The sequence below is a fragment of the Methylocystis sp. H4A genome, assembly GCF_015709545.1.
GTDB lineage: Bacteria > Pseudomonadota > Alphaproteobacteria > Rhizobiales > Beijerinckiaceae > Methylocystis > Methylocystis silviterrae.
This window is the reverse complement of record NZ_JADNQY010000028.1, coordinates 947578-988601: the sequence shown is the minus strand read 5'-3', so window position 1 is coordinate 988601 and position 41024 is coordinate 947578. Positions and strand designations below refer to the sequence as shown.

The 41024-nt window shown below is 63.1% G+C and carries 52 protein-coding genes (1 of these 52 running past the window's edge); 31 read left to right on the top strand and 21 right to left on the bottom strand.

From position 1 onward, the window contains the following. Nucleotides 1–210: hypothetical protein (locus IYW40_RS21440; RefSeq protein WP_210327394.1), on the top strand; the 210-nt coding region annotated here is incomplete at its 5' end. A 3-nt stretch (nt 211–213) separates the two neighbouring features. Here IYW40_RS21440 and IYW40_RS21370 read toward each other — a convergent pair. After that, on the bottom strand, nt 214–639 hold the full coding sequence (locus tag IYW40_RS21370; RefSeq protein ID WP_196400561.1) for a universal stress protein: 426 nt from the start codon (nt 637–639) through the stop codon (nt 214–216). A 265-nt stretch (nt 640–904) separates the two neighbouring features. On the opposite strand from IYW40_RS21370, the gene IYW40_RS21365 reads away from it, so the two are divergent. Together IYW40_RS21365 and IYW40_RS21360 are read left to right on the top strand one after the other, a co-directional pair. After that, entirely contained in the window at nt 905–1285 is a 381-nt protein-coding gene (locus IYW40_RS21365; RefSeq protein WP_196400560.1) for a PRC-barrel domain-containing protein, read from the top strand. Between the two features lie 54 nt (nt 1286–1339). Then, nucleotides 1340–1510, top strand: coding sequence for a hypothetical protein (locus IYW40_RS21360; protein WP_196400559.1), 171 nt, complete (start codon nt 1340–1342; stop codon nt 1508–1510). A gap of 35 nt (nt 1511–1545) precedes the next feature. Here the strand turns inward: IYW40_RS21360 and IYW40_RS21355 are convergent, their stop codons facing one another. Next, on the bottom strand, nt 1546–1959 hold the full coding sequence (locus tag IYW40_RS21355) for a helix-hairpin-helix domain-containing protein (protein WP_196400558.1): 414 nt from the start codon (nt 1957–1959) through the stop codon (nt 1546–1548). A 276-nt stretch (nt 1960–2235) separates the two neighbouring features. On the opposite strand from IYW40_RS21355, the gene IYW40_RS21350 reads away from it, so the two are divergent. From IYW40_RS21350 to IYW40_RS21345, 3 genes are all read left to right on the top strand, one after another. Continuing rightward, nucleotides 2236–2724 carry an invasion associated locus B family protein gene (locus IYW40_RS21350; RefSeq protein WP_196400557.1) on the top strand — a complete coding sequence of 163 codons (489 nt, stop codon included), beginning with the start codon at nt 2236–2238 and terminating at the stop codon, nt 2722–2724. Nucleotides 2725–3265: 541 nt separating this feature from the next. Further along, nucleotides 3266–3400 carry a hypothetical protein gene (locus tag IYW40_RS22160; RefSeq protein ID WP_281432877.1) on the top strand — a complete coding sequence of 45 codons (135 nt, stop codon included), beginning with the start codon at nt 3266–3268 and terminating at the stop codon, nt 3398–3400. Between the two features lie 20 nt (nt 3401–3420). After that, a complete protein-coding gene (locus IYW40_RS21345) occupies nt 3421–3696 on the top strand; it encodes a hypothetical protein (RefSeq protein ID WP_196400556.1) in 276 nt (91 codons plus the stop codon). Between the two features lie 10 nt (nt 3697–3706). Here IYW40_RS21345 and IYW40_RS21340 read toward each other — a convergent pair whose 3' ends face one another. Continuing rightward, on the bottom strand, nt 3707–4063 hold the full coding sequence (locus IYW40_RS21340; RefSeq protein ID WP_196400555.1) for a hypothetical protein: 357 nt from the start codon (nt 4061–4063) through the stop codon (nt 3707–3709). 152 nt (nt 4064–4215) lie between these two features. On the opposite strand from IYW40_RS21340, the gene IYW40_RS21335 reads away from it, so the two are divergent. Beyond that, a complete protein-coding gene (locus IYW40_RS21335) occupies nt 4216–4410 on the top strand; it encodes a hypothetical protein (protein WP_196400554.1) in 195 nt (64 codons plus the stop codon). Between the two features lie 278 nt (nt 4411–4688). Next, a complete protein-coding gene (locus tag IYW40_RS21330) occupies nt 4689–5258 on the top strand; it encodes a hypothetical protein (RefSeq protein WP_196400553.1) in 570 nt (189 codons plus the stop codon). 95 nt (nt 5259–5353) lie between these two features. On the opposite strand, the gene IYW40_RS21325 is transcribed toward IYW40_RS21330, so the two are convergent. The 8 genes from IYW40_RS21325 to IYW40_RS21290 all read right to left on the bottom strand — a co-directional run bounded on the left by IYW40_RS21325 (nt 5354) and on the right by IYW40_RS21290 (nt 13828). After that, entirely contained in the window at nt 5354–5518 is a 165-nt protein-coding gene (locus tag IYW40_RS21325; protein WP_196392331.1) for a hypothetical protein, read from the bottom strand. Between the two features lie 406 nt (nt 5519–5924). Beyond that, nucleotides 5925–6146: a hypothetical protein gene (locus tag IYW40_RS21320; protein ID WP_196400552.1), complete on the bottom strand. Its 222-nt coding sequence runs from the start codon at nt 6144–6146 to the stop codon at nt 5925–5927. After that, complete coding sequence (locus IYW40_RS21315) at nt 6143–6508, bottom strand: hypothetical protein (protein WP_196400551.1); 366 nt, start codon at nt 6506–6508, stop codon at nt 6143–6145. Before IYW40_RS21315 ends, IYW40_RS21320 begins: the two co-directional genes overlap by 4 nt. Further along, entirely contained in the window at nt 6505–7059 is a 555-nt protein-coding gene (locus tag IYW40_RS21310; RefSeq protein WP_196400550.1) for a hypothetical protein, read from the bottom strand. Before IYW40_RS21310 ends, IYW40_RS21315 begins: the two co-directional genes overlap by 4 nt. Nucleotides 7060–7152: 93 nt before the next feature. Then, nucleotides 7153–8436 carry a site-specific integrase gene (locus IYW40_RS21305; protein ID WP_196402190.1) on the bottom strand — a complete coding sequence of 428 codons (1284 nt, stop codon included), beginning with the start codon at nt 8434–8436 and terminating at the stop codon, nt 7153–7155. Nucleotides 8437–8741: 305 nt separating this feature from the next. Continuing rightward, nucleotides 8742–12401 (bottom strand): HAD-IC family P-type ATPase, encoded by a 3660-nt coding sequence (locus tag IYW40_RS21300; protein WP_196402189.1) that lies wholly within the window; start codon nt 12399–12401, stop codon nt 8742–8744. A 158-nt stretch (nt 12402–12559) separates the two neighbouring features. Next, complete coding sequence (locus IYW40_RS21295) at nt 12560–12970, bottom strand: ArsC/Spx/MgsR family protein (RefSeq protein ID WP_196402188.1); 411 nt, start codon at nt 12968–12970, stop codon at nt 12560–12562. Between the two features lie 135 nt (nt 12971–13105). Continuing rightward, complete coding sequence (locus IYW40_RS21290; protein WP_196402187.1) at nt 13106–13828, bottom strand: SIMPL domain-containing protein; 723 nt, start codon at nt 13826–13828, stop codon at nt 13106–13108. Between the two features lie 134 nt (nt 13829–13962). Between IYW40_RS21290 and IYW40_RS21285 the strand changes: the two genes are divergently transcribed. The 7 genes from IYW40_RS21285 to thiD all read left to right on the top strand — a co-directional run bounded on the left by IYW40_RS21285 (nt 13963) and on the right by thiD (nt 20750). After that, nucleotides 13963–14646: a glutathione S-transferase family protein gene (locus tag IYW40_RS21285; protein WP_196402186.1), complete on the top strand. Its 684-nt coding sequence runs from the start codon at nt 13963–13965 to the stop codon at nt 14644–14646. A 126-nt stretch (nt 14647–14772) separates the two neighbouring features. Next, on the top strand, nt 14773–15963 hold the full coding sequence (locus tag IYW40_RS21280) for a histidine kinase dimerization/phosphoacceptor domain -containing protein (RefSeq protein ID WP_196402185.1): 1191 nt from the start codon (nt 14773–14775) through the stop codon (nt 15961–15963). Between the two features lies 1 nt (nt 15964). Beyond that, nucleotides 15965–17152 carry a tRNA epoxyqueuosine(34) reductase QueG gene (gene queG / locus IYW40_RS21275; RefSeq protein WP_246720952.1) on the top strand — a complete coding sequence of 396 codons (1188 nt, stop codon included), beginning with the start codon at nt 15965–15967 and terminating at the stop codon, nt 17150–17152. Between the two features lie 130 nt (nt 17153–17282). Beyond that, nucleotides 17283–18512, top strand: a complete 1230-nt coding sequence (locus tag IYW40_RS21270; protein ID WP_196402184.1) for a hypothetical protein — start codon at nt 17283–17285, stop codon at nt 18510–18512. A 2-nt stretch (nt 18513–18514) separates the two neighbouring features. Continuing rightward, nucleotides 18515–19519: a WD40 repeat domain-containing protein gene (locus tag IYW40_RS21265; RefSeq protein ID WP_196402183.1), complete on the top strand. Its 1005-nt coding sequence runs from the start codon at nt 18515–18517 to the stop codon at nt 19517–19519. A 148-nt stretch (nt 19520–19667) separates the two neighbouring features. Beyond that, nucleotides 19668–19898, top strand: a complete 231-nt coding sequence (locus IYW40_RS21260; protein WP_196402182.1) for a hypothetical protein — start codon at nt 19668–19670, stop codon at nt 19896–19898. A 45-nt stretch (nt 19899–19943) separates the two neighbouring features. Next, nucleotides 19944–20750 carry a bifunctional hydroxymethylpyrimidine kinase/phosphomethylpyrimidine kinase gene (gene thiD, locus IYW40_RS21255; RefSeq protein ID WP_196402181.1) on the top strand — a complete coding sequence of 269 codons (807 nt, stop codon included), beginning with the start codon at nt 19944–19946 and terminating at the stop codon, nt 20748–20750. A gap of 186 nt (nt 20751–20936) precedes the next feature. Here the strand turns inward: thiD and IYW40_RS21250 are convergent, their stop codons facing one another. Further along, nucleotides 20937–21386 (bottom strand): GatB/YqeY domain-containing protein, encoded by a 450-nt coding sequence (locus tag IYW40_RS21250; RefSeq protein WP_196402180.1) that lies wholly within the window; start codon nt 21384–21386, stop codon nt 20937–20939. 183 nt (nt 21387–21569) lie between these two features. Between IYW40_RS21250 and carA the strand changes: the two genes are divergently transcribed. Then, nucleotides 21570–22760, top strand: a complete 1191-nt coding sequence (carA, locus tag IYW40_RS21245; RefSeq protein WP_196402179.1) for a glutamine-hydrolyzing carbamoyl-phosphate synthase small subunit — start codon at nt 21570–21572, stop codon at nt 22758–22760. Here carA and IYW40_RS21240 read toward each other — a convergent pair. After that, on the bottom strand, nt 22757–23398 hold the full coding sequence (locus IYW40_RS21240; protein WP_196402178.1) for a hypothetical protein: 642 nt from the start codon (nt 23396–23398) through the stop codon (nt 22757–22759). The genes carA and IYW40_RS21240 overlap by 4 nt on opposite strands. 85 nt (nt 23399–23483) lie before the next feature. Here IYW40_RS21240 and IYW40_RS21235 point away from each other — a divergent pair, with 85 nt between their 5' ends. The 4 genes from IYW40_RS21235 to IYW40_RS21220 all read left to right on the top strand — a co-directional run bounded on the left by IYW40_RS21235 (nt 23484) and on the right by IYW40_RS21220 (nt 26019). Beyond that, on the top strand, nt 23484–24056 hold the full coding sequence (locus tag IYW40_RS21235) for a DUF2975 domain-containing protein (RefSeq protein ID WP_196402177.1): 573 nt from the start codon (nt 23484–23486) through the stop codon (nt 24054–24056). Beyond that, on the top strand, nt 24056–24274 hold the full coding sequence (locus tag IYW40_RS21230) for a helix-turn-helix transcriptional regulator (RefSeq protein ID WP_196402176.1): 219 nt from the start codon (nt 24056–24058) through the stop codon (nt 24272–24274). The genes IYW40_RS21235 and IYW40_RS21230 overlap by 1 nt, the downstream gene beginning before the upstream one ends. Nucleotides 24275–24290: 16 nt before the next feature. Next, the gene (locus tag IYW40_RS21225; protein ID WP_196402175.1) at nt 24291–25175 is read left to right on the top strand and encodes a hypothetical protein; all 885 of its coding nucleotides are present in this window, start codon (nt 24291–24293) and stop codon (nt 25173–25175) included. 151 nt (nt 25176–25326) lie between these two features. Continuing rightward, nucleotides 25327–26019, top strand: coding sequence for a hypothetical protein (locus tag IYW40_RS21220; RefSeq protein ID WP_196402174.1), 693 nt, complete (start codon nt 25327–25329; stop codon nt 26017–26019). 153 nt (nt 26020–26172) lie between these two features. On the opposite strand, the gene IYW40_RS21215 is transcribed toward IYW40_RS21220, so the two are convergent. The 3 genes from IYW40_RS21215 to IYW40_RS21205 all read right to left on the bottom strand — a co-directional run bounded on the left by IYW40_RS21215 (nt 26173) and on the right by IYW40_RS21205 (nt 27555). Beyond that, a complete protein-coding gene (locus IYW40_RS21215) occupies nt 26173–26493 on the bottom strand; it encodes a type II toxin-antitoxin system PemK/MazF family toxin (protein ID WP_196402173.1) in 321 nt (106 codons plus the stop codon). Then, nucleotides 26487–26720: an AbrB/MazE/SpoVT family DNA-binding domain-containing protein gene (locus IYW40_RS21210; RefSeq protein ID WP_246720951.1), complete on the bottom strand. Its 234-nt coding sequence runs from the start codon at nt 26718–26720 to the stop codon at nt 26487–26489. The genes IYW40_RS21215 and IYW40_RS21210 overlap by 7 nt, the downstream gene beginning before the upstream one ends. Before the next feature lie 79 nt (nt 26721–26799). After that, the gene (locus IYW40_RS21205) at nt 26800–27555 is read right to left on the bottom strand and encodes a GyrI-like domain-containing protein (protein WP_196402171.1); all 756 of its coding nucleotides are present in this window, start codon (nt 27553–27555) and stop codon (nt 26800–26802) included. Nucleotides 27556–27696: 141 nt separating this feature from the next. Between IYW40_RS21205 and dapF the strand changes: the two genes are divergently transcribed. Together dapF and IYW40_RS21195 are read left to right on the top strand one after the other, a co-directional pair. After that, on the top strand, nt 27697–28560 hold the full coding sequence (dapF, locus tag IYW40_RS21200) for a diaminopimelate epimerase (protein WP_196402170.1): 864 nt from the start codon (nt 27697–27699) through the stop codon (nt 28558–28560). Continuing rightward, nucleotides 28557–29735, top strand: a complete 1179-nt coding sequence (locus IYW40_RS21195) for a MiaB/RimO family radical SAM methylthiotransferase (RefSeq protein ID WP_196402169.1) — start codon at nt 28557–28559, stop codon at nt 29733–29735. Before dapF ends, IYW40_RS21195 begins: the two co-directional genes overlap by 4 nt. Here the strand turns inward: IYW40_RS21195 and IYW40_RS21190 are convergent. After that, entirely contained in the window at nt 29716–30900 is a 1185-nt protein-coding gene (locus tag IYW40_RS21190) for a PQQ-dependent sugar dehydrogenase (RefSeq protein ID WP_196402168.1), read from the bottom strand. The genes IYW40_RS21195 and IYW40_RS21190 overlap by 20 nt on opposite strands. Before the next feature lie 113 nt (nt 30901–31013). Continuing rightward, complete coding sequence (locus IYW40_RS21185) at nt 31014–31406, bottom strand: PRC-barrel domain-containing protein (RefSeq protein ID WP_196402167.1); 393 nt, start codon at nt 31404–31406, stop codon at nt 31014–31016. A 330-nt stretch (nt 31407–31736) separates the two neighbouring features. Between IYW40_RS21185 and IYW40_RS21180 the strand changes: the two genes are divergently transcribed. Beyond that, nucleotides 31737–32435: a TerC family protein gene (locus tag IYW40_RS21180; protein WP_109025401.1), complete on the top strand. Its 699-nt coding sequence runs from the start codon at nt 31737–31739 to the stop codon at nt 32433–32435. A gap of 107 nt (nt 32436–32542) precedes the next feature. Here IYW40_RS21180 and IYW40_RS21175 read toward each other — a convergent pair whose 3' ends face one another. Then, complete coding sequence (locus IYW40_RS21175; RefSeq protein ID WP_196402166.1) at nt 32543–33418, bottom strand: tetratricopeptide repeat protein; 876 nt, start codon at nt 33416–33418, stop codon at nt 32543–32545. A 106-nt stretch (nt 33419–33524) separates the two neighbouring features. After that, nucleotides 33525–33761 (bottom strand): 30S ribosomal protein S21, encoded by a 237-nt coding sequence (rpsU, locus tag IYW40_RS21170; protein ID WP_018408012.1) that lies wholly within the window; start codon nt 33759–33761, stop codon nt 33525–33527. A 264-nt stretch (nt 33762–34025) separates the two neighbouring features. Here rpsU and IYW40_RS21165 point away from each other — a divergent pair, with 264 nt between their 5' ends. From IYW40_RS21165 to IYW40_RS21145, 5 genes are all read left to right on the top strand, one after another. Then, a complete protein-coding gene (locus IYW40_RS21165) occupies nt 34026–34193 on the top strand; it encodes a hypothetical protein (RefSeq protein ID WP_196402165.1) in 168 nt (55 codons plus the stop codon). Continuing rightward, complete coding sequence (locus IYW40_RS21160; RefSeq protein ID WP_196402164.1) at nt 34190–34975, top strand: ABC transporter ATP-binding protein; 786 nt, start codon at nt 34190–34192, stop codon at nt 34973–34975. Before IYW40_RS21165 ends, IYW40_RS21160 begins: the two co-directional genes overlap by 4 nt. Then, the gene (locus IYW40_RS21155) at nt 34965–35834 is read left to right on the top strand and encodes a metal ABC transporter permease (protein ID WP_196402254.1); all 870 of its coding nucleotides are present in this window, start codon (nt 34965–34967) and stop codon (nt 35832–35834) included. Before IYW40_RS21160 ends, IYW40_RS21155 begins: the two co-directional genes overlap by 11 nt. A 5-nt stretch (nt 35835–35839) precedes the next feature. Beyond that, a complete protein-coding gene (locus tag IYW40_RS21150) occupies nt 35840–36715 on the top strand; it encodes a metal ABC transporter substrate-binding protein (RefSeq protein WP_196402163.1) in 876 nt (291 codons plus the stop codon). Nucleotides 36716–36862: 147 nt separating this feature from the next. After that, nucleotides 36863–38014, top strand: a complete 1152-nt coding sequence (locus tag IYW40_RS21145; protein ID WP_196402162.1) for a GTP-binding protein — start codon at nt 36863–36865, stop codon at nt 38012–38014. Here IYW40_RS21145 and IYW40_RS21140 read toward each other — a convergent pair. Then, entirely contained in the window at nt 38005–38535 is a 531-nt protein-coding gene (locus tag IYW40_RS21140) for a DUF6101 family protein (protein WP_196402161.1), read from the bottom strand. The genes IYW40_RS21145 and IYW40_RS21140 overlap by 10 nt on opposite strands. Before the next feature lie 219 nt (nt 38536–38754). Between IYW40_RS21140 and IYW40_RS21135 the strand changes: the two genes are divergently transcribed. The 3 genes from IYW40_RS21135 to IYW40_RS21125 all read left to right on the top strand — a co-directional run. Beyond that, nucleotides 38755–39576: a 3'(2'),5'-bisphosphate nucleotidase CysQ gene (locus IYW40_RS21135; protein ID WP_246720950.1), complete on the top strand. Its 822-nt coding sequence runs from the start codon at nt 38755–38757 to the stop codon at nt 39574–39576. Then, entirely contained in the window at nt 39573–39833 is a 261-nt protein-coding gene (locus IYW40_RS21130) for a DUF4170 domain-containing protein (protein ID WP_175094853.1), read from the top strand. Before IYW40_RS21135 ends, IYW40_RS21130 begins: the two co-directional genes overlap by 4 nt. A 119-nt stretch (nt 39834–39952) precedes the next feature. Then, a protein-coding gene (locus IYW40_RS21125; RefSeq protein ID WP_196402160.1) for a 3-deoxy-D-manno-octulosonic acid transferase crosses the window boundary here: on the top strand, nt 39953–41024 show its 5' portion. It continues 206 nt past the right edge of the window; the window shows 1072 of its 1278 coding nt (coding positions 1–1072); its start codon is at nt 39953–39955; the stop codon falls past the right edge of the window.

The following is a 41024-nucleotide window of genomic DNA, read 5'->3' as shown; positions in this document are numbered from 1 at the left end:
CTGACGCCCGTCGTATCCTTCGCGGTCAAGGCGTGCGACGATATCGCCGACCCTTCTGCAATCTCCGGAGCGAGCAAGTTCGAACGCTCGCTCAATTGTTGTCTTGTCGGCATCCATGGCAGTTATGGCTACCTAGCGCCGTTGTATGGGCGTCGATCGGTCATGGCATGCTCGCCCTTTGTTGCGGTTGGGCTATCCTGCACCCCGTAGCTGCTACTGCCGCACGACGAGCACGGAGCACTTTGCGTGGTGTACGATGGCGCCGGCGTTGGAGCCAATGAGAAACCGATCCATTCCTGGCCGGTGGGAGCCTACGACGACGACTTCGGCGCCCCACTCCTCGGCCTCCGCCAGAACCTTTTGATAGACGGGACCGAACAGCACAACGGTCGAGATTCGGCCTGTCGGATGATCGATGCTAGCCGCTAGGGCCGCGATCTCCTTCTCAAGGCCTTGCCGAATATCCTTTTCGAAATTTCCCTTGACGTAGTCGAGGAAGGCGATGGGAATCAGCGTCTGCACATTGACCAGCCTGAGTTCGCTATTGAAAGCCTTGGCGAGCGCCCCAGCCTTGTCGATTGCTTGCATGGTCATCTGAGATTCGGTGAGATCGATCGCAGCAAGAATCTTTTTGAACATCTTCGCCTCCTTGGCTCACCCTTTTAGGAAGTAAGATGCGGAGCTTTAGTGCCGAGGCAACGGTCTCTTACGCACATCTTTGCAAGCATCGTGCTCTCGGCCGTTCGAAGGCGGTCCAGGAACATTGCACAGGGTCATGCGTTTACGGTGTGAATGGCGCCGCTGGCCTTTGCCTTTGATGCGAGGCGTCCGATCCGTCTCAAAGAGCGTGAGAAGGAGCGTTGCTGGAAGGTGGCGGGCGGCGTCCTACGCATAGGAGAGCGCAATGGCGACTGCAGCCTCAAATCCGAAAATCAACCTGATATCGAGCCAGCACATCGATGGCGCGGCCGTTTACGATAAGAGTGGCAAGGAAATCGGCAAGATCGACCATTTCATGATTGATATGGAATCGGGCCGCGTTCTTTACGCGGTCGTCGAATTTTGCGGCTACATGTGCCTGCATCCCGGCCATCATCCATTGCCTTGGACATCGCTGAAATACGACAGAGACTGTCGTGGATACTTCGCGGATGTCACCCAGGACTTGGTCGAGCGCGCGCCGGACTACACGGACGAAAGCTGGATGGATCGTGAGTGGGAGACGCGCGTGCATCAGCATTATAGCGCTCGGCCTTATTGGCAAGAAATCGGCGGGCAGCAATAATTGGCGGGACGGCGCCTCTCACAGAGACCATCGTTAGCCACCTTGCGCACGGCCGTGAGAGCCGCGGGCTTTTTTCAGCCTCACGCCAGGCGCATCGCCATTCGTGAATTTGACGCCGGCGGCCTCAAGCGCGGCGCGGATGGCGGCCAGCTCCGGTGCGAGGACCGCTCGGCGATTTGTGCTGAAGACATCGACCATCTCACGAAAAAGCCCGGCCATCGCTGACCGGGCTCGGAGGCGTCTTATGCTGCGCAATTTGATCAGCGAACGATAAAATGGTCCTTGACCTCACTGAAGACATCCACGGAAAGAATCTTCTTCGTTGCGAGGTCGTCCACGCTCTTGAAGGGACGCCCCTTCACGATCGCCTCGGCGAGGTGCTTGTTGAGACCGTTAACCATCGTAAGCTGGTCGAGAGTGGCGGAATTGAGGTCGAGCCGCTGCGACTCGGTTGCCGTTTTCGCGATAGGCGCCTGGGCAACGCTCGGCGCGACAGGCTTCATTGCGGACGTCGTCTCGGCCAGAGCGGCCGCGGAAACGATCAAAGCAGCGGCAAGAAGAGCAATGCGGGTCATGGATGAACTCCTGGGCTTGGCCCGTGTCGAGACCTCGTCTCGATCCACGCCCGCAATGTCACCCAGAGCGGCTGAACCGTTGCTGAGGGCGCCGTTCATTGCTCATTTAACGAAAGTAGAATTTGGGAAGCGCCCAGCAAAAGTTGCGAAGCCCGTGAATTTGACCGCACGGTCCACAGGGGAGCGCCCGCGGGCTTCGTCTTTATCGACCTGCCGAAGACCCGGCGTTTCGTTTGCCGGAATGCGGCGCTAGGGAGGTTCAGGTCCTGCCGGATTGACCGTAGTATCGGACAAGCGATTGTTAGCGCGACGCTTGGGTGCGCAGGCTGCGCATGTGAATAACAAGGCTCTCCAATGCAATGCAGTAGACGGTCATTGTTTAGTGTTCTCGCCTGTCTGCTGTTCGCTGATTTTTTAGCGGGCGCCGCGCTAGCGCAGCAGCTCGAAACATCAAAAATCGGCGCTTGGGAAACGCAGTGCTCACCGTCGACGAATAACGTCAAGGTATGCGCGTTGGTCCAAAAAGCGGTGTCCGAGGAACAGCCGAATGTCGGATTGATGGTTGCTGTCCGAAAAGCGGCTGGCATGCCCAATGGAGTGATTCAAGTTTTCGCGCCGCTGGGAACTTTCTTGTTGGAAGGCGTGGGAATCAAAGTCGACGAGACTGAATTCCCGAAGCTACCATTCTTCAGATGCACTCAGATTACCTGTGCTACTGAAGGCGCTATCGGCAACGACCTGATGAGCAAGATGCTCAGCGGCAAAAACTTGCTAATAACGATCTACTTTAACCCCGGTGAGGGGCTTCGCCACATATTCGCTCTTGATGGCTTCAAAGACGGCTACAATGCGCTGCGAGAGTGAAAGTCGAAGGCATGTGCGGTCGCTTCACTCAGCATCTGTGCCGCCGTATCGGGCGCACCGCAAGCGTCAACCCGACGTCGACCGGACGCCCCGCATTCGGTCCGGGGGCAGTAGACGCAGCACCGCGGCGATCTACCTTTTCAGCGTAGACTTGAAATTACGGGAGGAAAAAATGAGCAGGAGTTTGAAGACCGCTTTGTTCGTGGCTCTTTGCGGAGCGTTTTTCGTTGCAGCGACTACGTCAGTTTCGGCGGGACCAATGCGTCCCTCGCTCCCGCCGGAAGATTTTGGGTCGACGTCTTTCGTCCAGAAGGCCGGCAGAATTAGGCCAGGCGCAGCAGTCCACCCACCTGAGGGCAAGCGGTGCATAAAATGGACTCGGCGTTTTAGCTCGACCCACGGCTTGGGCCAGCGCCGCTGCGTGCACTGGAAATAGCGATAGTCGACTCGGGGACGACCATCGCCGGTCGCGCCAGCGATTGGATGCCGCGCTTTCGCTCGAATGCCGGTGATCCTAGATTGGCGCGACGCTGGCGCTTGGATGGCGGGCAACAATCCGCATTTTTCATTGCTGCGCGCGCCGCCCGAGGACGCCTTGCAGGAATGGATTGTCTCGCCGCAGGTAAACCGCTCTGGCGTCTGCGACGCCGATCCGGCGTTGGTTGCGCCGGGGTAAAGCGCGAGACCGATTTTTCAATGAAATTGTGGAACGAAACCGCCGCGCATCGGTTAGCGCTTTTGGCGGGCTGCGAAAAACACGAGGGGCGGGACGTGATGAAAGAACTACGGCCAGATGAATGGCGAGGCGTGCTTGCGCGTGAGTTTCAGGAGCAATCCGCTAACGCCACGCTCCAGATCGGCAAGCAGCTTCAATTTAAGCTCGCCAAGATTACGGTCGAGCCGTTGCCCGGTGAGCTTCAGCTGTTGTTGGGCGAATTAGAAGCTAAGACTTCACGCAGTCAGCTAGACTGAGGCCTGATCGTCAATGGTCGCGTCGAACGTAGCCGACATAAAAGCAGCTCGTCATAATGGCGTAGATTGCTTCGTCCGTATCTACCTGATCGGACATGATCGAAGCCGACCCATCCTCGCAACCGCTGCAGTCAAAAATCAGATAGCCGTCTGAGTCTCGATCTGCGGCGAATGGCGTGAAGATGTAGTCGCGAGCCGTCTTGCCCAAGCTCTGGTCCAGAAAGCGCGCCGCGCAGGCGGCCAGGCCCGCGGTATCATCGTCAAACTGGTCGACGATCGCGGCCCAATTTCGCGCATGCGGCCCGAGAGCCGACGTGTCGCCGGAAACTCGATTGCTCGTTCGGTCGACGAGAACAAGGCGCTTCATCGCGCGCGTCTCCAGAAATCCCCGCCGGCAGAAAGTTAGCCTTTAGGGCGGCCGGGCGCCAGCTCAAATTATCGCGGGCTCAGTGGCTACGCTTGTGTCATAATCGTCGCCGCCCGATACGTTACGATTAGCAGGATAATCAGGCGGACGACATGGCGAAAAAGCACCTAGCCGACTACATGCAAGAACAACTTGCAGGCGCTCGCCGGAATCTGGCGTTGTCCGCAATCGACTTCTCGATCCCCGACGAAAAAATCCTCGAACTCCGAGAGTCGGTTCGCCGTGAAGCCGCAGACGTTCAACGCCTCAAAAAGAAAAAGGGCTTTCTGGGGTTCTTGGGGCTCTGATAGTAGCAGCGACGAGCGCCGCGGGCCGCCGCTATCTTCCCCGGATGCAGGCAACCCGCCCCTCTAACGATCGCCGATCTTCGCGCTGAGCACGTCGCTGGGGCTTGGAGTTTCCAATACGCCACGGCTCCGTTACGGCTTGGCCTTGTCGAAAGCTTCAAGCGGGGGCATGCTGATATTTGATACAACGGCCACACGGCGAATGCCCGCTTAGATGGGGCAAGGGCGCACACAGAGGCCGGCTTCGATTCAAGAGTACGAGCTTCGGGAGGAACTCCATGGAATCGAATGAAACGGCTGCGCTCGAACAGCACCGCGAATTTACCGAAGTCGTAGGCCTGTTCGATTCGCTTGATAAGCTGCAGTCCGCCATTGACTATTTGATGATTCACGGGTTCGACAGATCCGAAATCAGCCTGCTCACCGAAGACGCGAGGACGCGCGAAAAGATTGGATCGAAACGCTCGGTCGAAATCGAGGACAGCGATGAAGCTCCTCGCATCTCCTACATCGAAGCCGAGTCGCTTAATGAAGGCAAAGCTGCGCTCATCGGCCTGCTCTTCTATGTCGGCGCCACTGCTGGCGCGATCGCCGTTTGGACCATCTACGGCAGTTTCGCCGAGGCGATCTTTGCGGGCATTGGCGCTGGCATGGCCGCCAGCGTGATTGGCCTGGGCGTCGGCGCATTCATTCGACGTCGTCAGCGCAATTGGGTGCAGGCGCAATTAGCGCGCGGCGGTCTGTTGCTGTGGGCGCGAACCCGGACCGAAGAACACGAACGCGCCGCCATGTCTGCCATGCAGAACAATGGAGGCCACGACGTGCATGTTCATAGGCTGGCGGCATAGGCCTGACGATCCAGACTGAACGCTGTCAGATAATGTTCTGAGCAAAGATCGGCCGGCGCAGAGCCAAACCTACCCTGCGTCGACCTAATTGCTGATTAGAAGAAAAGCCCTAGGCAACCGCCCGCCAAACCGCCCACCACCGCAGCAGCGATTGTGTTCGAAAGACCGCCGAGAGCTGCATAGGCCAGACCGCCGATGATTACGGCGCCGATTCCAGCGAATAAATACGTGCTAGAGGTGACTTCGAGTTCTCTTGCCATGGGCGTTCCTCCTGCTCCGTCCCAGGAGCCGCACTTTGTTTCTATGCGCTTTTGCGGGACGTGCGTCATTTAGACGCAGTCGGATGCTAGCATTGCCACTCGCAGGAGTCCAACGTAACCGAGAGCGACCTGCTTGCTACGGCGACGAAACAAAAAAACGCCCCGCCGTTACATCCACGGTCGGGGCGTCCTGGCGCCGGCAAAGAGGAGATCAAAACCGGCGAAGTGTAGAAAGCTTAATCCGTCACACCTTACGCCGCAAATCCTCGAGCATGATCCTTGCGCCGATCCTTCGCCGCAGCCCAGCCCGTTTTCAGGCATTGCCCGAATGTCCAGCCGAGCCCGAGGCGCTTGCCGTCTCGGGCTCGCTTGTGAGCGTCCCTCAGGATCGCGGCGCGGTCAAAGGTCACGGTTTCAGCCTTCGCCGCAGATAGTCCGACTTGCAGGCGCAACGCTCGGCGCTCTCGACGATGCGGCGAGACATTCGCGTCGCCACGCCCTCGTATGTGTCCGTGACGCGCGCGAGCCTAAGGAAGAGCCGGGCGAGCTTGATCCGCCACGTTATCGCAATGATGGTGCGAAGCGGCAGACGGTGAAGCCGCGCCTTGACGTTGCTGAGGTCAGTCATCGACGCGCATCCAGACAGGCCAGCGTCGTCGCCGCGACCATCGCATGCTCGTTAACGCAACGGAGGAAGCCAATTTCCAGCCCGCCAATTTGGCGTCGCCCCGCCATGTCGCGCACGATGCTATTTAGGAGAGTGGCGTTGCCGTTCGTGGGATATCGACCGATGAAGGATAGATACTCGCCCGCGAGCGCGCGGCCGGTTTCGCAGTCTCGAGAGTAGCTCCCCGAGGGCTTCACGGCCCAATAGTTTATGCCTGTTCCCCTTGGTTTCCGCCGCTTCATAAAGGACAGCACGTCAGCATGGCGGGGGACCTTGCCGCGCCGACGATCGCGCGCGTCCGAAAACTTGATTATGTTGCTCATGACCGCGCCTCCTGGTCCAGCACCGCGATTGCATTGCGGATGGCGTCGCCCACTACGTCACCGAGGTAAAGGTCATTGACCACGTCATCTTCGTCGAGAAAGTCAGCGAGGTGACGGAGCAGCCGCAAGGCGCCCGCGTGCGTCGTCGGGGCTGTCTCGTAGAATGCGCGCTCAGTTGCGCCGGCTACTTGGCTCGCTTCCATGTCTGCGTCTTCCGCCTCTTCGAGGCGCATCCACATTTTTTGATATTCGCTTGGTGGGCCTTCGAGCTCGGCCAGACCCGCCTCATAGTCCTCATCGGAGCAAAGCCCCATCTCACGCCAAGTTTCCAATCGTCGAGCGGTGAGAATTTCCCTCGGGTCTAGGCCGGCCGCTTTAATCGCTGCCGCGGTATCGCCCCGCAAATCATCAGCAGCTTCCATGATCAAGTCTTTGGCCACCTTCGCGCGTTCGTATTCGGTGAAGGCCGCAAAGATCGGGTCGGCTTCCGCGACGACGCCAGCAATGGCAGGAAGCCCGGCGACGGGCGCAGCGGCAAGGCCGGCGAGCATGGCCCGCCGCGATGGTATAAGAGATTGTTTAGCCATGATGCGAAACCTCTATCCTTCGCGTTGTGGTAGGCCGGGGGAGGCGAGATCAGCACCTCACCCGGCCGCTTTATCAGGCGGGGGACCGCCCGATTTCTGAAACTTGAGAACATTGTCGGCGGAGCGTGGCTCGCAATGCGCAGCCCATTGCTCCATTAATAGGCGCCGTTGCTCCAGAACGTCCGTCCGGCGATAGGCGCGCTCGACGCTTGTGCCGACGACATGGCCCATCGCCTCTTCAACGACGGCGTGAGGAAAGCGCGCAACCTCTTCGCACCACGTCCGAAAGGCTGCCCGGAAACCGTGCGGAACGATCGCCTTGCCGTCGCTCGCGGGATCAATCCATTTTGTCTCGCCGCTATTCATCCGCTTGAGCAGGACCAGCATCGCCATATTGCTCAACGGCTTGCCGGTCGCGCTCGGGAACACGAAGCGCGACACCCGAACGGCCTCAAGGTCCTTCAGTATCTCGACTGCGCGAGGCGCAAGCGGAATGCGGAACGGCTCTTTGCGGTGTTTCTTGTCCTTCAGCTTCGAGGGCGGAATCGTCCAGACGCGCGCGTCCAAATCGAACTCGCGCCATTCGGCACTGAGCGCCGTCCCTGTCCGCACATTCGTCAGGATCAGAAATTCGAGCAGCCGAGAGGCGATGGCGTCTCGTTGACGAAGCGCCGCGGTGAAGGCCGCCATTTGCTCATAAGGCAAGGACGGATGACGGCCGCGCGATAACTGCGTCGGAGCGCTGAACCCGAGCGCTTTAAGATCGTCCCACCGGGCCGGATTGTCGATCGAAAGGCCGTGCTGGTCACGAAGCACGATGCGGGCGCTTTCGAAAACGCGCCGGATGGCGGGATAGAGCTTGCGGGCGACCTCCGGCTTGTTGCGCCAGACCGGCTTGAGGACCGCCGCCACGTCACTCGTCGTAATCTCATTGACCGGCCTTGCCAGCAGCGGCCCGCAATAGGCCGGCCCGAGGTGGCGTTCCCACTGATAGGCGACCTTGGCGTTGCTCGTCCTGGCCTGTGCCTCTGCGATCACATCTTTAGCAATATCGGCAAAGGTAGGGATCGGCCGCGACGCCTTCCGGGCTTCTTCCCGCGCCATCAGAGGGTCAACGCCCTGCGCGATTTTGGTCCGGGCGGAGAGCGCCGCCATCCGCGCCGCGGCAAGCGATGTTTCGGGATAGGGACCGAGGCCCATATCCCGACGCCTTCCGTCCATCTGATAGCGCAGAACCCATTTCCGGCCGCCGGCAGGCGAGACGACGAGATAGAGGCCGTCGCCGTCGGCATGCTTGCCCGGCCCTACGCTCCGCGCCGTCCTGTCCGAGAGATTTCCCACCTTGCCGGTCCCACGTTTGGTCCCACAAATCGACGTGGATTGTGACATACAGTGACGGACAAGGGAAGACGCTATGTGTTCAGAAGCCGCAGATTTATTGGGTTTCGGCAAACAGCCTGAAACAGCCTCGGACAGTAGTTAGGTGCCGGCCAGGGGCACCAAGGATTCATCGAACGGGGGGATGGGACGTCCGTGGCGGCGGCTTGCGCCATGGCAGCGGTTGGGACCGGCGGTCGCCACTGGGGCGGCGGCTGGCCCCGCACCGGCGGCGACGCTCCCAGCGTCAACCGGCCCGGCGCCGCGGCTCAAATTTCTTCTTCGCCTAACGTCGCGGCGCGCTCGTCGAGGTCGATCCGCGCCGAAGCCGCCGTTCCCGGTCGAAGTGCGAGGTCGGAATTCTCGAACTCAACCACCACGTCGACCCTCGCGCCCGCTTGCGGCTCCGCGGGGCGGCGCACCTCGGTCACCTTTCCTGAAAATGTCCGGCCAGGGACGGACTCGCTCGTCAGCAGCGCCTTGGCGCCCGGCCCGATCGTCAGGGCGCCCTCCCCCTCCACCCTCGCATGAAGGCGAACGGTCTTGGCGTCGCCGATCATGAACAGCGGCGCGCCCGTTTCAACGCGCGCGCCGACAGCAGCCGCTCGCTCTATGACGAAACCTGCGACCGGCGCGACAATCGCGGCGCCGGCGCGACCTGCCTCCGCCTTCGTCACCGCCGCCCGGCGCAGAGCGACTTCCGCTTCGGCGCGTTCGATTTGCGCCTGCGCCCGCGCCAGGGCGCCTCGGGCCGCGGCAAGCGCCTTGCGGCTGGCGGACCGACGCGCTGAACGCGCCTCCCGTCTGTCGAGATTCGCCTGCGCCCTCGCCTGCGCGCGCTCGCGCTGCGCCAATTGCGACTCCGCCGCCGCCAGAGCGCTTTTCTCGCGCGCCAGAGCCTCGTCGGAGGAAGACGGCGCGAGCGCCGCGCAGGCTTCGCCCTTCTCCACTTGCGCGCCGACGTCACAAGAGAGCGTCACGACGACGCCCGCCGCAGGCGCATTGATCGGCGTCTGCGTGACCGGGGCGATCACGCCGCTGACGATGACCGTTCGACCAGCAGACGCTTCTTCGCGCGTGAGACTGACCCGCGTGTGAAGATAGAACGCGCCGCTCGCGACAATGATGAGCAGCCCCAATAGACCGGCGACGACAGGTCGGACCCAATCGCCAGGCGCGACGACAGCGGCCGCGCCAGCCGCCGGCGCCGCAGGAACGCCACGAAGCGCAGGAGCCGCCGCGGGCGAACGGAAAATGGCCTTCTCGACCTCGACGAGGAGGAACAGCACGACGCTCGCGCCCGCGATATGCCACCATATCTCCGGGTCGAGCGGCGTGGTGTTGAACAGCGCCTGCATAAAGGGCGCGTAAGTGAACAGCGCCTGCAGCACCACGACGATGGCGACGGAAATCAGCACCGCGCGGCTGCCGAACAGGCTCTTCAACGAGAGCGACGACTCGGAAAGGAAACGCGCGTTGAAGAGATAAGCGACTTCGCAGGCGACGAGCGTGTTGACCGCGACCGTTCGCGCGCTGTCGAGCCCCATGCCCCGCGCCTTCTCCAATTCATAGAGACCGAAGGTCGCGATCAGCATCAGCAAAGAAACGAAGACGATACGCCAGACGAAATAGCGGGAGAGGATCGGTTCGCCCGACGGGCGCGGCGGACGCAGCATGACGCCCTTGGTCGGCGGCTCAAACGCGAGCGCGAGGCCGAGCGTGACGGCGGTGATCAAATTGATCCACAGGATCTGCACCGGCGTCACCGGCAGGGTCTCGCCCATGGCGATCGCCGCGATCACCGTGAGGCCCTCGCCGCCATTGGTCGGCAAGATATAGAGGATCGTCTTCTTCAAATTTTCGTAGACGACGCGGCCTTCATGCACCGCATGTACGATCGATGCGAAATTGTCGTCGGCAAGCACCATCTCCGCGGCCTCTTTTGCCGCCTCGGTGCCTTTGACGCCCATCGCGATGCCGATGTCGGCGCGCTTTAAGGCAGGCGCGTCATTGACGCCGTCGCCGGTCATCGCGACGACTTCGCCGCGCTTCTGCAACGCCTGAACGAGTCGCAGCTTATGTTCGGGACTGGTGCGCGCGAACACCGTCGTGGCGCTTGCCGCCTCGCCGAGCGCCTCGTCGCCTATCGCATCGAGATCGCGCCCGGTGAGCACCGAATCCGGACGGTTGAGTCCGAGTTCGCGGGCGATGGCGATCGCCGTCGCAGCGTGGTCGCCGGTGATCATTTTGACGGACATGCCGGCGGTCGCGCATGCGCGGATCGCCTCGACGGCCTCGGGGCGCGGCGGATCAATCAGGCCGATGAGACCGACAAAGACGAGCCCGCTTTCAACGTCGCCGAATGCGAGTTGCTGCTGACCCTCTTCGGCTTTCTTGGAGGCGACCGCCAAAACCCGCTGCCCGCGCGTGGCCAACTCAATGATGCGGTCGAGCCAGCAGGCGCAGTCGAGCGGACGCTGCTCTCCTCGCACGCCCTGCTCCCAGAAGCACATTTCGAGCAACCGCTCAGGCGCGCCCTTGACGAAAATGTAGCCAACGCCGTCATGGTCGTGATGCAGCGTCGCCATGAAACGGTGCTGCGACTCGAAGGGGATCTCGTCCGTGCGCGGCAACTCCAGCGCCAGTTCTTGCAGATTGACGCCGCCTTTGACGGCGGCGGCGAGCAAGGCGCCTTCGGTCGGATCGCCCTCGACGCTCCAGGCCCCGTCCGTCTCGCGCAGCACGGCGTCGTTGCAGAGCGCAAGAGGGCGCAAAGCCGCGGTCAGGTGAATGTCCTCGCGCACCACCACGTCTTTGCCATTGCGCAGGAAGCCGCCATGCGGATCGTATCCCGATCCGGTCGTGTCGTAGGTCCCGCCGGAGATGACGATCGAGCGCACGATCAACTCGTTGAGCGTCAGCGTGCCGGTCTTGTCCGAGCAGATCGTGCTCACGGCGCCGAGCGTCTCGACCGCCGGCAGTTGGCGGATGATCGCCTTGCGCCGCGCCATACGCTCCACGCCGATCGCCAGCGTAATGGTGATGATCGCCGGCAATCCTTCCGGGATCGCCGAAACCGCGAGCCCGACCGCCGCCATGAACATCTCGCCGACGTCGAATCCCCAGACCAGCGCGCCAAAAGCGAAAACGGCGGCGCACACGACCAGAATGACGACGGTGAGCCAGCGCGCGAATTCGTCCATGCGCTGCAACAAGGGCGTGGTGAGCGTCTCCACCTCGGACAGCATGGCGTTGATGCGCCCGATCTCGGTCGCGGCCCCCGTGGCGACAACGACGCCCGTCGCCTGACCATAGGTCACGACGGTCCCCGAATAGGCCATCGGCGCCCGATCTCCGAGCGGCACATCCGCCATGACCGGCGCCGGGTCCTTGTCGACCGGCAGCGACTCGCCGGTGAGCGCCGACTCCTGCACTTTCAGAGATTTGACCCGGATGAGACGGATGTCCGCCGGAATCTTGTCGCCTGATTGGACATAGACGATGTCGCCAGGCGCGACGTCGGTCGCGTCGACGACGACGCGCTGCCCGTCGCGAATGACCGTCGCATGCAGCGACAGCATGTTGCGGACGGCCTCCATGGCCTCTTCGGCCTTGCCCTCCTGAATGAACCCGATGATGGCGTTGATGACGACGACCGCGACGATGACCGCGGTGTCGATCCAGTGTTGCATGAGCGCCGTGACGAAGGCGGCGGCGAGCAGCACGTAAATCAATACGTTGTGGAACTGCAGCGCGAAGCGCATGAGCGCGCTGCGCCGCCGGCCGGCCGGAAGGCGATTGAGGCCATGGACGGCGAGTCGCCTTTCGGCTTCAGCCTCGCTCAAGCCCAAACGCGTCGCGCCCAGGCGCTCAAGCGCCGCATCGGCTGCGATCGCCCAATATTCCTTTCCTTCCGCCGAAGGCTGCATGCTTAGGGCTCCTCCTCCGCAGCTTCCTCCACACTCACCGCCGGCCACGCCGATTAGATGGCTGCCGAACGGCCGAACCGGCGTCCTTTTTACATTATGGCTTATCTGGAGAGGTTTAGCAGCGCCGCGCGCGCGGCGGCGAGTCGCCTTTGAGCCGGCTAGAAGGAATCGTTGGCGATGGAGCGCACGCACACGTCGCTGACCGTTTCATCGGTCCGCTTCAACCCGATCCACGCGTCGACCGCTGCCGAGTCGAAACCCGCCTCGCAATGATCGCCGATGCGCATCAGCGGGCGACGGATGAGCACCGGATCGAGCATCATCATCACCAATGCTTCCTGCGGCGTGACTTTCTCTATGTCGATTTCGCCGGATTTGACGCGCGGCGAGGCGGCGTTAAACCATTCCGGCAACGGCTTGGAGCCGAAATAGGGACGCAGGCTCGACGGGCTCCAGGATTCGGTCAGAAGGTCCCGAACCTCGACCTCATGTCCAGAGGCGACGAGCAGCGCCTTCTGCCGCGCATTGCCGGCGCAGCCCGGCTTTTCGTAAAAGATGACATGCGCCATCCGCGACCCCTCACATTGCGGCCCACCAGTCGCTGACCAGAGCTTAGCGTGAAATTGTGCAGCGCGATACGGCTTCAAGCGAACAAATTGCGAGCAGCGGCGCGGGCTTTCGCCGCTTCGACGGGCAGACGCAAACTAGCGCGAGAGTCCCCAGACCATGTTCACGCGCGCCGAGAGACGCTGCAGCCCGGGACGCAAGGGAATCTCGGCGGCTCCGGGAGCCCCGGCGGCCTTCGCCGCATAGGCGCGCGGGCGCGCGTCGATCTCCTCGAGCGGACGAATTTCAATCACGCGAGACAGCCGAAGGCCGGCTGCCTCCGCATAGATCTTCGCCTGCCGCTCGGCATCCTTGACCGCTTCGCGCCGCAATGCGTCAAGCCGCTGCTTCGGATGCGCGATTTCGAAATCAATGCCTTCGAAGCTGTTAACGCCCTTGTCGATCAGACCGCCGGCGATCTCGCCGGCCTTTTCCATCGGCGTCACCCGCACGCTCAGATCGTTTCGTGCGCGAAAAAACTTTTGTGATGTCTTGGGTTTGCCCGCCTTGGGGTCTCGCTCTTCGACGGTGACGGGCGCGAGCGTTACGCCTTGCGTCTGCACTTCAGCGTCGGGAACGCCTAATTTTTTGAGCTCGGTGAGAATAGCTTCGACCGCGCGCGCATTTTCCGCCGCGGCGTCGGCGGCCAGCGGCCGCTCGGTGACGACGCCGAACCGCATCACCGCCACGTCGGGCGCAACATCCTCGTAAGCCTCGCCAATGACGGAGAGATTTGGAACGCCGTCCTTCAGCGTATCGGCATTCCCCGCAGCGGCGAACAGCGTCAGGCCGAGCGAAAGTGCGAAGAGTAAACGAATCATGGCATATCCTAGCAAAAGCTGCGCGCTAAAAAGCTCATCAAAGCCGTAAAACCGCCGGCTAGCGGCGCTAACCCAAACCAGCATACAGAAGGCGGCGCCCCGATCGTCGCTTCGCGTCCGCTCGAAAAGGCCTCATGCCCACGCTTTATCATCACCCGCTCTGCCCCCATTCGCGATTTGTCCGGCTCGTCCTCTCCGAATATGGAATAGACGCAACGCTCATCGAGGAGCGCGTGAGCGACCGCCGCCCTGAATTCCTCGCGCTTGATCCCGCCGGCCGCACGCCGGTCTTCGTTGACGATAACGGCCTTGTCGCGCCCGGCGCCAATCTCATCGCCGAATATATCGACGAGACCTATGGCGCCGAACGCGGCACGCAACGGCTCCTGCCGCAGGAAATGGCGGCGCGCATTGAAACGCGTCGACTGGTCGACTGGTTCAACGTCAAGTTTTTCGACGAGGTCACCAACTGGCTGATCACGGAGAAGGTTTACAAGCGCTTTGCGCCTCCGGGCGGCGCGCCCGATATGGACGTGGTGCGTGTGGCGCGCGCCAACATCCGGCACCATATGCGCTACATTGGCTATCTCACCAATGCGCGCAACTGGCTCGCGGGCGATCGTTTGACGTATGCCGACTTCGCAGCGGCCGCGCATATCTCCTGCGCCGATTATCTTGGCGATGCGCCGTGGGACGAGGATGAGGCGGCGAAGCATTGGTATCAACGCATCAAGTCCCGCCCCGCGTTTCGTCCGCTGCTGTCGTATCGGGCCCCAGGACTTACGCCGGGCCGATACTATGCGGAACTGGATTTCTAACGTCGCTGAGCGGTCGGCGGCGCCAGATCCGAAGGCTCAGGCGCCGCTGGCGCAAGGTCGCACTGCTGCCGCGCTTGACAGCTATCGGGTGGAGTGAGGCAAGTAGCCGCAATCCGGGGCCATCATATGAGCGCACCCAACGAGCGCGAGAGTGAAAAAGTTGAGGCCGGCGATGCGTCGCGCGGACTGCGGCAGCGCATTCGGCAGCAGGAGATATTGGCGGAGCTCGGCGTTTCCGCCCTCCAAGGCGCTTCGCTCGATCAGCTGCTGACGGACACCGTGCGACTGACGGCGCAAGGACTGGACGCGGACTTCTGCAAGGTGCTGGAGCTGCTTCCGTCCGAGAACCAGTTTCTGGTGCGCGCCGGCGTCGGCTGGAGTCGCGGCGTGGTGGGCGTCGCGAAAGTCGGCGCGGATCTCGACTCGCCTGCTGGATATGCGTTACGCAGCGGGCAACCGGTCATCTCCAATCACCTCGAAAAGGAGACGCGGTTCAGGACTCCCGAATTGCTGCGTCAGCACGGCGTTCGCCGGGCAATGAACGTGATCCTGCAGGGTGACGGAAAGCCCTATGGCGTCCTCGAAGTCGACAGCCGCTCGCCGGCCGAGTTCGTTGAGCAGGACATCGCTTTTCTACAGGGCGCCGCGAATCTTCTTGGCATGGCGATCGAACGCGAGCGGGAAGAGCGCAAGCTAAGAGCGGCGCTCGCGCGCAACGAAGCGCTGCTCAAAGAAATGAATCATCGCGTGAAGAACAGCCTTTCCATCGTCGGCAGCATGCTCCGCCTGCAAGCCAACGACGCCGGCGACGAACAGGTGTCCGAACTTCTCAACGAAGCCTCTCACCGCGTCGAAGCGATCGCAAAGGCGCATGACCAGCTGTCTCGTGGCTCGGACATCGAGTGCATGGACGTTGGCCAATACATCGAAGGGCTGTGTCACGATTTGGATGAAAGCGTCGCGCAGTGCGACGTGCGCACCGAAGTCGAAGAAGGCATCGTCATCGCAACCGACCGGGCGGTTTCGACCGCGCTGATCGTCAACGAGTTTATCGCCAATGCGGCGAAATACGCTTACGAAAGCCAGTCGGGAATCATTTCGGTGAAGGTCGCGCGCCAGGGCAGCGAGAATTTCATCGTTTCCGTGCGCGACGAAGGCGCGGGAATGCCCGATGACGTCGACCCTCGCAATCGAAAAGGGCTCGGCATGCGGATCATTGCGTCATTTACGCGCCAACTCAGTGCGACGATCGAAATGAAAAAGCACGATCCAGGGACCGAGTTCATCGTCTCGATCCCTCTACGAGCGCCCTGCTGACATGCAGGCGCTTGTCCCGAATGCATCGATGGCTTCGCCGGCAGGTTATGATGTTCGACGGTCTGCGGCTCCGGCGCTGGAGGAGGACATTCGCGCCCGTGCGTTCGAGCTTGGCTTTGACGTCTGCCGCTTCGCGCGCGCGGATGTTGCGCCGGAGCAGGGCGATCGGCTGCGCGAATGGCTGCGGGACGGCGCGCATGGCGACATGGCCTGGATGCGCGAGACGGCGGAGCGGCGAGCCGCGCCGCGCGCGCTCTGGCCCGAGGCGGCAAGTCTCGTCATGCTCGGCCTGAACTATGGGCCGGACGGAGATCCGCTCGCGTCGCTGACGAAACCGGACTGCGCGACGATCTCCGTCTATGCGCGCAACCGCGACTATCACGACGTCATCAAGGGCCGGCTGAAACAGCTCGCCGGATTCATCCTCGGCCGCACTGGCGCCGGCGCCGGCGACGCCAAGGTCTTCGTCGACACCGCGCCGGTCATGGAAAAGCCGCTCGCGCAGATGGCCGGCGTCGGCTGGCAGGGCAAACACACGAATCTCGTGTCACGCGAATTCGGATCGTGGCTCTTTCTGGGCGCAATCTTTACGACTCTCCGCCTTGATCCCGACGCGCCCGAGCGCGATCATTGCGGCTCGTGCAGCAAATGTCTTGACGTTTGTCCCACGGCGGCCTTCCCAGCTCCTTACCGACTCGATGCGCGGCGCTGCATTTCCTATCTGACGATCGAGCACAAGGGCCCTATACCCCTCGAATTTCGCGCCAAGATCGGCAATCGCGTCTATGGCTGTGACGACTGTCTGGCGGTCTGCCCCTGGAACAAATACGCGAGCGCCGGGCGCGAGGCGAAGCTCGCCGCGCGCCCCGAATTCGGCTCCCCGCCGCTGGCGGAATTGGCGCGCCTCGACGACGCGGCGTTCCGAGCGCTTTTTTCGGGTTCCCCAATCAAACGCGTCGGACGGGACCGCTTCTTGCGCAATGTTCTGATCGCCATCGGCAATTCGGCCCGGCCCGAGCTTGCCGCCGAGGCCGAGCGGCTGATCGAAGACGCCGCCGCCATTGTTCGCGGCGCCGCCGTCTGGGCGCTCGGCAGACTGGCGCCGACGCGAGCGGCGGAGCTGCGCCCCCATCAATTGGCGGTCGACCCCGACGCGGCGGTCCGCCAAGAATGGCGCCAAACGGCCTGAAACAGGCAAAAGCGCCACAGTCGCCCAAAAATCGGGGGCTTTCCCAGATTTACTGCATTGCGGCAGGCTACTCGCCGGCGATTTCGTTCTAATCTCTATCAAAGATCCCCTACTCAAGCGCACCTTCGCCATGTCTGTCCTTTCGCGCCGCAACGCCGACGAACCCGCAGAGGAGGCTTCTCGCCTTCTGCTGCGGATTGGCGTGTTTTTGCTGTTCGTGATCTCGCTCATCGCGCCAATTCTGGCGCGGCAGACGGTTTATGTGCTGCTGCCGATCGGGGCGGCGCTGCTGCTCGCCGCCGCGACACTGACGCCGGCGGAAGGGTCGGGGCGCTCCCTGCGCGCGATCCTGCGCTCGCCGCCGTTTCTCGCCGCGCTGTTGCTCGCCGCCTGGACGGCGCTTTCGCTGCTCTGGACGCCGTTCGAGGGACCGGCGGAACGCTTCGCCAAAATTACGGCGACGCTCGCCCTGGTTGCGCTCGCCACCGGATTTCTGCCGCTGCGCACCAAAACCTCGAATCTCAACCTGCTGCCGATCGGCGTCGCCGCGGCGACGCTCGCGCTCGCCGCCGTCACTTTGCTGCTGAAGCCGCAATATACGCTCGACGACATTCTCGATGTCGGACCGCTTGGCCGCGCCGGACTCGGACTGGCCCTGCTCGTCTGGCCGGCCATGGGCGCCCTCGCCGTCCGCGGCCGCTGGTATTCGGCGGCCGCCCTCGCGGTGGCGACGGTGATCGCCTGCTATCTTTCCGGCGCCCCGAACGGCGTCCCGGCGCTGGCCGTCGGAGCGGCTGTTTTCGCCGCCGCCTTCGGCCGCGCTCGAATGATGTCCATGATCCTTGCAGCGCTCATGACGGCGATCGTGCTGCTCGCGCCGCTGACCGCCTATGCGGCGCATCTGATCTGGCCCGAACATCCGCCCGGCTTCTTCAGACATCTCGCCTTTTGGGGTCAGATGATCGAGGCGGATGGCTGGCGCACCTTGATCGGACACGGATTTGGCGCGGCCACCTGGGGCGTGCTCGGCGGCTATCTGACGCCGGCGACGCCGCGCAGTCTGATCTTCAAGATCTGGTTCGATCTCGGCGTGCTCGGCGCGGCCGCGGCGGCGCTCGTCGCCGCCCGCACCAGCCTGTTCGTCGGCCAATCGCGTCCAGCGCTCGCGCCCTTCCTGCTGGGGGGCCTCGGCGCGGGATTCGCCATTTGCCTGTTCGGTCCCGCGGCCGAGCAGCTGTGGTGGCTGACCCTCGCGGGGCTCGACGCCATCGCCTTTGCGCTCGTGATGCGCGGGCAATTCCGGAAACGTCGCCCGCGCCTGCCGATCGGCTGGAGCGCGCCTGCCGAGGACCAAGCCTAGCCGTGACGCTGTCTCCCACGCTCGTCGACAAAGTCGAATCCCTCGGGCTTCGTGAGCCTGTCGCAGCCGCGGCGTTCCTCGGCGGCGCGCCGGTTTTCGCGCTCGCCGACGGGACGCTGCATTTCGGCGACGGCGCCGAGGGACGCCGCATTCCGGCCCATCAAGACGCGGCCATCCTCGTCGTCGCTCATGACCGCGACCGGCTTATCACCGGCGGAGACGACGGGCGCGTCGTGGCGACCGACGCGAAGGGCGGCGTCGAAGTCATCGGCGACGAAAAGGGCAAATGGATCGACGCCGTCGCCGCGCGAGGCGGCGCGGTGGCGTGGACAGCAGGAAAGGTGGCGCGAGCACGCTCGGCCAAGGGCGACGCGAAGTCGTTGGATCTGCCGTCGACCTCGCGCGGCCTCGCCTTCTTCCCCAAAGGCTATCGGCTGGCGATCGCCCATTACGGCGGCGCGACGCTGTGGTTTCCGAACGCCGGCAAGCCGGAAGCGCTCGACTGGGCCGGCTCGCACCTTGACGCGACGATCTCTCCCGACGGGCGCTTTCTCGTTACCTCGATGCAGGAGAATATGCTGCACGGCTGGCGCCTCGCCGACGGCAAGCACATGCGGATGGCCGGATATCCCGGAAAGACTCGCAGCTTCTCCTGGTCGCATGACGGGAAATGGCTGGCCACCTCAGGCGCCGACGCCTGCATCGTCTGGCCCTTTTCGGGCAAGGACGGTCCGATGGGCCAGGCGCCGCGCGAATGCGGCGTGCGTTCGGCGATCGTGACGCGCGTCGCCTTCCATCCCGCCGCTTTGGTCTTGGCGATCGGCTACGACGACGGCCTGATCATGCTGGCGCGGCTTTCGGACGGATCAGAGATTCTGGTTCGCCGTCCGGCGCAGGATGATGACCGCGCGCGGATCAGCGCGCTGGCCTGGGACGAGAAGGGCGCGCGTCTCGCCTTCGGCGCGGAGAACGGCGACGCCGGCGTGCTGAGCCTGCCGAAACCCTGAGTCTGCTGGAGGCGCAGCCCACGGAAAAGCTTGCGCGCGGTCTAAACCCAGGCCGAACGAAACTGGCAAAACGCCGGAACTCCAGTCCGCATAGCAGGTTGAAGCCCTGACTCCCCTTTGGAACGAGACGCATGGCCAGGAGACGGCGATGACCCTGCATAGCGACAGCGATCCGCACCAGCACGTTCAGAGAATTCAAAATCGCCTCCAGGAGACGATCAACCATTTGCGCGAGGATATCGAGAAGGTCGAGGAGCCGCAGCTCAAGGCCATGTTCGAGACCTCCGCCGAGGTTCTGACAGGATTGAAAAAGGCCTACAGCGACTACGAAGAAAAGAAGGAGCCGGCTTGGCCCGGCGGACGCGAATTGCACAGCTAATCAGCGCCATTTGCGTTGGGGGCGCGAAGCGCGGACATTCCTGTCATGACCGCGCCCGTTCCTAAGCTTCTCTCCATCGCCGGCTCCGACCCGTCGGGCGGCGCGGGCGTGCAGGCTGATCTCAAAACCTTTTCCGCCTTCGGCTGTTACGGCATGGCGGCGATTACGGCGCTCACCGCGCAGAACACGCAGGGCGTGACCGCTTCCTATCCTGTCGCGCCGGAGATCGTCGCCGCGCAGATCGAGGCGGTGCTGTCCGACATTTCTCCCGACGCGATCAAGATCGGCATGCTGGCGACGCCGGAGATCGCGCACGCGGTCGCCAAGACGCTGGCGCGCTACGGCGCGCGCAACGTCGTGCTCGACCCAGTCTTGGTTCCGACGCAGGGCGTCAGCCTCGCCTCGGCCGGGCTGGAGGCTGCGCTGGTCTCGAGCCTCCCGCCCTTGGCGCGACTCGTGACGCCCAACCTCCATGAGGCGAGCGCGCTGACGCAAACGCCCCTCGCCACCAGCGCCGAGGAGATGGCGGCGCAGGGGCGGCTCCTCTGCGCAGCCGGCGCCCACGCGGTGCTGGTCAAGGGCGGCGATCTCGAGGGCGAACCTGTCGACGTTCTTTTCGAAAGGGGAGAGAGGCGCATCTTCCGTGGAAGACGCGTCCCGACGCGCAACACGCATGGAACCGGCTGCGCGCTTTCCTCGGCCATCGCTTGCGAACTCGCCAAGGGCGCGTCGCTGATCGACGCCATCGCCGCAGCAAAGGTCTGGCTGGAGGGCGCGCTGGAAGCGGCGGACCAGCTGCGATTGAGCGAGGGACGCGGCCCGCCGCACCATTTCTATGCGCTCTGGCGCTGAGCGCCCCCTCCCCAGCCCTCCCCCGCTTCGCGGGAGAGGGGGCAGATTGCGCCGTCATTAACGCTGGAGAATTCTTGCAGCCTCGCGAATTCTTGTTGCAAGGCATGAATCGCGCCGTTCTCCCTTCTCCCACGTTAGCGGGGGAAGGCGACGCGAAGCGCCGGAAGGGGGGCCCGCCGGTGGCCTCTAGCCCGACAGCGCCGCCTTCACCGCAGCGCTGGCTTTGCCGAAATCCATGCGGCCCGTATATTTCGCCTTGAGCGCGGCGACGACCTTGCCCATGTCCTTGATCGAGGCCGCGCCGGTCTCGGCGATCGCCGCCTTCACGGCCTCGGCCGCTTCCGCCTCCGAGAGCTGCTGCGGCAGATAAGCGGAAATCACCGCGATTTCGCCGCGCTCCTTCCCCGCGAGGTCTTCGCGCCCGGCTTTTTCATAGATTTCCAGCGACTCCTGCCGGCTTTTGATCATTTTCTGGAGCAGCGCGAGCTCGTCGTCGCCGCTGAGCGTCTTGCCTGCCCCGCGCGCCTCGATGTCCTTGTCCTTCAGCGCCGCGTTGATGAGCCGCAGCGCGTCGACCTTGGCGCGCTCGCCCGCCTTCATCGCCGTCTTGAGGTCCGCCGCTATCTTCTCGCGCATGTTATGTCCTTGGGGTTTCCAATTCCGGGGCGGATGCATTACATCACAGCCAATCGCGTCATGTCCGCGCTTGTCGCGGGCGTCCAGTTGGCGCCGCAGCCGTGGATGGTCGGATCAAGTCCGGCCATGACGCGCGGCGAGAGCGCTGTCAAGCCAGCGACGCGCCGGAGAGCTGAGACCTATATGACCCTCGATCAAAATAACGGCTGGAAGAAACCCCTCCACACCGGCGTTCTGGTTCTCGCCAGCGGAGAAGTGATCGAAGGATATGGGCTCGGTGCCGTTGGCGAAGCGGTGGGCGAAGTCTGCTTCAACACCGCCATGACCGGCTATCAGGAAATCCTCACGGACCCGTCCTACGCCGCGCAGATCGTCACCTTCACCTTCCCCCACATCGGCAATGTCGGGACCAACGATGAAGACGTCGAAACCGTCGATCTCGACAAGAGCGCCGGCGCGGTCGGCGCCATATTCGGCGCGCCCTGCACCGACCCCTCGAATTTCCGCGCCCAGAAGCCGCTCGCCGACTGGCTCGCCTCGCGCGGCGTTGTCGGCATGTGCGGCATCGATACGCGCGCGCTGACGACGCTCATTCGCGAACGCGGCATGCAGAACGCCGTCATCGCCCATGCGCCGGACGGCCGCTTCGATATTGCGGCGATGAAAGCCAGGGCCGCCGCATGGCCGGGGATCGACGGCATGGACCTGGTGCCGAGCGTCGGTTCAAAGGAGCGCTACGACTGGCGCGAGACGACATGGCGACTCGGCGGCGGCTATGGCGCGCGCAACGGCGCGCCGAGGTATCGCGTGGTCGCGATCGACTATGGCGTGAAGCGCAACATCCTGCGGCTTCTCGCCGAACAGGAATGCGAAGTGGTGGTCGCGCCGGCTACCGCGACGAGCGGCGAAATTCTGGCGCTCAAACCCGACGGCGTCTTTCTCTCGAACGGTCCCGGCGATCCGGCCGAAACCGGCAAATACGCCGCGCCGGTGATCCGCGACCTGCTCGCGGCGAAGGTGCCGACCTTCGGGATTTGTCTCGGCCATCAGATGATGGCGCTCGCCGTCGGGGCCAAGACGAAGAAAATGCCGCAAGGGCATCACGGCGCCAATCATCCGGTCAAGGACTTCACCACCGGCAAGGTCGAGATCGTCTCGATGAATCACGGCTTCGCGGTCGATCGCGACAGCCTGCCGGCAAACGCCGTCGAGACGCATCGTTCGCTCTTCGACGGCTCGAACTGCGGCATTGCGCTCACCGACCGCCCGGCCTTCTCGGTGCAGCATCATCCCGAAGCCTCGCCCGGCCCGCAGGACAGCCATTATCTTTTCCGCCGCTTCGTCGAGATGATGGAGAAGGCGCGGGCGGCCTAACGGTTTACGACCATCAGCGTCTCGGCGCGGTTAGCGAATTTCTCGCAAGGCGGCACGAGCTGATCGAGCGGCTTTTCCTTCGTCGCCGCTTCGCGCATGTCGAGATTCTTGAGCACCGTGAGATAGGGGCCCGAAGGCTGCGTGCGCAAATAAGTCGTCGTCAGCAGCGGACCTTCCGGGAAGTCGCCGCGCCGGCAGGCGTCGGCGCCAACGCCGAAGGAACCATGCGTCTTGCCGGGATCGCGCGCCTTCTCTTCCAGAAATTCCTTCTGCCGGGCGCGGATCGCCGCATAATCGGCCGGGTCGACGCGATAGGCATAGAGGCGCGTTCCGGCCTTCCGCTCGCCGGAAAGCGGCGCGACGTCTTCCGGCGCGGTCGTTTCCCTAAGCGCGAAAATCATCTCATGCTTCGCGTTTTCTTCGCCGTCGCGCCACCAGCCGATTTTCAGAGTCACGCCGCCCTTCTGCGGCTCGAAACTTTCAGGCAGTCGCACCGCCGCGCGCAGCACGGCCGGATCGACGGAAGCGGCGTCGAAATTGCGCAGCGCCCACATGGTTGAGACCGGCACATGGCTGCAGGCGGCAAGCAAGGCGGCGGCGAGCGCCAGGCCAGACAGGCGACGAACAATGCACGACATAGAATGCCTCATGTTTTTCGATTAGTTTTTAATGTTTGACATTAAAATTTTCTTGTGTCAACGTAAGCGACATAAGGAGACCGCTATGACCGACTTCCCTGCCCTTTCTTCCTTTGATGACCGTCGCCTCGACTCGCTGCGCCGCCGCATCGGCTGGCTCTGCCAAACGCTGCGCGTTGCGCTCGTCGCCTATTGCCTCTGGATTCTCTTCACGATCGCGACGTTCTGGAGCGACGAGTCGCTGGTCGTTTCGCGATTTGCGTCGCTGAAGGTTGATGTCGAAGGCCTGTCCGCCGATCAGCGGCTTGCGGCCTTCGGCGTCAGCTTCGTGATCTGGACGCTGCTCGTTGTCGCTTGCTACGCCGGCTGGAGACTGTTCTCGGGCTATCTCGAAGGGCGCATCTTCACGCCCGATGCCGCCGGATGGCTGCGCTGCCTTGCGCTGGCAGGCCTCATCGCGGCGCTCGTCGATATCGCCGCGCGACCGCTAACATCGCTCATCCTCACGGCGCATAAGGCGGCGGGCGCGCATATGGTGTCGGTCTATCTGCGACCTGAGGATCTTTCGACCGTCATGCTGCTCGCGACGCTCCTCGCGCTCGCCCATATCCAGAAGACAGCGGCCGACATCGCCGATGAAAACGCGCAGATCGTCTGATGCCGATCATCGTCAATCTCGACGTGATGCTGGCGAAGCGCAAAATGCGCTCGCGCGATCTCGCGCAGCACATCGGCATCGCCGAACAGAATGTGAGCCTGCTGAAGTCGGGCAAGGTGAAGGGCGTGCGCTTCGACACGCTCGAAAAAATCTGCGAAATTCTGCAATGTCAACCGGGCGACATTCTCGAATATCGGCCGGACGACAAACCCGCCTAACAGTCGCGAGACAGGCATGCCGCGTATCATGGCGAAGGCTTGGGGGTTCGGATTGGCGTTCATCGCAGCGGCCATGCTGGCGCTGGCGCTGCGACCGGACCTTCGCCTCGCCGCGCGCGTCGCCTGGAACGATCCTCGCCTACTGCCCGCTTTCGCGGACGATGCGCGCGTTCACTATGAGCCTGAGGCGCGAGCCTGCGCCGAAGTCGTGGCGGAAATCGCCCCGCGCGCCATCGCGCAAATCGAGTCCGCGCACGGACGCCCCTTTGCACAGCCGCCGATCGTCGGCGTTTACGCATCTTTTGAGAATTACGCGAGCGCCAACGCCATGGATGATCCAGGCATCGCCGCCGTGACGCGGGCCGGCGTGGCGCTTCTGTCGCCGACGCTCTGCGGCGCCGAGCGCGGTCGACTGGAAGGCGTTCTCACGCATGAGCTGTCGCATGTGCATCTTTCGGGCTGGCGGCCGCTTGGCGCGCCGCGTCCGCCGCAATGGTTCACGGAAGGACTCGCGGTGATGGCGTCGCATGGCGGCGGCGCCGAGGGGGTAAGCGAAGCCGAAGCCGCGCAGGCGATCCGCGACGGCTATCGCGTCGTGCTCGACGAGCGTCGATGGATCGACTTCGCCGGGCTCGCCTTTGAGCGCGAACCGCCGCGCGATCCGAAGCTCGATGCGCTCACCCAGCGCCAGCGGCTCGCCTATCGGCAGGCGGGCATGTTCGTCGGCTGGCTGCGCATGCGCGACGAGACGGCGTTCCTGCAGCTCCTTCGCGCGCTCGAAGCGGGCGAAGCGTTCGAACCGTCATTCGAGATCGCTTTCAGCGAAAATCCTTCGGAACTCTGGCGCCGTTTAATTTCCGACCTTTCGGACCGCTCCGGCGTAAAGGAGCAAAGTCCATGATTGGCTCGCCGCGCTTTCCGCCGTCGCGATTCTGGCACCACGGTGACCGCGGAACTCTCAGCTGTCCTTGACCTCGGCATCTAAATGCTGAGTATCTTCGAAGCGGCGAGTGGTCGCGTCGGCTTGAGCAAATACATCTCGACAGGAAAAAATGGCGCAGAACCAGCGGATCCAGCAAGCACTCGAAGCGATCAGGACATTCCCTGACAAACACCCTTCGCTAATGAAATCTCATCACTTCCTATTTGATCTTCCGATCGACAACAATGTCACAGGTTGCGAATACATATTGATGGGAATCAATCCCGGCGAGACAGATGCGGACTGGACGCGCGCACCCCGGGGCGCGGGAGAAATTTACCCGACGGAGGCGAGCTCCTCATACGATTTCCGGGTTGCCAGGAAAATTGAGAAGAACAGGAGCGCGAAAAATTGGGACACGCGCTCAAGGAAAGTCCTTGGAACATCCGATATTTTCTACACGGAATTATTTTTCTGGAGTTCGCCGAACAGAGGCAAGCTGGAAGCACAGTTCGGCAGGCTGAAGGACCTCAAAAAGAATGTGCTCTTGTTTTGCAAAGAGCAAAACGAAGTGATGTTCAAAGAGCGACACCCGAAGGCCATTGTCGTCTCGGGATTAAGAGATTTGGGTCTTGTCTCTGATCTATACGGTTTGTCTCCTCTGGACGACGGCAGGTTAGACCTTAATAGCGGCGACGCACGACTGTTGATCGCCAAGACCGATGGAACGCGTCCCTGGTTTTTTCTGCCTCACCTTAGTGGATCATTCGGCTTTAGTGGAGAACGAATGAGTATGATCCGAGAGCATATGCAAGGCATCTAAACGTAACTCTTCGCAATGGACGGTGCAGTCGCTGGAATGCCGACCGTGGATGTAACGGCGCGGGTTTCTAGAGCTACGAAGCGTTCATGGTCGCACGCTTCGTCGCTCTTGGTGTTAACTTGCTTAAATATTGAAATTCTTTGAAGCTAACGGCTAATCTTCAAAGACCTCTCGAAGGCCAACGAGAACCGCCGCGAGCGTAGATTCGGACGCTTTGCCCAGGCGCTTCACGAGCCGCTGCTTGTCGATTGCGCGAATTTGATCAAGCAGCACGAGCCCGCGCTTGCCCTTGAACGTCAGCGCGACGCGAAAGCCGGCGGGGCGGCTTCCCGTTGTCAGCGGCGCGACGATCGCGGTGCGCAAATGGTCATGCATTTCCGGCGGCGAAACAATTAAGCATGGCCGCGTCTTCTGAATCTCGCTCCCGACCGTCGGATCGAGCGCAGCGAGCCAGATTTCGCCGCGCTTCACCACGTCAGTTTTTCGTCGCCTTCATTGCCAAACTCCGGCCATAGAAGCGCGTCGTCGCCATGCTCTGCGATACGGCGGGCGTCATCGCTCCAACCCTCGCGAACGCGCGTCTTGAGCGGCGTGACGACAAGACGGCCTTTCTCGACAGTCAATTCGACGTCGTCACCGACATCCGCCCCAATTTCGGCAAGGAACGGCTTGGGGATGATCAAACCGGTAGAGTTTCCCATTTTTCGAAACGCGCTACGCATGGCACATCCATCGATGTTATAATTTAGTTATAACATCGATGGATGGATTCGCAACCGCTCACTTCAAAAACACATAAATATCGACGTCGACATTCGCGTCGTCGCCCTTAAAGTCGGTGAGATATTCCTCGAGAATGAGATCCTTCGTATCGAGCCCCTTCTCATCGAGATAGGCGGCGATCGCCTCATAGGTGGCTTCGATCTCGTCATAGGCGCCGCGATGCTGGAATTTGAGCGCCTTTCCGGCTGGCGAAGCGCCGATGCCGACGCCCTCGGGCAGCTTGGGCTTGCCTTCCGGCGCCGCCGCAAGCGGAACCATCGCCTCGAAGGCGAAGCCCGTGTCGTCGGTTTTGGTGAAAACGGCGAACGGCCGGCCGTTGACCGCAAGGCCCGCCGTTCCGACGGCGTCGTTGAGCTTGCCGAGCGCCTCGCTGATCGTCTTCGCCGCGTCCTCCCACTTGCCCTGTCCTTTGATGACGGCGGCGGGGCGGGCGTCGACCGTCACGGTCTGGCTCATCATGGCCTGCGCCGCTTCGTCGTGGGCAGTGGGCGGCGCCGCGTCGCCTGGCTTTGCCTCTTCCGGTTTCACATCGCCAGGCTTGGCGTCGCTCGTTTCGCCGGGTTTCGTGTCTGGCGCCGCATTTGGCGGGGCAGGCTTTTGCGGCGTGGCGGATGTGTCCGCGTCCTCAACGCCGGCGACCGGAACCAGCGCGCGTTCGGAGTAGATCGCGGCGCCCGCGACCAGAATGATGAAGACCGCCAGCGCGCGCCAATGGCGTCGCAGGCTATCCAGCAAGCCCGGTTCTTCTTCCATCGTCGAGCTTTCCTAAACGGCCAGCATGGCCTTTTCGCGCGCACATGTGACGCGCGTGCGGCGGGAGCCCGCAGTGGCGCTTTGGCGCAGCCTTCTCTATATACGAGCGCGTCTTCCGGAGAATAGGCGAAAAGCTGCCCCATGGCGCATCCGCTCGACCATCTTCCGATTCTGCGCATGAATGGCGCCGGAAACGAAATTCTCGTTCTCGATTTGCGCGGGAGCGACCACGAGCTTGCGCCGCAGGAAGCGCGCGCCATCGCCAACGCGCCGGGCCTGCGCTTCGATCAGCTGATGGCGCTCCATACGCCGCGCCGGCTGGGCGACGACGCGTATATGCGCATCTACAATATCGACGGCTCTCTCTCCGCCGCCTGCGGCAATGGCACGCGCTGCGTCGCCTATGCGCTGGCGCGCGAAGGCAAGGACACGCTGCGTCTGGAGACGGACGCCGGCCTCATCGAAACGCGCCGTCAAGCCGATACGGTTTTCACTGTCGACATGGGTCGTCCGCGGTTGGGCTGGCGCGAGATTCCGCTCGCCCGCGCCGTGGAGGATACGCGCGAGGTCGCGCTCGATCCGCCCATCGCCGGCGCGCCGGCGCGCTTCTCCGCGGTGAGCATGGGCAATCCTCATGCCGTGTTCTTTGTCGACGACGCGACGCAGCTTGATCTCGAGACGCTTGGCCCGCGCATCGAACGCCATCCGCTCTTTCCCGAACGCGTCAATGTCTCCTTCGCGCAGATGCTTTCGCGCGACGATATTTTGCTGCGCGTCTGGGAGCGCGGAACCGGCGCGACCAAGGCCTGCGGCTCGGCCGCCTGCGCGACGCTCGTCGCCGCCGCGCGCGCAGGGCTCGGCGAGCGCACGGCGCGTCTGCGCCTGCCGGGCGGCGATCTCACGATCGAATGGCGGACGGACGATCATGTGCTGATGACGGGGCCGGTCGAATTCGAATTTGAAACCAGGCTCGATCCCCAGATCTTTCAGGGCGCCCTAGCGTGAACGCGCCGCTTCGCAACGCCGAGGTGGTCACCTTCGGGTGCCGGCTTAACGCCGTCGAGTCGCAGGAGCTCGCCAAAGCGCACGCCAGTGCGCGCGAGACGGTGATCGTCAACACCTGTGCCGTCACTGGCGAGGCCACGCGGCAAGCGCGTCAGGCGATCCGCCGCTTGCATCGTGAGCGGCCAGAGGCCGAGATCGTCGTCGCGGGCTGCGCAGCGCGGCTCGATCCTCCAGGCTTCGCCCAGATTGAAGGGGTGACGCGGGTTCTCGCCGAACATGCGCCAAATCGCGCGCTTGCGAGCGTTGAAGGCACGCGCGGTCTGCTTGCCGTGCAGAACGGCTGCGATCATCGCTGCACCTTCTGCATCATTCCCTTCGGACGCGGCGCGGCGCGCTCGGCGCCGCCGGGTGAGGTCGTCGCGCAGGCCGGCGCGCTTGTCGCGAGCGGCAAGAAGGAGATCGTGCTGACGGGCGTCGATCTCACGAGCTACGGCGTCGACCTTGGCGGAGATTGGACGCTCGGGCGCCTCGTGCGTCTGCTGCTGCGCCGCCTTCCGGAGCTTGAACGGCTACGTCTCTCGTCGGTCGATTGCATTGAAGTCGACGAAGATCTCGTCGAAACTTTCGCGGAAGATTCGCGGCTTTGCCCGCATCTTCATCTGTCGCTGCAGTCCGGCGACGATCTGATCTTGAAACGCATGAAGCGCCGCCACTCGCGACAGAGCGCCATTGAGGTCTGCCGCACGCTACGCAAGCGGCGGCCCGACATCATCTTTGGCGCCGACTTCATCGTCGGCTTTCCGACCGAGACGGAAGAGATGTTCGACGCAACGCTCGACATCGTCGATGCCTGCGATCTCACGCATCTCCATGTCTTTCCCTTCTCGCCACGTCCGGGAACGCCGGCGGCGCGCATGCCGCAAGTCGCGCCGCAGATCGCCAAAGAGCGCGCGGCGCGATTGCGGGAAAAGGGCGACGCCGCGCTGCGCCGCCATCTCGATGCGCAGATCGGCAGGACCTTGCAGCTCTTGAGCGAGCGCGGCGGAATGGGCCGCGCCGCCGATTTCACCCTCGCGCACACGCCTGACGTTGACGCGAGTCGAATGATTGAGGCGCTCTGCACGGGTCATGACGGGCGCGCGCTGACGACGCGCCTCACGGCGCTTGGTAGGTGATCCGGTAGATCGCGCCGTTCTGGTCGTCGGTGACGAGAAGCGAGCCGTCCGCAAGTTCCGCAACGTCGACCGGCCTGCCGAGATAGTATCCGGAGCCGGTGTTCCAGCCTTCCGCGAATGGCGTGCTCGCGGTCGTCCCGGCGCGCGTGACCATCACGCGCGCGCCGATCGGGACGCTCCGGTCCCACGATCCGTGCTGCGCGTAAAACATCGCGCCTCGATATTCCTTCGGGAACATGTCGCCGCGGTAAAACATCATGCCAAGATCGGCCGCATGCGGCGCGGTCTCCACGACAGGGAAGACGACGTCCTTCGGCGGCTCAGCGCGCGCATATTCATTGGTGCGCACATGTCCGCCGCCATACCAGGGGAAGCCGAAGTTCAGTCCTGGTCTGTCGGCCCGATTGATTTCGCCAGGCGGCCGATCGTCGCCCATCGAGTCGACCTGATTGTCGGTGAACCAGAGCGATCCGTCCGCGTCGAACGCCATGCCGACGGAATTGCGAATGCCGGTCGCGAAGACTTCGCGCTGCGATCCGTCGAGATTCATCCGAATGATGCCGCCGATTCCCGTCTTCTCGTAAAGCGCGAGCTTGTCTCGCGGCGTGACATTGTGCGGCTGGCCAAGGGAAATGTAGAGCTTGTCGTCAGGTCCGACGCGGCACACGCGGGAGGCATGGCCGCGGCTCTCTTCGTTCCTTGGAATGAGATCGCCTGATTTTACGACGATCTTGGCGTTCGCCGCCGCGTCGCGCCATGTGCTTTCCGCATCGTCGAACCGTGTGACGCGGTTACGCTCAACGAGAAAAAGCGCGCCCCCGTTTGAGAAGCAAACGCCATGCGGCATCGTGAATGGCATGGACGGCGCGAAGCGTTCGACCGCAGCGGCCGTCTTCTCGCCGGGCGTGATCGCATAGACGTCCTTCTCCTCGGCGCCGACAAAAATCGTCTTTCCTTCTGGCCCGATGGCGAGCGTGCGCGCCCGCGGCGCTAGAGCATAGAGCGAAATCGAGAAGCCTGGAGGAAGTTTGATGCGCTTGAGAGTTGATTCTATCTCTGCGCTACGACGGTCTTGCTCTGCGCTACGACGGTCTTCCGCCCTCGCGACGGCGACGCCACAGCCCAAAGCGCAGAAAAGCAAAAATGCGGCAGCTCCGACGCGCATTTCAAAGACCTTTCGGATAATCCTTTCGACGCCATATAGGCGGCAAAAAGGGCGGAGCCAGTTACGGCTCCGCCCTACCGCGGGTTCCCACTTCGGTCAAAGTCACTTAGACGTCACCGGTCTCTCGACATCGTCGACGTCGTCGTGTCTTCCCAATAGGGGGAGGACCCGTAGTTTCTGTGCAGCCGGCTTTCCCAATCGCGATCGCTCCAGCTTTCTTCGCCAGCGAATTCGGGAGCGTTCTGCAGCTGCTCTTCCGTCACATCCGCGATGTATCCGCCAAGATTGGTGTCGTAACGGAACGCCTTCCAGGGCAAGGGATGCTCGCCTTCGCCGATGCCGAGAAAGCCGCCGAAGGTCATAATCGCGTATCGAACCGAACCAGAAACGCGATCGATCATCAGGTGGTCGATTTCGCCAATCTTGTTGCCGGCCGCGTCATACACATCCGTGCCTTCGACCTTATCGCTGGAGATAAGGTTGGCGTTTGGCTGTGCCATGCCCATAGTAACCTCCTGCAGCGCGCACTTAACCGACGCCATTGTCGAACTTGCCGCGCCTTTCCCGAAAGAACACAGGGTGAAGCCCCTTGTTCCTCGCGAAAACCAAAAATCGGCGGCTACATAAGCTTAGCGACGTCTTCCTTCTTCGGTAAAATGCCGCTAATGCAAGAGCGTGATGCGCGGCGCCTCCAGATGAAAAGCTTCAGTCATCGGGTGACCGCAGTCGCCCATCGCCAATGCATCAGGCGGATTGCGCCGAGGCGGGTTCGTCCTAGCGACTCCGTTCGTTGGCAATCGCAGCAATGGGCCTCGCCCGGCAGGTAAGAAGCGCGCATGTCTCCGGAATTCAGCCTTGGCTGGGAAGTCTTCGAGATCATCTGGATCAACCTGCTGCTCTCGGGCGACAATGCGATTTTGATCGCGCTTGCGTGCCGACAACTGCCGGTGCGTCAGCGGCGCTGGGGCGTATTTCTGGGCGCGCTTGGCGGCGTCATACTGCGCATCGCTTTCACGCTCGTCGTCGTCGAGCTTATGGCGGTACCCTATCTGAAAATTGTCGGGGCCATTCTGCTGCTCATCGTCGCTGTGAAACTGCTGATCGACGAAGCCGAGCATTCCGACGTCAAGGCCAAACCCAACCTCTGGAGCGCGGTCGGCGCCATCATTATGGCGGACGCCGTGATGTCGCTCGACAATGTGATCGCCATCGCGGCGGCGGCGCATGGCTCGACCAATCTCATCGTCTTCGGGCTTCTCGTTTCGGTGCCGATCGTGATGTTCGGCGCGGGCGCGCTGCTGAAGGTGCTGGAGAGATTTCCGGCGCTGGTCTGGGCCGGCGCAGGCCTTCTCGGCTGGGTCGCGGGCGACATGGCGGGCGCCGACCCGGCCCTGCCCACATTCGTGCATGTCACGAACCACGGCGCGCTCGAACTTGGGCTTTCGATTGCCGGCTGCGTGCTGGTGCTGGCCGTCGCCTTCGCGATTGCGATTTACCGGCAATGGCGCGAGGACCAGCGCGTCTCGCGAGACTAGAGCGCTTCCCGATCACATGGAATCATGTGATCGATAAGGAATCGCTCAAAATCAAAATGGTGGAGCAGGTTCCATCGAAAAAGTCCGTCAACTTTTCGGAACCTGCGCTAGCCGCGTCCCATGCCCTGTCTGGCGAGGGGCTGCTGCGGATCGAGCGTGAGCGCGCGCTGAAAGGATTCCCGCGCCTTGGAGCGGTCGCCGCTCTTGTCGTAAGCGACGCCGAGCCAGGCCCACGCGAGCGCGCTCTTGCTGTCGACGTTGAGCGCGGCGTTGAAATCCTCGACCGCCTTGTCGTATTTGCCGAGCGTGACCAGGCTTTCGCCGCGCGCCAGGTAGGGCGCCGCCGCAAAGGGATCGCGGTCGATGGCGTTGTCGAAATCGGTCACGGCGCGCGCATCATCGCCGCGTTTCTGATGGATCAGCCCGCGTGCATGAAACGCCTGCGCGCTTTCGGGATTGAGGCGAATGGCCTGGTCGAGATCGGCAAGCGCCTGATCAAGGTTGCCCTGGGCGCGCAGCAGGTTGGCGCGACCGACGTAAGCCGGCGCATGTTTGGGATTGACTTCGATCGCTCGGTCGAAGTCGGCGCGGGCGGCGTCGCTCTGGCCCATTTGGCGGAGCGCGAGCGCGCGATTGGTGTAGGCCGCCGAATTATTTGGCTCGAGCTTGATGGCCTGCGTGAAGTCGGCGACCGCCTCCTGGAACCGCCCGACCCGAGCGTAAGCGACGCCGCGGGTGTCGTACGCCTCAGCGCTCGACGGATTGCGCCGAATCACTTCGGTGAGCGAATTAATGTTGACGGAGGCGGAGTTCGGGTCGGTGTCGGCGATCTCGGCGATGCCGCGTCCCGGCGGCCGGATGCCGCTCGCGGTTTCGCAGCCCGCCAGAGCGATGATGGCGAGCGCCGCCGCGCCGCGCGTTAGGGCCTGACCAGATAGGAGCGAAGCTTGGCGACGCGACGTCGCCGCACGGCAAAAGCCCATGCCTTCAGATCCTCCCAGCCGCAATGCGTCTTCCCCGTGTCTCAATCTATGCGCAATTTTTAAAAGGCGCGTGCAATCCGGCGAGAATTCGACAGCTCTAGCCAGATCAGCGGGCGCCGACCGGCTTCGCCTTCACCGGCAGCAGGCCTTCGCGCTGGAGCTTCTTGCGGGCCAGCTTGCGGGCGCGACGGACCGCTTCGGCCTTCTCGCGTGCGCGCTTCTCGGACGGCTTTTCATAATGACCGCGCAGTTTCATTTCGCGGAAGATGCCCTCGCGTTGCATCTTCTTTTTCAGAGCCTTGAGCGCCTGATCGACATTGTTGTCGCGAACGAGAACTTGCACGTATCCATCCTGTGTTTGGGATCCGCCGCGACGGCTCCGTCGTTGAGCGGCTTTAATAGATAATAGGTCTCCGGGCGCTGACGGAGCGCCTGACCCGTGCGGCACGGGATAACAGAATCGCCTTCCCCTGTCCACGGCCGATTGGCGCGAACGCGCCTCAACCTATACTTAGCGCGGCGCTCCCCGGCGCCTTATCCGCGCTGGCGAGGCGCATGACGCCTTGTTCAATCCCGGCGTTATAATATAACATTGGTTATGTTCGACATGACGACGCAAGAACGCGCCGTGCCCCAGCATGTGCGCGCCGGCGCAGCCGCTGGCGCTCGAGAGGCGCGGCTCACAGCTCTCGGAGCTTCCGCCGGCGCCCGCGTTATCGTCGCCGCGCTGCTTCTTGCGGCCTTGTGGGCCAGCGCCTACTGGGCGCTGCATTGAGCGCGGCCGCCAATGCGCCGGCGATCCGGCTCGTCAATCTCACCCTCGGCTATGATCGTCGCCCCGCGGTTCATCACCTTGAGGGCGAAATCGCCCCCGGAGAAGGACTCGCCGTCTGCGGCCCGAACGGCGCCGGCAAGTCGACGCTGCTCAAAGCGCTCGCCGGGCTGCTGACGCCGCTCGGCGGAGATATCCATTTCGGCGACCTGTCGCCGCGCGCCGTCGCCTATCTGCCGCAGGTCGTCGACATTGACCGCGCTTTCCCGATCAACGTGCGCGATTTCGTGGCCATGGGCGCTCTGGCGCGCGTCGGTCTTTTCGGGGCGCTGAACGCGGGCGAGCAGGTTCGGGTGGGCGCGGCGATCGAGACGGTCGGACTCGTCGGCTTCGAATCGCGGACGCTCGAAACCCTGTCCGGCGGACAGATGCAACGGGCGCTGTTCGCGCGTCTGATCGTCCAGGATCAGCCGGTCATTCTTCTCGACGAGCCTTTCGGCGCGATCGACGCAGCGACGATCGACGATCTTTTGGCCTTGATCGCGCGATGGCGCGCCGAAGGGCGCACCGTCGTCGCCGTTCTGCACGAATTGGACATCGTCCGCCGCGCTTTCCCGCGCACGCTGCTGCTTGCCCGCGAGTGCATCTTCTGGGGCGACACGCGCGACGCCCTTTGCGAAAAGAATCTCATCCGCGCGCGCGCCATGTCGGAAGCCTTCGACGAGCGCGCGCGCGAATGTCTTCGCGATGAGTTTGAAACCGAAGATCGTCTGCATGTTCACTGAGGTCTTCGTCACGCCATTCGCCGATTATGAATTCATGCGACGGGCGCTTGTCGGCTCCCTGGCGCTCGCGCTTTCAGGCGCGCCGCTCGGCGTCTTCTTGATCCTTCGGCGCATGTCGCTTGCCGGCGACGCGTTGTCCCATGCGATCCTGCCTGGGGCCGCCGTCGGCTATCTCGTCGCCGGGCTGTCTTTGCCCGCGATGACCTTCGGCGGCCTCTTCGCCGGACTCGTCGTCGCGCTCGCCGCCGGCGCGGCCTCGCGATTTACGACGCTGCGCGAGGACGCGTCGCTCGCGGCCTTCTATCTCGTCTCGCTGGCGCTGGGCGTGACGCTCGTATCGCTGCGCGGCTCAAACGTCGATCTGCTCCACGTGCTCTTCGGCTCGGTCGTCGGACTGGACGACGCAGCGCTGCTGCTGCTCGTCGGCGTCTCGACCGTCACGCTCATTCTGCTGGCGGTTTTCTACCGAGCGCTGGTGTTGGATACGCTCGATCCTCTGTTCTTACGGCAGACGAGCACATTCGGCGAATTCACGCCGTTCCTGTTCCTCGCCTTGGTGGTGCTCAATCTCGTCGCCGGCTTTCATGCGCTCGGCACGCTGATGGCCGTCGGCGTGATGATGCTTCCCGCCGCTGCGGCGCGGTTGTGGACGCGCGATCTCGCCATCGCCCTGCCCCTCGCCGCGGCGATCGGCGCCCTCTGCTGTTACGGCGGTCTCGTCTTCTCCAACGAGACCAGCGCGCCGACGGGACCCGCCATCATTCTCGCCGCGGGCGTCGTCTATTTTTTCTCGATGATTTTTGGCCGCGCCGGCGGCGTGCTGCGGTTGAAACGGCCGCGCCGGCATCTCGAAGGATGAAAGCGATGCTTACACGCCGCAGCGCGCTAGCGTTTTCACTCGCCGCATTCGTCGCGCCAGCGATGGCGCAGGCGCAGAAAATTCCCGTCGTCGCCAGCTTTTCGATTATCGGCGATCTTGTGCGGCAGGTCGGCGGCGACCGGGTTTCCGTCACCACCATCGTCGGGCCCGACGGCGACGCCCATGTCTACCAGCCCAGTCCGGCCGACGGCCGCAGCATCGCGCAAGCCTGGCTGATTTTCGTCAACGGGCTCGGATTTGAAGGCTGGCTCGACCGTCTCGTCACTGCCGCCAAAAGCAAGGGCGAGGTGTTCACTTTGGGCAAAGGCGTCACTGCGCGAAAGGACGAAGAGGGACAAGATCCGCACGCCTGGCAGGACGTCGCCAACGGAAAAGTTTATGTCGAGGCCATCCGGGAAGCGCTGACGGCCGTCGATCCTGAGGGCGCCCAGACCTATAAGGCCAACGCCGACGCCTATCTCGCCAGGCTCGACGCGCTCGACGCGGAAATCCAGCAGGCGATCGCCGCCATTCCCCAGGAGCGTCGCCGCGTCGTCTCGACTCATGACGCCTTCGGCTATTTCGCCGCGCGCTACGGCGTCGAGTTCATCGCGCCGCAGGGCGTGTCGACGGAGGCTGACGTCAGCGCCCGCGACGTGGCGAAGATCATCGACGCGGTCAGGGCGCATAAGGTTCGGGCGGTCTTCATCGAAAACATCGCCGATCCGCGCCTCGCCAAAAGGATCGCCAGCGAGACCGGCGCCCGGATGGGCGGCGTGCTCTATTCCGATGCGCTGTCCGACGCCAAGGGCGATGGCGCGACCTATATCGACATGATGCGCCACAATGTAAGACAATTGGCGAAAGCCTTGGCGCAGTAGCCCCCTCCCCACCCCTCCCCCACTTCGTGGGAGAGGGAGCAGGCCGGCCCTCTTAGAGAGTTTCGCGCAAGGCCGATCATTAGGGTCCCCTCTCCCGCTTGCGGGGGAGGGACAGGGTGGGGGCGAACGAAACTGGAGTAAGCGGAATTGACCGAGAAAATCCCCGTTACCGTCATCACCGGCTATCTCGGCGCCGGCAAGACGACGCTTCTCAATCGCATTCTCACCGAGCAGCATGGCCGGCGCTACGCCGTCATCGTCAATGAATTCGGCGAGATCGGCATCGACAATGACCTTGTCGTCGGCGCCGACGAAGAAGTCTTCGAGATGAACAACGGCTGCATCTGCTGCACCGTGCGCGGCGATCTCATTCGCATCATCGAAGGTCTGATGCGCCGACGCGGCAAGTTCGACGCGATCGTCGTCGAGACGACGGGACTCGCCAATCCGGCGCCCGTCGCGCAGACTTTCTTCATGGATGCTGACGTCAAGGAGGCGGCGCGGCTCGATGCGGTGGTGACGGTCGCCGACGCCAAATGGCTTGGCGAGCGGCTGAAGGACGCGCCGGAAGCGAAGAGTCAGATCGCCTTCGCTGATGTGATCGTCCTGAACAAAACAGATCTCGTTTCAGCCGATGAGCTCGCGGAAGTCGAAGGCCGCATCCGCGCGATCAATCCCTACGCCGCTTTGCATCGCGCGGTGAGGTCGGACGTTCCCCTGCAGGCGGTTTTGGAGCGCAACGCCTTCGACCTCGACCGGATTCTGGAGATCGAGCCGGCGTTCCTCGAAGCCGAGGAGTCGACGAGTCACGATCATGATGATGCGCATCACGGCCATGATCATGAGTGCAGTCCAGATTGCGGCCATGATCATCACGACCACGATCATCAGCACGGTCATGGCCATGAGCATGAGCATGAGCATGAAAATCATCACGCGCCTCACGCCGGGCTGAAGCATTTCCATGACGACGAGATGCATTCCGTCTCGATCCGCCACGAGGGCCCGGTCGATCCTGAACGATTCGTTCCCTGGCTGAACGATCTGATTCAGCGCGACGGACCTGACATTCTGCGCAGCAAGGGAATCATCGCCTTCAAGGACGAGCCGCGGCGGTTCGTGTTCCAAGGCGTCCATCAGATCCTCGATGGCGATTTGCAGCGAGAATGGAAGGAAGGCGAGAAGCGCGAATCGCGCCTCGTCTTCATCGGCAGGAAGCTCAAGGAGCAGGAAATCCGCGAAGGCTTCGAGAAGATCGTCCTTGGCGCGTCGGCCGCGCAGGAGACGCTTCATTCATAAGAAATGATCTCGCGCTCGTCGCCATGCACGACCTTGGCGCGGCGCGAGTCGCCAGCCTTGCGGCGCATGAGAAATCGCGGACGACGCTTGCCCAAACTGGTCTCGCAGCGCCGGCGCACGAAGGCGGCGGCGATCTCTTCGTCAACGCTCTCGCGCGAACGCAGCGCGCCATCTTCCTCGGTGACCCGCGGCAGCCCAAGCCAGGCCGCCCAATGACGCCAGTCGGATGCGGCGGCGCCGCAGTCTTGAGTCTCGCCGAGAAGAATGTCGAGGTCCGGGTCGCGGTGCGCCAGCGAAAGAACGTAGCGCGGCGATCCGTCGTCCGCGGGCTGCACCTCGAGGGCGACGCCGCAATAGGCGGTGACGGGCACCGAGATGACCATGGAGACGCCGCTAAATCGACGGGAGATCAAGACGTCCTCCCGGGTCACGCGGATGCGCCGCGCCCCGCCGTCGGCGCGGCGGTCACGCTGAACGAAGACCCTTTCGTCGATCCTGCGCGCAGTATTGGCCTCAACCATCGATCGCTCCTTGCAGCTTGAATTCCGTTTCGGCGCTTATATTGCCGCAGCCTGCCCGCGAAGGCCCTAAAAAGCCTGGTGAACAGCACGTAAATCATTGCTTCTACGCATGGTTTAGGCGATGAGAGTGAAGTCCATGAAAACGAATTCGTTCAAATTGCTCCTATTCTGCGCAACGCGCCCGCTTGCGGCCCGCCGGCGCCTCACCTACTCCTCCTCATGATGGGCTCCAGCCAAGCAGAACTCGCCGCTTTTCTTCCAGAACTCGAGAGCGTCACGCGCAGGGCCGGCGACATCGCCATGGCTTATTTCCGCCTGGGCGAAACCACGACCGCCGCAGTGTCCTACAAGGGCGGCGGCTCGCCGGTCACCGAGGCCGATTTCGCCGTCGATCGGTTCCTGTTCCATGAGATGGCGCGCATTGCGCCCGAGGCGGCGTGGCTTTCCGAAGAGAGCGTCGACACCGCCGAGCGGCTGGCGCGCGACGCCTTGATGGTGGTCGATCCGATCGATGGAACGCTGGCGTTCTCGCGCGGCGACGCGCGTTGGTCGGTTTCCATCGCTCTGGTGGTTGGCGGCCGGCCGGTCGCCGGGATCATCCACGCGCCGGCGCTGGGCGAGACTTACATCGGCGCGCTCGGTCTCGGCGCCTTCCTCAACGGCTCCCCCCTCATCGCGCCGCAGCGCGCCGAAATCGCCGGCGCGGCGCTCGTCGCGCCTCGTACGATGCAGGACCGGCTGGCCGCGTCGCCACGGGGATTCGTGATGGCGCCGCGAACGCCCTCGCTCGCGCTGCGGCTTGCCGATATCGCCTCCGGCCGGCATGATATCGTGGTCGCCGCGCCCAATGCGCGCGACTGGGACATCGCCGCCGCGGATATTCTCCTCGCAGAAGCGGGCGCCATGTTGAGCGAGCCGGAGGGCGTCGCGCTCACCTATAATCGCCCGTCGCTCGCCCGCGACATGCTCATCGCGGCTCCGAAATCGCTGTTCGACGATAGCCTCGCGCTGGCGCGGGAGGTCTTGGAAGGAAAATTATGAACAAGACGACGCAAGCAACCTCGGCGAAGAAAGAAAAACAGCTGTTGCATCTTGTATTTGGCGGCGAGCTGGAAACGCTCGACGGCGTCGCGTTCCGCGACCCGAGCAAGCTCGACGTCGTCGGCATCTATCCGGACAATGATAGCGCGCTCGCCGCATGGAAAGCTAAAGCGCAATCCACGGTGGACAATGCGCATATGCGTTATTTCGTGGTGCACCTTTATCGGCTGCTCGATCCGGATGTGGAGAAGCTATAGGCGGCCTTCCAAAATTCGCCGGTATTGCCAGGCATAGAAGTGTCATTCCGGTTGGCCCGACGCGCGGAGAAGACGCCGTCAGATGGCGCATGTGGACCGGATTTTAATAGATTGGAAACATGTCGCTTCTGACAGTGTACCGGCTGGCGACGATCGCGGCGACGCCCTTCGCCAGCGCCGCGCTCAATTGGCGCGCCAACCATGGCAAGGAAGATCCCGCGCGGTTGGCCGAACGCATGGGCGAGTCGAATCGCCCCCGACCGCGCGGACGACTCGTCTGGCTGCACGGCGCGAGCCTCGGCGAAAGCCTGTCGCTGCTGCCGCTCATCGACCGTTTCATTCAGCGCGGACTCGACGTGCTCGTGACAAGCGGCACCGTCTCGTCTGCGCGCGTTCTCAGCGCGCGCTTGCCCGCGGGCGCCTTTCATCAATACGCGCCGGTCGACGCCCCGAAATTCGTCGAACGCTTCCTCGATCACTGGCGACCCGACATCGCGGTCTTCGCCGAATCAGAGCTTTGGCCCAATATCGTCGCGGCCGTGCGCGCGCGCGGCGCGCCGCTGGTTCTCGCCAACGCCCGCATCTCCCGCAAATCCGCCGAGCGCTGGCGGGCGGTTCCCGGAGCGGCGAAATCCGTCTTCGGCGCCGTCGATCTTTGCCTCGCGCAGGATTCCGATAATGCGGCCCGCTTTCTGGCGCTCGGCGCGCGCTGCGTGCGCATCGCCGGCAATCTCAAATTCGACGTGCCGCCGCCGCCGGCCGACTCTTCAAAGCTTGCCGAGTTCAATGGCGCGATCGGCGGGCGGCCGGCGTGGGCGGCGGTCTCCACCCATCCGGGCGAAGAGGACCTCGTGCTCGACGCGCATGTCGACATGGCCGCGCAAACCCCGTCGCTGCTGACGATCATCGCGCCGCGTCATCGGGAGCGCGGCGCCGAGATCGTCGAAGCCGCCCGCGCCAGAGGATTGACTGCGGCCTTGCGTTCGCAGGAAGGCGAGCCGCGGCGCGACGTCGACGTCTACGTTGTCGACAGCGTCGGCGAGCTTGGCCTCGTTTTTCGAAGCGTCGGGGTCGTCCTGATGGGCAAGTCGCTGCTGCCCGGCGGCGGACAAAATCCAATCGAGCCGGCGAAGCTCGGCTGCGCCATTTTGCATGGCCCCTATGTCGAAAACTTCACGGAAGTCTACGGCG

Excerpts from the sequence above, each read along its gene's own strand:
- IYW40_RS21345 (WP_196400556.1), top strand. The coding sequence starts at position 3,421 with ATGAAATTGTGGAACGAAACCGCCGCGCATCGGTTAGCGCTTTTGGCG.
- IYW40_RS21365 (WP_196400560.1), top strand. The coding sequence starts at position 905 with ATGGCGACTGCAGCCTCAAATCCGAAAATCAACCTGATATCGAGCCAG.
- IYW40_RS21230 (WP_196402176.1), top strand. The coding sequence starts at position 24,056 with ATGCCGATCATCGTCAATCTCGACGTGATGCTGGCGAAGCGCAAAATG.
- IYW40_RS21165 (WP_196402165.1), top strand. The coding sequence starts at position 34,026 with ATGACGACGCAAGAACGCGCCGTGCCCCAGCATGTGCGCGCCGGCGCA.
- IYW40_RS21310 (WP_196400550.1), bottom strand. The coding sequence starts at position 7,059 with ATGCTCGCCGGCCTTGCCGCTGCGCCCGTCGCCGGGCTTCCTGCCATT.
- IYW40_RS21140 (WP_196402161.1), bottom strand. The coding sequence starts at position 38,535 with ATGGTTGAGGCCAATACTGCGCGCAGGATCGACGAAAGGGTCTTCGTT.
- IYW40_RS21155 (WP_196402254.1), top strand. The coding sequence starts at position 34,965 with ATGTTCACTGAGGTCTTCGTCACGCCATTCGCCGATTATGAATTCATG.
- IYW40_RS21250 (WP_196402180.1), bottom strand. The coding sequence starts at position 21,386 with ATGCGCGAGAAGATAGCGGCGGACCTCAAGACGGCGATGAAGGCGGGC.
- IYW40_RS21175 (WP_196402166.1), bottom strand. The coding sequence starts at position 33,418 with ATGGGCTTTTGCCGTGCGGCGACGTCGCGTCGCCAAGCTTCGCTCCTA.
- IYW40_RS21185 (WP_196402167.1), bottom strand. The coding sequence starts at position 31,406 with ATGGGCATGGCACAGCCAAACGCCAACCTTATCTCCAGCGATAAGGTC.
- IYW40_RS21285 (WP_196402186.1), top strand. The coding sequence starts at position 13,963 with ATGCCCACGCTTTATCATCACCCGCTCTGCCCCCATTCGCGATTTGTC.
- IYW40_RS21205 (WP_196402171.1), bottom strand. The coding sequence starts at position 27,555 with ATGGAAGAAGAACCGGGCTTGCTGGATAGCCTGCGACGCCATTGGCGC.
- IYW40_RS21325 (WP_196392331.1), bottom strand. The coding sequence starts at position 5,518 with ATGGCAAGAGAACTCGAAGTCACCTCTAGCACGTATTTATTCGCTGGA.
- IYW40_RS21295 (WP_196402188.1), bottom strand. The coding sequence starts at position 12,970 with ATGGCGCATGTCATCTTTTACGAAAAGCCGGGCTGCGCCGGCAATGCG.
- IYW40_RS21315 (WP_196400551.1), bottom strand. The coding sequence starts at position 6,508 with ATGAGCAACATAATCAAGTTTTCGGACGCGCGCGATCGTCGGCGCGGC.
- IYW40_RS21270 (WP_196402184.1), top strand. The coding sequence starts at position 17,283 with ATGTCTGTCCTTTCGCGCCGCAACGCCGACGAACCCGCAGAGGAGGCT.
- IYW40_RS21240 (WP_196402178.1), bottom strand. The coding sequence starts at position 23,398 with ATGTCGTGCATTGTTCGTCGCCTGTCTGGCCTGGCGCTCGCCGCCGCC.
- IYW40_RS21235 (WP_196402177.1), top strand. The coding sequence starts at position 23,484 with ATGACCGACTTCCCTGCCCTTTCTTCCTTTGATGACCGTCGCCTCGAC.
- IYW40_RS21190 (WP_196402168.1), bottom strand. The coding sequence starts at position 30,900 with ATGCGCGTCGGAGCTGCCGCATTTTTGCTTTTCTGCGCTTTGGGCTGT.
- IYW40_RS21225 (WP_196402175.1), top strand. The coding sequence starts at position 24,291 with ATGCCGCGTATCATGGCGAAGGCTTGGGGGTTCGGATTGGCGTTCATC.
- IYW40_RS21220 (WP_196402174.1), top strand. The coding sequence starts at position 25,327 with ATGGCGCAGAACCAGCGGATCCAGCAAGCACTCGAAGCGATCAGGACA.
- IYW40_RS21330 (WP_196400553.1), top strand. The coding sequence starts at position 4,689 with ATGGAATCGAATGAAACGGCTGCGCTCGAACAGCACCGCGAATTTACC.
- IYW40_RS21355 (WP_196400558.1), bottom strand. The coding sequence starts at position 1,959 with ATGAACGGCGCCCTCAGCAACGGTTCAGCCGCTCTGGGTGACATTGCG.
- IYW40_RS21210 (WP_246720951.1), bottom strand. The coding sequence starts at position 26,720 with ATGGGAAACTCTACCGGTTTGATCATCCCCAAGCCGTTCCTTGCCGAA.
- IYW40_RS21135 (WP_246720950.1), top strand. The coding sequence starts at position 38,755 with ATGATGGGCTCCAGCCAAGCAGAACTCGCCGCTTTTCTTCCAGAACTC.
- IYW40_RS21340 (WP_196400555.1), bottom strand. The coding sequence starts at position 4,063 with ATGAAGCGCCTTGTTCTCGTCGACCGAACGAGCAATCGAGTTTCCGGC.
- IYW40_RS21370 (WP_196400561.1), bottom strand. The coding sequence starts at position 639 with ATGTTCAAAAAGATTCTTGCTGCGATCGATCTCACCGAATCTCAGATG.
- queG (WP_246720952.1), top strand. The coding sequence starts at position 15,965 with ATGCAGGCGCTTGTCCCGAATGCATCGATGGCTTCGCCGGCAGGTTAT.
- IYW40_RS21280 (WP_196402185.1), top strand. The coding sequence starts at position 14,773 with ATGAGCGCACCCAACGAGCGCGAGAGTGAAAAAGTTGAGGCCGGCGAT.
- IYW40_RS21300 (WP_196402189.1), bottom strand. The coding sequence starts at position 12,401 with ATGCAGCCTTCGGCGGAAGGAAAGGAATATTGGGCGATCGCAGCCGAT.
- IYW40_RS21180 (WP_109025401.1), top strand. The coding sequence starts at position 31,737 with ATGTCTCCGGAATTCAGCCTTGGCTGGGAAGTCTTCGAGATCATCTGG.
- IYW40_RS21260 (WP_196402182.1), top strand. The coding sequence starts at position 19,668 with ATGACCCTGCATAGCGACAGCGATCCGCACCAGCACGTTCAGAGAATT.
- thiD (WP_196402181.1), top strand. The coding sequence starts at position 19,944 with ATGACCGCGCCCGTTCCTAAGCTTCTCTCCATCGCCGGCTCCGACCCG.
- dapF (WP_196402170.1), top strand. The coding sequence starts at position 27,697 with ATGGCGCATCCGCTCGACCATCTTCCGATTCTGCGCATGAATGGCGCC.
- IYW40_RS21290 (WP_196402187.1), bottom strand. The coding sequence starts at position 13,828 with ATGATTCGTTTACTCTTCGCACTTTCGCTCGGCCTGACGCTGTTCGCC.
- carA (WP_196402179.1), top strand. The coding sequence starts at position 21,570 with ATGACCCTCGATCAAAATAACGGCTGGAAGAAACCCCTCCACACCGGC.
- IYW40_RS22160 (WP_281432877.1), top strand. The coding sequence starts at position 3,266 with ATGGCGGGCAACAATCCGCATTTTTCATTGCTGCGCGCGCCGCCCGAG.
- IYW40_RS21130 (WP_175094853.1), top strand. The coding sequence starts at position 39,573 with ATGAACAAGACGACGCAAGCAACCTCGGCGAAGAAAGAAAAACAGCTG.
- IYW40_RS21150 (WP_196402163.1), top strand. The coding sequence starts at position 35,840 with ATGCTTACACGCCGCAGCGCGCTAGCGTTTTCACTCGCCGCATTCGTC.
- IYW40_RS21335 (WP_196400554.1), top strand. The coding sequence starts at position 4,216 with ATGGCGAAAAAGCACCTAGCCGACTACATGCAAGAACAACTTGCAGGC.
- IYW40_RS21320 (WP_196400552.1), bottom strand. The coding sequence starts at position 6,146 with ATGACTGACCTCAGCAACGTCAAGGCGCGGCTTCACCGTCTGCCGCTT.